Origin of the sequence: Streptomyces sp. NBC_00433 (genome assembly GCA_036015235.1) — a bacterium.
GTDB lineage: Bacteria > Actinomycetota > Actinomycetes > Streptomycetales > Streptomycetaceae > Actinacidiphila.
In genome coordinates, this window is the sequence record CP107926.1 from 8427501 (window position 1) to 8485171 (window position 57671).

Sequence of the window (57671 nt, forward strand, 5' to 3'; positions counted from 1 at the left end):
GAGTCCGAATAGGGCTATTTAGTAGCACGCTCAAGACCCGAAGCGGAGTGATCTAGCCATGGGCAGGTTGAAGCGGCTGTAAGAGGTCGTGGAGGACCGAACCCACCAGGGTTGAAAACCTGGGGGATGACCTGTGGTTAGGGGTGAAAGGCCAATCAAACTCCGTGATAGCTGGTTCTCCCCGAAATGCATTTAGGTGCAGCGTCGTGTGTTTCTTGCCGGAGGTAGAGCACTGGATAGGCGATGGGCCCTGCCGGGTTACTGACCTTAGCCAAACTCCGAATGCCGGTAAGTGAGAGCGCGGCAGTGAGACTGTGGGGGATAAGCTCCATGGTCGAGAGGGAAACAGCCCAGAGCATCGACTAAGGCCCCTAAGCGTACGCTAAGTGGGAAAGGATGTGGAGTCGCAGAGACAACCAGGAGGTTGGCTTAGAAGCAGCCACCCTTGAAAGAGTGCGTAATAGCTCACTGGTCAAGTGATTCCGCGCCGACAATGTAGCGGGGCTCAAGCGTACCGCCGAAGTCGTGTCATTGCAGCATGAAGGGCCAACGCCCGCTGTGATGGGTAGGGGAGCGTCGTGTGCCGGGTGAAGCCGCGCCGTAAGGCAGTGGTGGACGGTTCACGAGTGAGAATGCAGGCATGAGTAGCGATACAAGAGTGGGAAACTCTTGCGCCGATTGACTAAGGGTTCCTGGGTCAAGCTGATCTGCCCAGGGTAAGTCGGGACCTAAGGCGAGGCCGACAGGCGTAGTCGATGGACAACCGGTTGATATTCCGGTACCCGCTGTAAAGCGCCCAATGCTGAATCCTTTGATGCTAAGGCCGTGAAGCCGCCTCTGATCTCTTCGGAGTGAGGGGGAGTGGTGGAGCCGCTGACCCTAGGGGGTAGTAGGTAAGTGATGGGGTGACGCAGGAAGGTAGTCCAGCCCGGGCGGTGGTTGTCCCGGGGTAAGGGTGTAGGACGTCATCCAGGTAAATCCGGATGGCACATAGTCTGAGACCTGATGCCGAGCCGATTGTGGTGAAGTGGATGATCCTATGCTGTCGAGAAAAGCCTCTAGCGAGTTTTACGGCGGCCCGTACCCTAAACCGACTCAGGTGGTCAGGTAGAGAATACCGAGGCGTTCGGGTGAACTATGGTTAAGGAACTCGGCAAAATGCCCCCGTAACTTCGGGAGAAGGGGGCCATGTCTGGTGATCCGATTTACTCGGTGAGCTGGGTGTGGCCGCAGAGACCAGCGAGAAGCGACTGTTTACTAAAAACACAGGTCCGTGCGAAGCCGTAAGGCGATGTATACGGACTGACGCCTGCCCGGTGCTGGAACGTTAAGGGGACCGGTTAGTCACATTTCGGTGTGGCGAAGCTGAGAACTTAAGCGCCAGTAAACGGCGGTGGTAACTATAACCATCCTAAGGTAGCGAAATTCCTTGTCGGGTAAGTTCCGACCTGCACGAATGGCGTAACGACTTCTCGACTGTCTCAACCATAGGCCCGGTGAAATTGCACTACGAGTAAAGATGCTCGTTTCGCGCAGCAGGACGGAAAGACCCCGGGACCTTTACTATAGCTTGATATTGGTGTTCGGTTCGGCTTGTGTAGGATAGGTGGGAGACTTTGAAACATCGGCGCCAGCCGGTGGTGAGTCGTCGTTGAAATACCACTCTGGTCGTGCTGGATGTCTAACCTCGGTCCGTGATCCGGATCAGGGACAGTGTCTGGTGGGTAGTTTAACTGGGGCGGTTGCCTCCTAAAGGGTAACGGAGGCGCCCAAAGGTTCCCTCAGCCTGGTTGGCAATCAGGTGTTGAGTGTAAGTGCACAAGGGAGCTTGACTGTGAGACTGACGGGTCGAGCAGGTACGAAAGTAGGGACTAGTGATCCGGCGGTGGCTTGTGGAAGCGCCGTCGCTCAACGGATAAAAGGTACCCCGGGGATAACAGGCTGATCTTCCCCAAGAGTCCATATCGACGGGATGGTTTGGCACCTCGATGTCGGCTCGTCGCATCCTGGGGCTGGAGTCGGTCCCAAGGGTTGGGCTGTTCGCCCATTAAAGCGGTACGCGAGCTGGGTTTAGAACGTCGTGAGACAGTTCGGTCCCTATCCGCTGCGCGCGTAGGAGTCTTGAGAAGGGCTGTCCCTAGTACGAGAGGACCGGGACGGACGAACCTCTGGTGTGCCAGTTGTCCTGCCAAGGGCATGGCTGGTTGGCTACGTTCGGGAGGGATAACCGCTGAAAGCATCTAAGCGGGAAGCCTGCTTCGAGATGAGGGCTCCCACCCACTTGATGGGGTAAGGCTCCCAGTAGACGACTGGGTTGATAGGCCGGATGTGGAAGCCCTGTAAGGGGTGGAGCTGACCGGTACTAATAGGCCGAGGGCTTGTCCTCAGTTGCTCGCGTCCACTGTGTGGTTCTGAAACAACCAGCTACCACACACCCTCACTGTCCTTTGCGGGCAGGTGTCGGGGGTGTGGTGTGTGTTTCATGGTGTTTCGGTGGTCATAGCGTTAGGGAAACGCCCGGTTACATTCCGAACCCGGAAGCTAAGCCTTTCAGCGCCGATGGTACTGCAGGGGGGACCCTGTGGGAGAGTAGGACACCGCCGAACAATTATTAGAGGCCTGGCCTCGGATCCTTGATCCGGGGCCAGGCCCTTTTTGTGCCTGGGGTAGAGTCGGCCCGCAACGTTCGCACGTAGATACAGCAGGAGGGGACCCGGTGGAGGTCCAGGAGACACAGGTGCAAACGGATCGGGTCTTCACGATCCCGAACATCCTGAGTATGGCCCGCCTGGTGGGCGTGCCGGTGTTCCTGTGGCTGATTCTGTGGCCCGAGTTCGGCGGCCCCAAGGCCGACGGGTGGGCGCTGCTGGTGCTGTTGTTCAGCGGGGTGAGCGACTACCTGGACGGCAAGCTGGCCCGCCGCTGGAATCAGATCAGCAACCTCGGCCGGCTGCTCGACCCCGCCGCCGACCGGCTGTATGTGCTGTCCACGCTGGTAGGACTCACCTGGCGGGACATCCTCCCGCTGTGGATCACCGTCCTGCTGCTGGCCCGTGAAGCGATGATGGCGGTGATGCTGCTGATTCTGAGGAGACACCGCTACGGCCCACCCCAGGTGAACTTCATCGGGAAAGCGGCTACCTTCAACCTCATGTACGCCTTTCCGCTGCTGCTGCTGAGCGACGGCAGCGGTTGGCTTGCGACACTGGCGGCTGTTTTCGGCTGGGCTTTCACAGGTTGGGGTACAACCCTGTACTGGTGGGCAGGGATCCTCTACGTGGTGCAGGTCCGCCGACTTGTGAGGGCGGACACCACGGCTGACTGAGTCACGAGGAGGATGTTTCCGACATGAAAGCGGTTGTTATGGCCGGCGGCGAAGGTACCCGCCTTCGCCCAATGACCTCAAGCATGCCCAAACCTCTACTCCCAGTCGTGAATCGGCCGATCATGCAGCACGTTCTGACGCTGCTCAAGAGGCACGGACTCACTGAGACGGTCGTCACAGTCCAGTTTCTCGCATCCCTTGTGAAAAATTATTTCGGGGACGGCGAGGAATTCGGAATGGAGCTGTCGTACGCGAACGAGGAGAAGCCCCTCGGTACCGCGGGCAGCGTCAAGAACGCCGAGGACGCCCTGAAGGACGACTCCTTCCTGGTGATCTCGGGCGACGCGCTCACGGATTTCGACCTCACCGAGCTGATCGCCTTCCACAAGCAGAAGGGCGGCCTCGTCACCGTCTGCCTGACCCGCGTGCCCAATCCGCTGGAGTTCGGCATCACGATCGTGGACGACGAGGGCAGGGTCGAGCGGTTCCTCGAGAAGCCGACCTGGGGCCAGGTGTTCTCCGACACCGTCAACACGGGCATCTACGTCATGGAGCCCGAGGTCTTCAACTACGTCGAGGCCGATGTGCCGGTCGACTGGTCGGGTGATGTCTTCCCGCAGCTGATGAAGGAGGGCAAGCCCATCTACGGCTTCATCGCCGAGGGCTACTGGGAGGACGTCGGCACCCACGAGAGCTATGTGAAGGCCCAGGCGGACGTCCTCGAAGGCAAGGTCGACGTCGACATCGACGGCTTCGAGATCGCCCCCGGCGTCTGGGTGGCCGAGGGCGCCGAGGTGCATCCCGACGCGATCCTGCGCGGGCCGCTGTTCATCGGGGACTACGCCAAGGTGGAGGCCGGCGCCGAGATCCGCGAGCACAGTGTGATCGGGTCCAACGTCGTGGTGAAGAGCGGCGCCTTCCTGCACAAGGCCGTGGTCCACGACAACGTCTACATCGGCCCGCAGACCAACCTGCGCGGCTGCGTGATCGGCAAGAACACCGACGTGATGCGGGCCGCCCGGATCGACGACGGGGCCGTGATCGGCGACGAGTGCCTGATCGGCGAGGAGTCGATCATCGCGGGCACCGTCCGGGTCTACCCGTTCAAGACCGTCGAGGCCGGCGCTTTCGTCAACACCTCGGTGATCTGGGAGTCGCGCGGCCAGGCACATCTGTTCGGCGCCCGCGGCGTCTCCGGCATCCTGAACGTCGAGATCACACCCGAGCTGGCCGTACGGCTGGCGGGGGCGTACGCGACGACGCTGAAGAAGGGCGCGACCGTCACCACGGCCCGTGACCACTCCCGTGGTGCGCGCGCGCTCAAGCGGGCGGTGATCTCGGCGCTGCAGACCAGCGCGATCGAGGTGCGCGACCTGGAGAACGTCCCGATGCCGGTGGCCCGCCAGCAGACCGCCCGCGGCAGCGCGGGCGGCATCATGATCAGGACCTCGCCCGGACGGCCCGACTCGCTCGACATCATGTTCTTCGACGAGCGCGGCGCCGACCTGTCGGCCGCCGGCCAGCGCAAGCTCGACCGGGTCTTCGCCCGGCAGGAGTACCGCAGGGCCTTCCCCGGCGAGATCGGCGACCTCCGCTTCCCCTCGACGGTCTTCGACTCCTACACCGGCGCGCTGCTGCGCGCGGTGGACATCTCGGGTATCGCGGAGTCGGGCCTGAAGGTCGTGGTGGACGCCGCCAACGGCAGTGCGGGACTCGTCCTGCCGTCTCTGCTCGGCCGGCTCGGCGTCGACTCGCTGATGGTCAATCCCGGCCTGGACGAGGCACGCCCCACCGAGACCGAGGAGACCCGCAGGGCCGGGCTCGTACGGCTCGGCGAGATCGTGTCCTCGGCGCGGGCGGCCTTCGGCGTGCGGTTCGACCCGGTCGGCGAGCGGCTGTCCCTGGTGGACGAGCGCGGGCGGATCGTGGAGGACCACCGGGCGCTGCTGGTGCTGCTCGACCTGGTGGCCGCCGAGCGGCGCAGCGGGCGGGTGGCGCTTCCCGTCACCACGACCAGGATCGCCGAGCAGGTGGCCGCCTACCACGGCACCCAGGTCACCTGGACGATGACGTCACCCGACGACCTGACCCGGGTCGGCCGCGAGGAGGGCACCATCTTCGGCGGTGACGCCCGCGGCGGCTTCATCGTGCCCGAGTTCAGCAGCGTCTTCGACGGCTCGGCGGCCTTCGTACGGCTGATCGGCCTGGTGGCGCGCACCCAGCTCACCCTCAGCCAGATCGACGCCCGTATCCCGCAGGCACACGTGCTGAAGCGGGACGTGCCGACCCCGTGGGCGGTCAAGGGCTCGGTGATGCGCCGGGTGGTCGAGGAGGCCGGGGACCGCTCGGTGGACACCACCGACGGCGTGCGGGTCGTGGAGTCCGACGGGCGCTGGGTCATGGTGCTGCCCGACCCGGCGGAAGCGGTCACCCACCTGTGGGCGGAAGGCCCCGACGACGCCTCCGCGCAGGCACTGCTCGATGAGTGGTCGCAGGTCGTGGAGGGCGCCGGGGAGTGACCCGGAAGAGTGCCGCACACCAGCCCGTGGGCAGGCCGAGCGGTGGCGCGGAGGTGATCGCGCACCCGATCGGCACGCCGTGAGGGGGCCATTCGAGTGCGGTGGTCCCGACGTGCGACGATGTGCGGCATGCCGCAGCCGCGACCCGATCGGAGCAGCCCCGTGCCCGGGGCTGCTCAGCGGCGGCCCGACGCCTCGATGTTCCTGCTCACGAACGTCATGGAGCACGCTCTCGACGACGGGTACGCGGAGGCGGCGGCCCGCCGCGGCCAGGTCGGCACCTCGCGGCTGCCGACATCGCTCAGCGGCCGGCTGGGGCTTGCCGCAGGCCTGCTGCTCGCGGCGATCGTGGTCACCGTGGGCGCCGCCCAGGCACACCGGGCGGCCCCCACCGAGGCCAAGGAGCGGCAGAAGCTGATCGACCGCGTCCAGGCGGAGACCAGGAGCGCGGACAGCCTGCAGAAGAGCGTCGACGGCCTGCGCGACACCGTGTCCGCCGAGCAGCGTGCCGCGCTGCGCGACCGGGGCGGCGACACCGGACGGCTCGACCTTCCCGCGGGCGCGACCCCGGTGCACGGCCCCGGGGTGAAGCTGGTCGTGGACGACGCCAAGGAGGCCGCGCAGGGCGACACCGGCGGCCCGCGGGAGAGCAGCGGATTCACCGACACCGGGCGGGTCCGCGACCGCGACATGCAGCGGGTGGTGAACGGCCTGTGGGCGTCCGGCGCGGAGGCGGTCAGCGTCAACGGACAGCGGCTGACGGCACTGTCGGCCATTCGGGCGGCGGGGGACGCCATACTGGTCGACAACAGACCGCTGGTGCCGCCGTATACGGTGCTGGCGATCGGTGACGGGGAAAAGCTGAGCACGGCCTTCCAGGACAGTGCGGACGGTCAGTATCTGCACGTCCTGGAGGAGAACTACGGGATCCGGGCGAGCGTCACAGTGGAGAAGGACGTCCGCCTGGCGGCCGCGCCCAGCCTGATCGTGCGCTACGCCCGGCCGGTCGCGGGCAGCAGCGGGCCGGCGGACACCGCCGCAACAGGGAAGGTTTCGCAGTGATCGCCGTACTGGGCCTCGTCGTCGGAGTCGTGGTCGGACTGGTGGTGCGCCCCGTGGTGCCGACCGGGGTCGAACCGTATCTCCCGATCGCCGTCGTCGCCGCGCTGGACGCCGTCTTCGGCGGTCTGCGCGCGATGCTCGACGGGATCTTCGACGACAAGGTCTTCGTGGTCTCCTTCCTGTCCAACGTGGTCGTGGCCGCGCTGATCGTCTTCCTCGGCGACAAGCTCGGGGTCGGCGCGCAGCTGTCGACCGGTGTGGTGGTCGTGCTGGGCATCAGGATCTTCTCCAACGCCGCGGCCATCCGCCGCCATGTCTTCCGGGCGTGACCGCGGTATGAGCGACGAGCACGACCACGAGCCCCGTACCGAGCCGAAGCCTCAAGCTGAGCCGGAGCCCCATACCGAGCCCGTGCCCCATGGTGAGCCAGGGGACGCGGCTCGCGACGCCGACGCGCCGGTCGCGCCGCAGCCGAGCGGGCGGCAGCGGCTGCTCGCCGGCCTGTGGCCGCCGCGGGCCTCGCGCGCCCAGCTGACGGTCGCGGTGCTGCTGTTCGTGCTGGGCCTGGGCCTTGCCATCCAGGTGAACACGACCAGCGACAACGGCGGGCCCCTGCGCGGCGCCCGCCAGGAGGACCTGGTCCGCATCCTCACCGAGGTGGACAACCGCACCCAGCGCCTGGAGGACGAGAAGCGCGGCCTGGAGACCCAGCGCAGCGAACTGCAGTCCAGCTCCGACCAGGCCGCCGAGGCGCTCAAGCAGACGCGGCAGAAGGAGCAGCAGCTCGGTATCCTGGCGGGCACCGTCGCGGCCGAGGGTCCGGGCATCACGTTGACGATCAGCGATCCCGACGGGGGTGTGGCGGCGGACTCGCTGCTGGACACGCTGCAGGAACTGCGGGCGGCCGGCGCCGAGGCGATCCAGATCAACCAGGTGCGGGTGGTCGCCGACACGTACTTCACCGACGGCGCCGGCGGGGTGCTGATCGACGGCCGGCAGGTGTCCCAGCCGTACGTCTTCAAGGTGATCGGGAATCCACAGGATCTGGAGCCGGCGCTGAATATTCCGGGCGGGGTGGTGCAGACGCTGGAGAAGGAGCAGGCCACGGCAGAAGTGGTGAGGTCGCAGAAGATCGTCGTGGACGCCTTGCGGCCGTTGGAGCAGCCTGACTACGCTCGGTCGTCATCGCGGTGAGGCGGGGGGTCGGGGCGTCGGTGGACTGTTGCGTGGTGGAAACTGTGTGTAGTGAGGGTTCGTCCTGCCTTACGGGCGGGTCTGCGTCGTTCAAGGGGAATCGCCCGTGAAGTTGTTTGGGAAGTTGTTCGGCAAGAGTGCGCGGCAGTCGGGTGACCCGGCGACCGCACGGCATCGGGCGCCACGGGGGCTGGCGGAGGACGAGCAGTCCGCCGACCGCCCGCTGTTCAGGAGCGAGGGCCAGGGCAGGGGCGGATATTCCGGTACGCCCGGCGTGGCGCCTGTTGACCCCGCGTCCTCCGCTCGCATAGGTTCCGGGGAACCATCAACCTCGACCACGGGTGGAGGGTTCGGTTTGCCGGTCTGCGGCAGGTGCGGTTTCACGAATGCGGCGGCCAGCCGCTTCTGCTCCAACTGCGGCGCCCCGCTGCGCCCGGGTGGCGCTCCGGGTGAGCGCCCCTCGGAGACGACGTCCACGATCTCGATCTCGGGTATCGAGGCGTACGAGGCGGAGGCCACCGGCCAGACCGTGACGCCGTCGCTGTCGCCGGAGGCGCAGGCCGCCGTCGAGGCGCTGCCGCTGGGCTCCGCGCTGCTGGTGGTGCGCCGCGGCCCGAACTCGGGCAGCCGCTTCCTGCTGGACGGCGAGCTGACCACGGCGGGACGGCATCCGCAGAGCGACATCTTCCTGGACGACGTCACCGTCTCCCGGCGGCACGTGGAATTCCGCCGCGGCAATGACGGCTACTTCACCGTCTCCGACGTGGGCAGCCTGAACGGCACGTACGTCAACCGGGAGCGGATCGACGCGGTGACGCTGTCCAGCGGTGACGAGGTGCAGATCGGCAAATACCGGCTGGTCTTCTACGCGAGCCAGCGGGGCATCTGAGCCTCCTGACCCGTCCGGGGGGACACCACCTGCCAGAAAGGTGCTCATGCAGCGAACGCCGGGCGGTGCCGGAGACGGCACCGCCACCACGGACGGCGCACTGCTGAGCATCGGCGCGGTGCTGGGGCAGCTGCGGGACGAGTTTCCCGAGGTCACCATCTCCAAGATCCGCTTCCTTGAGGCGGAGGGCCTGGTCGAGCCGCAGCGCACCCCTTCGGGCTACCGCAAGTTCGCCGCGCAGGACGTGCAGCGCCTCGCGTACGTCCTGCGGGTGCAGCGGGACCACTATCTGCCGCTGCGGGTGATCAAGGAGCATCTGGAGGGCCTGGACCGCGGCGAGCAGCCCGCGCTGCCCGGCCGGACCGGGGCAGAGGGGGACCCGCCGTCGCAGGACGGCCCCGAGGCGGCCCTGCACGCCCCCCAGGAGCTGCGGGTGGGGCGTGAGGAGCTGCTGGCGGCCACCGGGGCGGACACGGCCGAACTGGACCAGTGGGAGTCCTACGGGCTGGTGGAGGCCGGCAGGGACGGCGGCTACGACGCCGAGACCGTGGTCATCGGCCGCCTCATCGCCGATCTGGGCCGCTACGGCCTGGAGCCGCGGCATCTGCGGGCCGTGAAGGCGGCCGCGGACCGGGAGGCCGGTCTGGTGGAGCAGCTGGTGGCGCCGCTGCGCCGGCACCGCAATCCGCAGACCCGCCGACACGCCGAGGTCACCGCGGAGGAGCTGGCCGAGCTGTCGGTGCGGCTGCACGCCGCGATGGTGCGCTCCGCACTGCGGTTGCGGCTCCGCTGACCGGGAAATCCCGCTGTTCGAACGACACCCGCAGGCGGCGCCCGGGGTGCCCGACTACCCAAACCCGGCGGGCACGTCCTAGGGTTGACGTGTGAACGAGCTCGATGTTGTGGGTGTCCGGGTGGAAATGCCCTCCAATCAACCGATCGTGCTCCTGCGTGAAGTAGGAGGCGACCGGTACCTGCCCATCTGGATCGGGCCGGGCGAGGCCACCGCCATCGCCTTCGCGCAGCAGGGAATGACGCCTGCGCGACCGCTGACGCACGACCTTTTCAAGGACGTACTGGAAGCCGTGGGGCAGACGCTCACCGAGGTCCGCATCACTGACCTGCGGGAAGGCGTCTTCTACGCCGAGCTGGTCTTCGCCAGCGGCGTCGAGGTCAGCGCCCGCCCCTCGGACGCCATAGCGCTCGCACTGCGCACCGGGACGCCGATCTACGGCAGCGACGGGGTGCTGGACGACGCGGGGATCGCGATCCCGGACGAGCAGGAGGACGAAGTGGAGAAATTCCGCGAATTCCTCGACCAGATCTCCCCGGAGGACTTCGGCACCAGCAACCAGTGAGCCGCCGGGTGCGGGCAAGGTTGCCACGGTGAGGCCATTCGGGGAGGCCTTCCCGGCTCCGGTCACATCAAACCACTCGTGGGGTGACTTTCACTCGGCGTGGCGAGTGTGGCGATCGTTGACGCACCCCTGGTGACTGCCTACCGTCGACGTGGAAAGTCCTGTGGCACGTGCACGCGGTGCTCGGGACGTGAGGGACGGAGGGCGGCGTGAGAAGCACCGGCGACGGTTCGGCGATCGGCGACCCGTATCCGCCCCTGGGGGCGCTGGCCCGCGCCGCCGGGCCCGGGGCGGCGGGGACGGGGGAGGCGGCACCGGCGGACGACCCCGAGCCGGAGCAGGTCGGCTACCGCGGTCCCACGGCCTGCGCGGCCACCGGCATCACCTACCGGCAGCTGGACTACTGGGCGCGTACGGGCCTGGTCGAGCCCAGCGTCCGCCCGGCCTACGGTTCGGGCACCCAGCGGCTGTACAGCTTCCGCGACGTGGTCGTCCTCAAGATCGTCAAGCGGCTGCTCGACACGGGCGTGTCGCTGCAGAACATCCGGACGGCGGTGAGGCACCTGCGTTCGGTGGGCCCGGCCGAGCTGGCCAGGATGACGCTGATGAGCGACGGCGCCACGGTCTACGAGTGCACCTCGCCCGCCGAGGTCGTGGAGCTGCTCCAGGGCGGCCAGGGGATCTTCGGGATCGCGGTGGGCGTCGTGTGGCGGGACGTCGAGAGCTCGCTGTCCGAGCTGCACGGCGAGCGGGTGGACACCGGCGAGACCCTGGTGGGCCACAATCCCGCCGACGAGCTGGCCAGGCGGCGCAACCGGGCCGTCTGAGCGGGCCGCCGCCGCCCGATCGCGTTCGGGCCGTAAACGGTGCCGGGTCGCCATGCCGTACAGGTGTACGGCGATTGTCGGCGGTGTGCGGCAGGATCGAGGGTGTGAGAAGTACGCCCACGATCCTGCACCTGGACATGGACGCGTTCTTCGCCGCGGTCGAGCAGGCCTCCAAGCCGAGCCTGCGGGGCAAGCCGGTGGTCGTCGGCGGGCTCGGACCCCGCGGCGTGGTCGCGACCGCGTCCTATGAGGCGCGCGTGCACGGTGTCCACTCCGCGATGGCCATGGCGCACGCCCGGCGCCTGTGCCCCAATGCCGCCTATCTCGTGCCGCGCTTCGGCATCTACCGGCGGATCAGCGAGACCGTGATGGCGCTGCTCGCCGAGGCGTCGCCGCTGATAGAGCCGCTGAGCCTGGACGAGGCCTTCGTGGACCTGGAGGCGGGCGACCTGGCCGGCGACCCGCGGGCGGTCGCCGAGCGGCTGCGGGCCGACATCCTGGCCGCGACCGGCCTGACCGCCTCGGTCGGCCTCGCCGGCTCCAAGCTGCTCGCCAAGATCGCCTCGGAGCAGGCCAAGCCGGACGGCCTGGTGGTGGTCGAGCCGGGCACCGAGCGCGCGCTGCTCGACCCGCTGCCCGTCCGCACCCTGCCGGGCGTGGGACCCGCCACCGCGGAGCATCTGCGGCGGGCCGGCGTCCTCACCGTCGCCGAGATCGCACAGGCCGGCGAGCCGGAGCTGATCAGGCTGCTGGGCAAGGCGCACGGCAGTTCGCTGCACGCGATGGCCGTCGGCCTCGACAACCGCCCGGTGGTCGCCGACCGCGACGTGAAGTCGATCTCCGTCGAGGACACCTTCGACACCGACCTGACCGACCGGGCCCGGGTGCGCTACGAGGTCGACCGGCTCGCCGACCGCTGCGCCCAGCGGCTGCGCGGCGCGGGCCGCTCCGGGCGCACGGTGGTGGTGAAGATCCGGCGGTACGACTTCTCGACGCTGACCCGCTCCGAGACGCTGCGGGCGCCCACCGACGACCCGGCCGTGGTCAAGGAGACCGCCCGCAGGCTCGCCGAGGCCGTCGACACCACCGGCGGGGTGCGGCTGCTCGGCGTCGGCGTGTCCGGTCTGGCCGACTTCACCCAGGAGGACCTCTTCGCCCAGTCGGCGCAGACCCTGCGCGAGTCGGACCCCGGCCCGGGAGCCGGCCGCGACACCCCGCCCGAGCTGCCCGTCACCCCGCCGCCGGAGCCGGAGCACGCCAACCGCTGGGTGCCGGGCCAGGACGTCGAGCACAGCGACCACGGCGCCGGGTGGGTCCAGGGCAGCGGCGTCGGCCGGGTCACCATCCGCTTCGAGGTGCCCTCTGACACCGAGCCGGGCCGGGTGCGCACCTTCTCCGTCGACGACCCGGCCCTGACCAGGACCGACCCGCCCGCACTGACCGGCCTCCCGACCCCGGCCGGCCACTGAGGGCTGTCCCGCTGATCCCCGGCGGGCGCGCGACGACAGCTACGGCACCTCGCTGCGTTGTCGGGCTCGCCCGAACACGACCCGGTATGAGGGCGACCCTTCGCCTTGCGATGTACCGCATCTGACGCCGCGCGCTGGTCCACCGCGGATTAGCGGGACAGCCCTTAGGAAGAGTCAGCCGCCGTCGCCCGGCCGCGGGTCGCCGTTGGCCAGTTCGCCGAAGTCGCGCGGCCCGCCCCGACCCCCGTCAGGGACGGTCGGCACATCCATGCCGTAGTGGTGGTAGAGCTGCAGCTCCTGCTCGGGCGACAGGTGCCGCCCCACGCCGAAGTCCGGCGCGTCCCTGATCAGGGACTTCTTGTACGGCACCCGCAGGGCGTCGTCCACCATCTCGCTCGGCTCCAGCGGTACGAAGGCGTCGCGGCTGAAGAAGCCGGTCCGTACCGCCGCCCACTCCGGAGTGCCGGTCGCGTCGTCGAGGTACACCTCGTCCACCGTGCCGATCCTCGTACCGTCACGGTCGAAAGCGCGGCGGCCGATGAGGCTTCGCGGATCGATATCGGTCTGCACGGTCCCTCCAACCAACGACGACAGCTGTTGGTTACCACCAAAAGCCACATCAGTGGCGATGTCGACCGGAATGTCGGTTCGACCGCCGCCCGGAAGGCGCTGGTAGGCTGGGTGGCGGCTGCAGACCCCGTGCGGGAGAGTCCACCGAGAGCGTGCCGGAAGCGGCATCTCGGGGGCGCCGAAGGAGCAAATCCTCCCCGGAATCTCTCAGGCATCCGTACCGCAGGGGTGAGGTCACTCTGGAAAGCAGGACCCGCCCCCGGGAGCGCCGTTCACGGGACGGGTCTTCACCGAAGGTGAAAGCCGTCCCGTCGCAGGGGCGGTGAAGCTCTCAGGTTCTGATGACAGAGGGGGAGGCCGTACGGGTGCCCGCGCCTGGGCACCCCCGAAGGTCGTCGCAGACCAGGAGGCCTCCGCAGATGACTGATCCGACCGCCCGCCGCACCCCGCTCGCCGAGCTCGAAGCCGGCCTGCCCTTCGCCCGCCGCCACATCGGCCCCGACGCAGCGGACCGGGCCAAGATGCTCGCCCAGGTGGGCTACGGCTCGCTCGACGAGCTGACCGAAGCGGCCGTACCGGACACCATCAGGAGCGCCGAGGCCCTCGGGCTGCCCGCCGCCCGCACCGAGGCCGAGGTGCTGGCCGAACTGCGCGAGCTGGCAGACCGCAACCAGGTGCTGACCCCGATGATCGGCCTGGGCTACTACGGCACCTTCACCCCGCCGGTGATCCTGCGCAATGTCATGGAGAATCCCGCCTGGTACACGGCCTACACGCCCTACCAGCCGGAAATCTCGCAGGGCCGGCTCGAAGCCCTGATCAACTTCCAGACCGTCGTCGCCGACCTCACCGGGCTGCCCACCTCCGGCGCCTCACTGCTGGACGAGGGCACCGCGGCGGCCGAGGCGATGGCGCTGTCCCGGCGGGTCGGCAAGGTCAAGGACGGCGTCTTCCTGGTCGACGCCGACACCTTCCCGCAGACCACCGCCGTGATCGGCACCCGGGCCGAGCCGACCGGCGTCGAGGTCGTGGTGGCCGACCTGAGCGGCGGCATCCCGGCCGAGGTCGCCGAGCGCGGCGTCTTCGGCGTGCTGCTGCAGTATCCGGGGGCCTCCGGCGCCGTACGCGACCTGCGGCCGGTCATCGAGCAGGCGCACGCGCTCGGCGCGGTCGTCACCGTGGCCGCCGACCTGCTGGCGCTGACCCTGCTCACCTCGCCCGGCGCGCTCGGCGCGGACATCGCGGTCGGCACCACCCAGCGCTTCGGCGTCCCGATGGGCTTCGGCGGCCCGCACGCCGGATACATGGCGGTGCGCGAGTCCTACGCCCGCAACCTGCCCGGCCGCCTGGTCGGCGTCTCGGTCGACGCCGACGGCGACACCGCCTACCGGCTGGCGCTGCAGACCCGCGAGCAGCACATCCGCCGCGAGAAGGCCACCAGCAACATCTGCACCGCGCAGGTGCTGCTCGCCGTGATGGCCGGGATGTACGCCGTCTACCACGGACCTGAGGGCCTGGCGCAGATCGCCCGCCGCACCCACCGCTACGCGGCCGTCCTGTCCGCGGGGCTGCGGGCGGCCGGTGTGGAGCTGGTCCACGACGGCTACTTCGACACCCTCACCGCCCGGGTGCCCGGCCGGGCCGCCGAGGTCGTCGCCGCGGCCCGCGCCGCCGGCGTCAACCTGCGGCAGACCGACGCCGACCTGGTCGGCATCGCCTGCGACGAGACCACCGACCGCGCCGCGCTGACCGCGGTGCTCGCCGCCTTCGGCGCCGCCGGCGACATCGACGACCTCGACGCGGCCGCTGCGGACGCGCTGCCCGCCGGGCTGGTGCGCACCGAGCCCTACCTGACCCACCCGGTCTTCCACCTGTACCGCAGCGAGACCGCGATGCTGCGCTACCTGCGCCGGCTCGCCGACCGCGACTACGCGCTGGACCGCGGCATGATCCCGCTCGGCTCCTGCACCATGAAGCTCAACGCGACCACCGAGATGGAGCCGGTCACCTGGCCCGAGTTCGGCGCGCTGCACCCCTTCGCGCCCGCCGAGCAGGCCGAGGGCTACCTGACCCTCATCCGCGGCCTCGAGGACCAGCTCGCCGAGGTCACCGGCTACGACAAGGTCAGCCTCCAGCCCAACGCCGGATCGCAGGGCGAGCTTGCGGGCCTGCTCGCGGTCCGCGCCTACCACCGGGCCAACGGCGACACCGCCCGCACGGTCTGCCTGATCCCGTCGTCCGCGCACGGTACGAACGCCGCGAGCGCGGTGATGGCCGGGATGAAGGTCGTCGTGGTCAGGACCGGCCAGGACGGCGACGTGGACGTCGACGACCTGCGCGCCAAGATCGACCAGCACCGCGAGCAGCTGGCCGTGCTGATGGTCACCTACCCCTCCACGCACGGCGTCTTCGAGGACAACATCACCGACATCTGCGCCGCCGTGCACGACGCGGGCGGCCAGGTCTACGTGGACGGCGCCAACCTCAACGCGCTGGTCGGCCTCGCCCGGCCCGGCCGCTTCGGCGCCGACGTCTCGCACCTGAACCTGCACAAGACCTTCTGCATCCCGCACGGCGGCGGCGGCCCCGGCGTCGGACCGGTCGCGGTGCGCGCGCACCTGGCGCCGTACCTGCCCAACCACCCGCTCCAGCCGGCCGCGGGCCCCGCCACCGGCGTCGGCCCGATCTCCGCGGCGCCCTGGGGCTCCGCGGGCATACTGCCGATCTCCTGGACGTATGTGCGGCTGATGGGCGCCGACGGGCTCAGGCAGGCCACCCAGCAGGCGGTGCTGAGCGCCAACTACGTCGCCAGGCGCCTGGAGCCGCACTACCCGGTGCTCTACACCGGCCCCGACGGCCTGGTCGCCCACGAGTGCATCATCGACCTGCGCCCGCTGGCCAAGGAGACCGGCGTCAGCGTCGACGACATCGCCAAGCGGCTGATCGACTACGGCTTCCACGCACCGACCATGTCCTTCCCGGTCGCGGGCACCCTGATGATCGAGCCGACCGAGAGCGAGGACCTGGCCGAGCTGGACCGCTTCTGCGACGCGATGATCGCCATCCGCGGCGAGGCCGACCGGGTCGGGTCCGGCGAGTGGCCCGCCGACGACAACCCGCTGCGCGGCGCCCCGCACACCGCGGCGGCACTGGGCGGCGACTGGGACCACCCGTACAGCCGGCAGGAGGCCGTCTTCCCCGCCGGGGTGTCCGCGGCCGACAAGTACTGGCCGCCGGTGCGCCGCATCGACGGCGCCTACGGCGACCGCAACCTGGTCTGCTCCTGCCCGCCGCTGGACGCCTACGACAACTGACGCCGGCCGGCAGACCGCGCACATGGCGAAGCCGGTTCCCTTGGCAACGGGGGAACCGGCTTTGTGTGCTGCGGCGCGACGGTGCGGGCGTCAGGCCGCCGTCGTGATGTGCTCGGTGCCCAGCGGGCGGTGCGGCGCGATGATCTGGCCGTCGGGCAGCAGCTCCCCGGTGTCCTCGAAGAGCAGCACTCCGTTGCACAGCAGGCTCCAGCCCTGCTCCGGGTGGTGGGCCACGGTGAAAGCGGCCTCACGGTCGGGGCCTTCTGCGGGCGGGCACTGCGGCTTGTGCTGGCACATGGAGGGAGTCTTTCGCTGCGAGAGGTGAGTGGTGCGGTCGGTCGCGCGATCTGCTTCGTACATCCCCGTCCCCCGATTGTGCGTGCGGCCGGTCCCAGTGTTGCCCTCCTGGCGTCAATCCGCAGGGATTTCAGCGAGGCGGTACTCCACGGGGTAAGACGCGTCACCCACCCGGGCGGTTGCCGTCACCGTCCGTTCACTGCCGGCGGCGTGTTCACGCACGACGCACCCGTGGCCACCTTCACCAGCGGTCTGCCCGCAGGCACAAAAGCGGTGCCCCGCGGCCCGTTACGGGGTCGCGGGGCACCGCCTCGGCCGCAGGTCGTCAGGCGGGCGAGCCCATGAGCGGCGGTGGCGCGAGCCGTACGCTCAGGGCCGGCGCCAACTCCGTCAGCCGGTGCACCCGGTGCGGGGCGATACCGGGCGGCGCGGGCGCGAGCGGCACCAGCAGGTCGTCCGGGTCGGGCTGCGCCGTGGCGGCCTCGGCCCGCGCGTCGCAGTGCAGCCACAGCGCCAGCATGTAGAGGCCCGGCACCGACAGCAGATGCGGCTGGTAGGTCGCCGGCAGCGTGTCCGCCTGCATCAGCGCCCGCTCGATGGAGGCAAGGAACGGTCCCTCCGAGAAGCGCGAGAAGACCCAGCCGTCGGGTGTCACCACGGTCTCTCCCGCCGCGGCCACCCGGGCACCTGCCCTGATATGGAAGCGCCAGCCGGTCAGCCGCGCCTGCGGCAGCGCTCCGGGAACGGCCGCCGGCTCGAACACATGGACAGGCAGCGGGTGTTCGGCGGCCAGCGGTCCTTCCGCGGTGCGCAGCGCCGGTGTCCTGGCTTCCAGGACCGCGGTGGGCGAACTGAGCGCTGCGAGGACGCTCAGCAGGGCTGGGGCAGGTGCTGGGGGAACAAGCAGCGGCATGATGTCGCCTCTCACTGGGAGACACGTGGTGCGGGGGAGGGCGGGCGCGGACGGCACGGTCGGTTCGATGCTCTGCGGGAGACCTGCTCAGGCACGTCCGGCGACAGCGGATGCTTTGCCTTGTGCGCGGAGTTTATACGACCTGTGTTCGCTCCGTGTTTCATCTAGACGCTGCCAGTATTACGCGCAAGGCGATAATTCGCCTTCTTCTGCGGACGTGTCGATGGCATTCTCGCAGCGTATGGGGAGGGCGATGCATAATTCTGCCCGCCACGGACGGCCGGATCCCGACGGTCATTTCACCCGTGCTTCCGCCGGTCCCATGGCATCCGAATGTGCCACTGGAACGTGCGCGGTTGGCTGCTACAGCAAGCCTAGCGTGCACCGGCACTGAAGTGTGGCGTTATCGATCATTTGGGTGGGCATCCTCCGATGGGCGGCCGTGCGGCGGCCGGGTGAGGAGGAACGCGTCGATGGGGGAGAAGGTCGTCGCCAGCGGGTTCGAACCCGCCGATCGCGGGCGCTACCGGCACAAGCTCCAGCAGTGCCTGCTGGGACTGGAGCGGTTGCTGGAGGCGCAGCGTTTCGACCGGCCGCGCAATCTGATGGGCCTGGAGATCGAATTGAATCTCGCGGATTCCGCGGGACTGCCGCGCATGGTGAACGAAGAAGTGCTCGAGCGCATCGCGAGCCACGATTTCCAGACCGAGCTGGCTCAGTTCAACATTGAAGTGAACATAGCCCCGCACCGGCTTTCAGGCTCCGTACTCGACCGGCTGGCCGAGGAACTGCGGACCGGCCTTGCATACGCCGACCGGATGGCGGGCGAGGTCGGCGCGCACATCGTGATGGTCGGAATTCTGCCGACCCTGGAAGCGCAGGACCTGGTCTCCGCCAACCTCTCGCGCGCCGACCGCTACACCCTGCTCAACGACCGCATCCTGGCGATGCGCGGCGAGGACATCACCCTGGACATCCAGGGCGTGGAGCGCCTCGTGTACAGCTCGGCCTCGATCGCCCCCGAGGCGGCCTGCACCTCCACCCAGATGCACCTGCAGGTCACCCCGGGCCGCTTCGCCGCGGTCTGGAACGCCGCCCAGGCGGTGTCGGGACCGCAGGTCGCCGCCGCGGCCAACTCGCCCTTCCTCTTCGGCCGCGAGCTGTGGCGGGAGACCCGCTCGGTGCTCTTCCAGCAGGCCACGGACACCCGCCCGCTGGAGCTGCGCAGCCAGGGCGTACGACCGCTGACCTGGTTCGGCGAGCGCTGGATCGACTCGCCGCGAGACCTCTTCGCCGAGAACGTCCGCTACTTCCCCCCGCTGCTGCCGATCTGCGACGACGAGGACCCGCTGCGGGTGCTGGACGACGGGGGAGTGCCCGCGCTGCGCGAGCTGACCCTGCACAACGGCACGATCTACCGCTGGAACCGCCCGGTCTACGCCGTCGTCGACGGGGTGCCGCACCTGCGGGTCGAGAACCGGGTCCTGCCGGCGGGACCCACCGTCGCCGACACCCTGGCGAACGCCGCCTTCTACTACGGGCTTGTCAGGTCGCTGGCCGACGCGCCCCGCCCGGTCTGGCAGCGGCTGCCCTTCGGCGCCGCGGCCGCCAACTTCGACGCGGGCTGCCGGGACGGCATCGGCGCCGTCATGCACTGGCCGCGCGGCCGCGGCAGCCTGGTCGAGATCCCCGCCGCCGACCTGATCAGGGACGAGCTGCTGCCGCTGGCCGCGTCCGGGCTCGACGCCTGGGGCATCGAACCCGCCGACCGCGACCACTACCTCGGCATCATCGAGGAACGCTGCCGGCTGCGCAGCAACGGCGCGGAATGGCAGGCCGCGACCTTCCACCGGCTGCTGGAGCGCACCCCGGACCGGCGGGCCGCACTGGCCGCCATGACCCAGCGCTACCGGGAGAACATGCGCGACGGCGAGCCCGTGCACCGGTGGCCCGTGCACTGAAACCGGCGGCACTCACGGGGGGTGGCTCCGCGGCCGCGGGCGCGATCTTCGTATCTTGTCCGGAGACACCCGCGTCGTTGGAGGACCCCGCATGCGCACAGAGCCACATCCCGTGGATGCGGAAGAAGAGGGACTGCCGGACCGGACGCTGCGCAATGAGACGCTGATCGTGCTGGCGCTCTCCTTGGGCGCCAGCGGCCTGTCCGCGCTGATCAGCTTCGTCGGCTCGGTCACCAGGCCGGGCGCGCTGAAGAACCAGTCGGCGACCCTGGTCGGCTCCTACGCGCACGGACGGCCCTGGCTCGACCTGGCCTGGCAGCTGTTCTACATCGCCACCGCGCTGGCCCCCGTCGCGCTGGTCGCCCACCTGCTCGGCCGCGAGCGGGCCGGGATGCGGTCGATCGGCTTCGACCTGACCCGCCCGCGGCCGGACCTGGCCAGGGGCGCCGTGGTCGCCGCGGTGATCGGAGGTACGGGCCTGGCCTTCTACCTCGGCGTGCGGGCGGCCGGCTTCAACTTGACGGTGGTGCCCGAGTCGCTGCCGAACGTGTGGTGGAAGATCCCGGTGCTGATCGCCTCCGCCGCGCAGAACGCCGTACTCGAAGAGGTGATCGTGGTGGGCTACCTGCTGCGCCGCCTCGACCGGCTCGGCTGGACCCCGACGGCCGCGCTCGCCGCCAGCGCCGTGCTGCGCGGCTCCTACCACCTCTACCAGGGCATCGGCGGCTTCCTCGGCAACATGGCGATGGGCGTCGTCTTCGTGCTGCTCTACCGCCGCTGGGGCCGGGTCGGACCGCTGGTCGCCGCGCACGCCCTGATCGACACGGTCGCCTTCGTCGGCTACGCCCTGCTGGCGGGGAAGGTCGGCTGGCTGCCCACCGGCTGACCCCCGCCCGCCGCTACGGCACCGCGTGCAGTTCGCCGTCGACCACCGTCACCGCGGATCCGGTCAACAGGACGCGGTCGCCCGCCAGCCGGGTACGGACCAGGCCGCCGCGGGCCGAGGCCTGCCACCCTGCCAGCTCGTCGCGGCCCAGCCTGGCCGACCAGAACGGCGCCAGCGCGGTGTGCGCGCTGCCGGTGACGGGGTCCTCGTCGATGCCGACCGCGGGGAAGAAGCCGCGGGAGACGAAGTCGTAGCCGGCGGCGGGGTCGGCCGCCGCCGCGGTGGCGACCACCCCGCGCCGCGACAGCCTGGCCAGCGCGGCGAGGTCCGGGGCCAGGGCGCGTACCGCCCCCTCGTCGGCGACCTCGACCAGCAGGTCACCGCAGTCAGGCCCGGTGTCGAAGACGGCCAGCGGCGTGGCGCCCAGCGCCTCGGCCAGGCCCTCCGGCGCCTGCTCCGGGGTCAGCGGGGCCGTGGGGAAGTCCAGGGTGATCGTGCCGTCGCCGTTCGCGTCGGCGGTCAGCACGCCCGCCCTGGTCCGGAAGGCGATGGCGCCACTGGCCGCCCCTGTCGTCCGCAGCACGTGCGCGGTGGCGAGCGTGGCGTGCCCGCACAGCCCCACCTCGGTGGCCGGGGTGAACCAGCGCAGCGCCCACCCGGCGTCCGGCGCATCGGTCAGCGGGTGCGCGAACGCGGTCTCGGACAGATTGACCTCGGCGGCGACCTGCTGGAGCCAGCCGTCGCCCGGAAAGCCGTCGGAGTCCAGCAGCAGCACCCCGGCGGGATTCCCGGCGAAAGGGCGGTCGGTGAACGCGTCGACGATACGGATACGCATGGCGTGAGCGTAGGGGACCGCGGACCGCCCGCACCGGCACACGGCCGAGAAGCCCCGGCGGCCGGGAGGCGGACCGGGTCAGGAGTGCTGCGGGACCTCGTCCTTGAGCGTGGAGCGGACCTGGTCGCGCAGCTCCGGGCCGTCGCTGTGCCCGTGCACCGAGGCCGCGTGCTCGCTCGCGGCCCGCACCACTTCGTCTTCCTCACCGGAGATCGTGAGCGTGCAGTTGGTCTCGCTCGGGAATTCCCTGCAGTCGGCGACCTTGCGCATGGCGCTCTCCTCCTTCTGCCACTCCCGAGTGTAGGTCGGCGCCGCCCGGACCGGCGGCGCCGGCCGGCCCCGGCTCAGTGCTTGGCCTGGTTGAACCGCACCTCGTTGCCCGCCGGGTCGCGGAAGGCGCAGTCCCGTACGCCGTACGGCTGGTCGGTCGGCTCCTGGACGACGTCGGCGCCGGCGCCCTGGACGCGGTCGAAGGTCTGGTCGACGTCGTCGGTCCAGAACACCACCCGGCCGTAGACGCCCTTGGCCATCAGGTCTGCCACGGCGCCGCGGTCCTCGGGCGACATGTTGGGGTTGGCGGCCGGGGGTTCGAGGACGATGTCGACCTCGGGCTGGGAGGGGGCGCCGACGGTGACCCAGCGCATGGTGCCGTAGCCGACCTCGTTGCGGACTTCGAGGCCGAGCACGTCGCGGTAGAACTCGACCGCCTTGTCGTGATCGTCGACGGCGAGGAAGGTGTGCGAGAGTTTGATGTCCATGCGGCTCACGCTACGACAGGACCCGCACCCCGGACTTCTCCGTTCCTGACCGGTCGGGTGATCATCCTCGCGACGCAGGCCGGCAGCGCGGACAGCTCAGAATGGTTCCGCGCGCGGTAGGCGCTCGGCGTCTCGCCGACCAGCTCGGTGAAGCGCGAGCTGAACGACCCGAGCGACGAACACCCCACCGCCATGCAGACGTCGGTCACCGACATGTCGCCCCGGCGCAGCAGGGCCTTCGCCCGCTCTATCCGGCGGGTCATGAGATACGCGTACGGCGTCTCGCCGAAGGCGGCCCGGAAGCTGCGCGAGAAGTGCCCGGGGGACATCAGCGCCCCGCGCGCGAGCGCGGGCACGTCGAGCGGCCGGGCGTAGTCGCGGTCCATCCGGTCGCGGGCCCGCCGCAGGCGCACCAGATCCGATCTGTCCATGCATCCAGTATGTCCGAGCCCTCCGACAGAGCCCCCGCGCCGCCCTGACCTGGATGCTTGCCTGCCGAACGCTTCCGATATATCGTTGAGCCATCGCGAACGATTCGCGAACCATCACGACAGGAGAATCACCATGCATGGACACGGACACGGACACGGACACGAGCACGGCCCCTGCGGCACCGACCGGCGCGGCTGGGGCGAGCGGGAGGGCCGCAGGGCCGCCTTCGGACCCTTCGGACCGCCCTTCGGCGGCGGCCCCTTCGGGCCCGGCGGCGGCCGGGGGCGCGGCGGACCGCGCGGCCGGGCGAGGCGGGGTGATGTGCGGGCGTCGATCCTGGCCCTGCTCAAGGACCGGCCGATGCACGGCTACGAGATGATCCAGGAGATCGCCGAGCGCAGCGGCGGCGCGTGGAAGCCGAGCCCCGGCTCGGTCTACCCGACGCTGCAGCTGCTGGAGGACGAGGGCCTGATCAGCAGCGCGAGCGAGGGTGGCAAGAAGCTGTTCACGCTCACCGACACCGGCAGCCAGGAAGCCGAGGCCGGGCCCGACGCCCCCTGGGAGGACGCGGGCCGCGGTGTCGACTGGGATGCCATGAACGAGATAAGGAAGGCCGGCGGCGGCCTCATCGAGGCCTTCCGCCAGGTCTGGGCCACCGGCACCCCCGAGCAGCGCGAAAAGGCGCTGACCGTGGTGAACGAGGCCCGTAAGAGGCTCTACCTGATCCTGGCCGACGAGGACGCCGAGCGGGACTGAGCCGCCCCGCGGCCGCGCCGGTCGAAACGGCGGCCCGCGGATGTGGACCGAGCCGGTCCGGGGTTCACACCCCGGACCGGCTCGATCCGCGTATCAGCAGCCGGGTCGGGATGATCCGCGGCTGCGCCTGCTCGGTGTCGACCGCGGTCGCGTCGATCAGCCCGCGCAGCGCCTCCACCGCCGCCACCCCGAGACCCCGCTGGTCCTGCGCGACGGTGCTCAGTGCCGGCCGCACCAGCGCCGCCGCGTCGATGTCGTCGAAGCCGACCACCGCCAGGTCGCCCGGCACCGTCAGGCCGGCGTCCGCCGCCGCGTGCATCGCGCCGATCGCCATCTGGTCGCCGGCCGCGAAGATCGCCGTCGGCCGGTCGGGCGCCGCGAGCAGCCGCTTGCCCGCCGCCTCCCCGCTGGCCAGGAAGAAGTCCCCCTCGGTCACGTATTCCGGCGGCACGCTCAGCCCGAGCCGGGAGCAGGCCCGCAGATAGCCCGCGAGGCGCTCCGCGGCCGGCGGCAGGTGCAGCGGCCCGGTGACGGTGGCGATCCTGCGGTGGCCCAGCTCGTACAGGTGCTGCACGGCGGCCTCCGCGCCCGCCGCGTTGTCCGAGCTGACCCGCACCGTTCGGGGCCCGGTGAAGGCCGTGTCGATCCCCGCGCAGGGCACCGTCGAGTCGGCGAGCACCCGCAGGCAGCGGTCGTCCGGCGGGGTGGTCAGCACGATCACGCCCTCCAGGTTGTGCCGCTGCACCGCCTGCAGATGGGTCCCGTCCTGGTCCTCGGCGCCCGGCGTGGTCAGCAGCATCAGGTGGTAGTCCGCGTCGGACAGCGCCGTGCGAACGGCGCTCAGCAGGCCGAGCAGGAAGGGGTTGTGCTGGCCAAGCGCCTCCTGCCCGCTGTCCCACACCAGCCCGACCGTGTCGGAGCGGCGGCGCACCAGGGTGCGGGCGGGCTCGTTGGGCGCGTACCCCAACTCGCTCGCCAGCCGCCGGATCTTGGCCCGGGTGGCCTCGCTCACCTCGGCCCGGTCGTTCAGCGCCCGGGAGACGGTGGCGGTCGACACGCCGCTGCGGCGGGCGAGTTCACGGATGTTCACGGCATACCCGTTCTGCGCGAGTGGAATTCAGGACCGGACGAGGACCGGACGACGACGATATGAGAATTGTGTGAGGACGCCGCAAAAAGCTTCCTGCGCACAGTCTTGACGATCAGTCGGGGCAAGGACAGACTTCCCGCCGATCGGAAACGTTTACGGCTATCGACCCCGGTCAGCCGGGGACCCCCCAACAGGAACGGGACGCCTGCGATGCCAACGAACGCTCGACGACTACGTATGAGAAGCCTCCTCACGCTCGCCACCGCGGCCGCTTGTGTCGCCGCCGTGGCATCCGTACCGGCGCAGGCCGGCGACAACCCGAGCTACACCAATTCCAAGGCCCCGGTCGACGTCCGGGTGAAGGACCTCCTCAAGCGGATGACGCTGGCGGAGAAGATCGGGCAGATGGACCAGATCTCGGTGGTCAACATGCAGGGCGACTGCCAGTGGAGCGGCGGTGCCTTCACCGAATCCTGCATGAAGTCCGTACTGGTCGACAATGCCGCCGGCTCGGTGCTCTCCGGCGGCGGCGCCGGACCGACCGTGAACACGCCCGCCAACTGGGCGACCATGGTCAACACCGTGCAGAAGTACGCGATCGACAACTCGCGCCTGCACATCCCGATCATCTACGGCGTCGACGCCGTCCACGGCCACAACAACGTGCTGGGCGCCACGATCTTCCCGCAGGAGATCGGCCTGGGCTCCACCTGGAACCCGGACCTGGTCAAGGACGCCGGCGCGTCCACCGCCATGGCGGTCGCGGCCACCGGCATCGACTGGAATTTCGCGCCGGTCGCCGACATCGCCCGCGACCAGCGCTGGGGCCGCTACTACGAGACCTACGGCGAGGACCCGCTGCTGGCCGGCACGCTGGCCTCCGCCGCGGTCGACGGCATCCAGGGCGCCGACGGCGCCAAGAAGGTCGTCGCCACGGTCAAGCACTTCGCCGGCTACGGCGAGCCCGGCAACGGCCACGACCGCGTGCCCGGCGACGTCTCGATCCGCTACCTCCAGGACACCCTGCTCCCGTCCTACAAGCAGGCCGTGGACGCCGGCGCCATGTCGGTCATGGTCAACTCCGGCGCCGTCAACGGCATCCCGGCGACCTCCTCGCACTACCTGCTGACCGACGTGCTGCGGGACCAGTGGGGCTTCCAGGGCGTCGAGGTCAGCGACTGGCAGGACGTCCGCGCCCTGCAGACGACCTACCACATCGCCGCCGACTACCCCGAGGCCATCGCGAAGGCCGTCAACGCCGGCCTGGACATGGCGATGGAGCCCTACGACGCGCAGGGCTGGAGCGACGGACTCAAGACCGCCGTCCAGCGCGGCCTGGTCTCCGTCAAGCGGATCGACCAGTCGGTGAGCCGCATCCTGACCATGAAGTTCAAGCTGGGCCTGTTCGAACACCCCTACGTGGACGCCTCGAAGGCCGACTCCCGGGTGCTCGGCGCCGACACCGCGCTCGCCCGGCAGGCCGCCGACGAGTCGCAGGTGCTGCTGCGCAACGACGGCAATGTGCTGCCGATCCCGTCGTCCGCGAAGAAGGTCGTCGTCGCCGGCTCCTACGCCGACGACATCAACGACCAGGCGGGCGGCTGGACCGTCGGCTGGCAGGGCGTCCCGGCCGGCGTGCAGCTGCCCGGCACCACCGTGCTCCAGGGCATCAAGGAGGCGGCGCCCTCCGGCACGTCCGTGGTGAGCGCGACCTCCGCGGCCGACGCGGTCGCGCAGGCCGCGGACGCGGACCTGACCGTCGTCGTGGTCGGCGAGAAGGCGGCGGCCGAGGGCTCCGCGGACGCACCGCGGCCCGAGCTGTCCGCCGACCAGCAGGCGCTGGTCAAGTCGCTCAAGGCCACCGGCAAGCCGGTGGTCACCGTGGTCGTCGCCGGCCGCCCGCTGGTCCTCGGCGACGCCGACGGCACCCAGGGGCTGCTGATGTCCTGGCTGCCCGGCAGCGAGGGCGGCCACGCGGTCGCCGACGTGCTCTTCGGCAAGGTCAACCCCAGCGGCCGGCTGAGCGCGTCCTGGCCCAAGGACATCGGCAACGAGCCGCTGTACTACCAGCAGCTCCCCGGCACCAACGCCGGACCCGAGTCCGCCTACGACGCGGCCTTCCGCTTCGGCGCCGGACTGTCCTACACCAGCTACTCCTTCGACGCGATCACGGCCGGCTCCCCGACCGCCCGCACCCGCGACACCGTCAGCCTCCGCGTCAAGGTGTCCAACACCGGCGGCCGGGCCGGCGACCTCGTCGTGCCGGTCTACGTCTCGCAGCCCTCGAGCGACGTGCTCGCACCGCCCGCCAAGCTGGTCGCCTTCACCAAGGTGCACCTGGCGGCGGGCCAGAGCACGACGGTCACCCTCAAGGTGCCGCCGAACCGGCTGGCGGTCACCCCGGGCGACATCGACGGCGCAGGCAAGCAGCAGGTGGCCCCCGGCGCGTACGTCTTCACCGCCGGCACCCACACCACCACGGTCACCCTGCGCTGACCGCCTCACCGGCCGCGCGATGCCACGGCGGGCCGTGCCCGGGGACACCTTTCCCGGGCACGGCCTGCCGTGTCGCGTGCGCCGCGCGACCTCACCGGCAAGGCTGGGACGCTGGGACAGGCAGCCGGAGCCGCACGCTCGTAGGAGGACGCACATGCAGGGCAGGGACGAGGAAGCCGACGCGGTGCGCGGTGGGACCGCGGGCGGGGGCGGGGACGCCGTACGCGGCCGGTCCGCGGGTGGTGACACCGCCGCCGCCGACCGGGCGCTGCTCGCCCGGATCAGGGCCGCGCCCGTACTCGCCGGGACGCTGCCGCGGTTCGACCCGGACGACGCCCCCGACACCCCCGGGCCGCTCTTCGCCGACTGGCTCGACCGGGCGCTGACCGAAAGCGTGCCGGAACCGCAGATCATGACGCTGAGCACGGCCGGGGCCGACGGCACACCCAGCGCCCGGGTGCTGATGCTGCGCGGCGTCGACTCCGCGGACTGCGCCTTCGTCTTCGCCGCCGACCGCGGCAGCGGCAAGGGCCTGGACCTCGCCGCGCGGCCCGTCGCCGCCCTGACCTGGTACTGGCCCGCGCACGGCCGGCAGATCCGGATGGCCGGCCCGGTGGGCGTCCTCGGCCCCGAGGCCGCCCGGCAGGACTTCCTAGGGCGCTCGCCCTCCTCCCGCGCCGCCGCCTTCACCGGCCGGGTCAGCACACCGCTGAGCGGAAGGGAGGAGTACGGTCGCGAGCGCCGCGCCGCCGAGGCGCTGGTGGCCGCGCGGCCCGAACAGGTGCCCGCCGGCCACACCGTCTACCGGCTGCGGGCCGCGGAGGCGGAATTCTTCCAGGCCGACCCGGCACGCTTCCACCTGCGGCTGCGCTACACCAGGCAGGGCGACGGCTGGACCCGCACTTTGCTGTGGCCATGACTCATCCCAGCGGAGGAGGCGCCCGCCGCCGCCCTCCGCGGGCTGACGCCGGAATGCCCCGTTGAGCCGATGCGGCACGCCGGGGCGGTCTGGTGGGATGGCTGGTGTGTACAGCGACCACGGGCACCCGCTCGACCCGGCCCACCCGGCGGACGGCGCACACCTCACCGCGGAGGTGCGCGCCGTGGCCGCCGGCGCCCGGCGGCGGGCGGTCAGGGACGGCGACTCGCAGGCCGACACCGCCCACCTGCTGCACTCCCTGCTGGAGAACGACCCGGAAGCCCGCGCCGCCTGCGACACCCCGGCCGGCCGCAGCGCCCGGGTGCTCGGTTATCTCGTGCAGCGCAGCATCGGGTACGGGCTGCGCTGGCACGGCTCGGTCGAGGACTCCGGGTCGCTGCCCACCCTCACGATGACCATGCCGGGCTGGAGCCCGGCCGCGGCGGCGGCCTTCCGCACCGCGGTCGACCTGGCAGGGAAGCGCGGCGGCGCGCAGGCCGACGGCATCGACCTGCTGCACGCGCTGGCCGCCGACTCCGGCTGCCGGGCCGCCGACGTCCTGCGGTCGGCCGGCCTCGACCCCGACGGTCTGCACGACGGCCCCGGACCCCTGTCGGGGCCGCGCGATGTCAGGGATTAAGAAGGTGACGGTCCTGTCGCCCGCTGACATGATGACCTGATGCACGGATCAGGGGCCAGAAGCAGCGGACTTGGGCTCGCGCTGCTGTCGGCGTTCGCCTTCGGCGGCTCGGGCGTGGCCGGCAAACCGCTCATCGACCTCGGCATCGATCCGCTCCAGGTGGTGTGGATGCGGGTGGCCGGCGCCGCCCTCATCCTGCTGCCCGTCGCCCTGCGGTCCCGCGCCCTGCTCCGGCAACGGCCCGGCCTGGTCGCCGGATTCGGGCTGCTCGCCATCACCGGCTGCCAGGCCCTCTACTTCGTGGCCATCGCCCGCATCCCCGTCGGCATCGCCATCCTGGTCGAATTCCTCGGCCCCGCACTGCTGCTGGGCTGGATCCGCTTCGTCCAGCGCCGCCCGGTCACCCGGGCCGCCGCCCTCGGCGTCGTCCTCGCCATGGCGGGCATGACCTGCGTCGTCGAAGTCTGGTCCGGGCTCGCCTTCGACGCGCTCGGGCTGCTCTACGCCTTCGGTGCCGCGTGCTGCCAGGTCTCGTACTTCGTCCTCGCCGACCACGGTGCGGGCGGGGCTGACGCCCCGGAGCCCATCAGCGTCATCGCGCTCGGCCTCGCCATCGGCGCGGTCGTCCTCACGGCGCTCGCGCACCCGTGGACCATGGACTGGGCCAGGCTCGGCCACCAGGCCGCGCTCGGTGACCGCGATGTGCCCGCGGTGCTGCTGATCGGCTGGATCGTGCTGGTCTCCACGGTCGTGGCCTACCTCACCGGGGTGCTCGCGGTGCGCACGCTCAGCCCGCAGGTCGCCGGCGTCGTCGCCGGCCTCGAAGCGGTTGTCGCCACGGTGCTGGCGTGGGTTCTGCTCGCGGAGCATCTGGGCTCCGCCCAGGTTGTCGGGGGTGCGCTTGTTCTGGCCGGGGCCATTGTCGCCCAGACCACGCCCACCCACCCGGAGGTCCCGGACCCCCTCCCCGACCCGGCCCTGACCTCCCCCTGACCCCCCCTGCGGCCCGGTGGGGGCTCGTCGCTCCGTTCTCCCCCAGCGCTTCGCCCGGGGTACTCCCACGCGCCCTTGAGGCCCTGCCCCTTGCGGTGCGTTGCTTGCCCGCGGCCGCCGTTGTGGCTGGTCGCGCAGTTCCCCGCGCCCCTGGGTGATTGCCACTTGCGGTGGCCGTTCGCCTTTCCCGCCTTGTCGGCGGGGCGCGCAGTTCCCCGCGCCCCTGAAAAACGGTCATCCTCCCGCGCAAAGGGTCCCTGGCCAAGGCAACGCCGGGCGCAGGAGGCCGCAGGCCCAAAGGGGCGCGGGGAACTGCGCGCGCGACCACGACGGCAGCCGCAGGCAAGCAACGCACCGCAAGGGGCAATCACCCCAGGGGCCCGGGGAACTGCGCGACCAGCCGGCCACCGGGCCGCAGGCAAGCAACGCACCGCAAGGGGCAGGGCCGAAGAACCCGGGGGGAGCCCATAGGGTGGGGGAATGCATTCCACCGTATTGCCGCCTCCCGCTGCCTGACGCGGGCAGCGACTCAGCGGCCCGCAGGGGCCGACGGATGACGTAGACGCGGACCGGTTCCGCCCCGGCAGGGAATCCGCCGGAGCGACCGGGACGGTCGGTGCTGCCCGCACACAGCGATGAGCGAACCGACCACCCCCTCTTCCCTTCGGGAGAACTCCGTGTCAATCAGGCATGCCCCCGCCACCCGGGGCCTGATCTACGTCGTCGTCGCGGCAACCGGCTGGGGCACGGCCGGCGCCGTGGCCGCGGCGCTCTACGGCCGCAGCGGCCTCGGCCCGCTGTCCCTCACCTTCTGGCGCGCCGCAGGCGGCTTCGCGCTGCTGCTCGCGGTCCGGCTGCTGCGGCGCCGCCCGGCGCGGGCCGTGGCGGCGCCGCGGGGGACGGCCGTGCGCAGGGTGCTGGCGACCGGCGCCGGGCTGACCCTCTTCCAGGCGGCCTACTTCTGCGCGGTGCGTTCGACCGGGCTGGCCGTAGCCACCGTCGTGACGCTCGGCTCGGGTCCCGTGCTGATCGCGCTGGCGGCGCGGTTCACGATGGGCGAACGGCTCGGCCGGGGCGGTGTCCTGGCCGTGGCGGGGGCGCTCGGCGGGCTGGCCGTCCTGGTGCTGGGCGGTGGCACGGGCGGCGCCGTCCGCCCGGCCGGCGTCGGCCTTGCGGTGCTGTCGGCGGCGGGCTATGCCGCGATCACCCTGCTGACCCGCTGGTGGGGGCGGCAGGGAGTGGCGGGCGATCCGTTCGACACGTCGATGTGGGCGTTCGGGATCTGCGCGGCCCTGCTGCTTCCCGCCGCGTGGGCCGAGGGCCTGCTGCCGCACGCCGCGGGGCTCTGCCGCACGCTGCTGCTGCTCGGCTACCTGGCATCGGTGCCCACCGCGCTGGCCTACGGCCTGTATTTCGCGGGCGCGGCGGTGCTGCGCTCCGCGACGGTGTCGGTGGTCGCGCTGATCGAGCCGGTGTCGGCGACGGTGCTCGCCGTCACGCTGCTCGGCGAGCGCCTCACCGCGCCCACCGTGCTCGGCACCCTGTGCCTGCTGGCAGCGGTCGGCCTGCTGGTCGCCGACGAAGCCCGCGGCATGCGGCGGGCGCCGCGGCAGGTCGTGGTGGTCAGCGCGGCAGCGGCGGCAGGTAGTCCGGCAGCGGTATGTCCTGGCCCGGAATCTCCGCGGCTTCGGGAGAGCCGTAGGAGGTGACGACCGGGATCACGCCGGACCAGTGGGGGAGTGCGAGGTCCTCCGGCTCCTCGTTGGGGCCGCCGGAGCGCAGCTTCGCCGACACCTCGTGCAGGTCGAGGCGTATCACGGCGGTCGACGCCAGTTCCCTGGCGTTCGGCCGCCGTGCGTCGGCGGAGCGGCCGGGGATGGCCTGGTCGACGATCGCGTCGAGCGCCGCGGCCCGCTCGTCGGGGTCCACCACCTGGTAGGCGGTGCCGTGCACCACCACGGAGCGGTAGTTGACCGAGTGGTGGAAGGCGGACTTGGCGAGCACCAGGCCGTCCACATGGGTCACCGTCAGGCACACCGCGAGCCCCTCGTCGGCGGCGCCCCGCAGCGGGCGGGACCCGGTGGACCCGTGCACGTACAGCACCTCGCCGCTGCGGGCGTAGAGCGTGGGGAGCACCACGGGTGCGCCGTCGCGGACGAAGCCGAGGTGGCACACGTAGCCCTGGTCGAGGATCGCGTGCACGGTCTCGCGGTCGTAGGCGGCGCGCTCCTTGGAGCGGGTCGGTGTGCTGCGGTCGGTGGTGGTGTAGCCGGCGGGGGGTGCGGTGGCCATGGCGCGATCCTTTGAACTAGTGCATAATCCTGTTTGTGCTAGGAGAGTATCGAATCACCGGGCGGGGCGCATCGGGTATTGCCGCCGACATCGAGGGCGCGGTGGGCAGCGGCGCGCTGCGGCCCGGCCAGCCGCTGCCACCGCTGCGGGAGCTGGCCGCGGAGCTGGACGTCAACCCGAACACGGTGGCGGCCGCCTACCGGCTGCTGCGCGACCGCGGGGTCATCGAGACGGCGGGCCGCCGCGGCAGCCGGGTCAGGGCCAGGCCGGCGACGGCGCCGCGCGAGCAGATCAGGATCGCCGTCCCGCCCGGTGTGCGGGACATCTCCGCGGGCAATCCCGACCCCGCGCTGCTGCCGCCGCTGGCCGAGGCCCTCGCGGCCGCGGCCGCCCGGCACGCGCGGACGCCCGCGCTCTACGGCGGGCCGCCGGTGGACGAGGAGCTGAGCCGGCTGGCCCGCGCCGCGCTGGACGCGGACGGTGTGCCCGCCGGTCCGGTCGGGCTCACCTCGGGCTCGCTGGACGCCATGGACCGGGTGCTCACCGCGCATCTGCGGCCGGGCGACGCGGTGGCCGTCGAGGACCCCGGCTGGGGGAGCGTGCTCGACCTCATTCCGGCGCTGGGGCTGCGGGCGGTGCCGGTGGCGGTGGACGACGAGGGGCCGGTGGCCGGGGAGGTCGCCCGTGCTCTGCGGTCCGGGGTCCGCGCCCTGGTGGTGACCGACCGCGGGCAGAATCCCACCGGCGCGGCCCTGTCGGCGGCCCGGACCGGCGAACTGCGCGCCCTGCTCGCGGAGCACCGCCAGGTGCTGGTGATCGACGACGACCACGTGAGCGGCAGCGTCGACCTGCCCCTGCACTGCCTGTCGGGCGTCACCGACCACTGGGCGCTGGTCCGGTCCGTCGCGAAGGCCTACGGCCCCGACCTGCGGCTCGCGCTCTACACGGGCGACGCCACGACAGTGGACCGCGTACGCGGCAGGCACCGGCTCGGCGCCGGCTGGGTCAGCCATCTGCTCCAGCACACCCTGGTCCACCTCTGGCGGACCGGCGCGGTCGACCCGGCGGCGGTCGCCAGGTCGTACGGCGAGCGGCGCGACGCCCTGGTGCGGGCACTGGCCGCCCGGGGAGTGGCCGCCCACGGGCGCAGCGGCATGAACGTCTGGGTGCCGGTCAGCGACGAGACCGGCGCCGTCGCCGGACTGCTCCAGCACGGCTGGGCGGTCGCGCCGGGCGCGCGCTTCCGGGTGCGCTCGGCGCCCGGGGTGCGGCTGACCGTCTCACCGCTCACCCCGGGCGACATCGAGCCGCTGGCCGACGCCGTCGCCGAGGTGCTGCACGGCCCGGCCGCCGGCCGCTACGGCTGAGCCTCGGTGGCCGGCCGCGGCTTGGGCTTGGGACGCCGCTGGGTGAGCGCGGCGCCGACCAGGATCACCACCGCGCCGACCGGTTCGTTCCAATGCAGGGTCTCGCCGAGCAGTGCCACGCCCGCCGTGGTCGCCACGATGGGTATCAGATACGTCACCATGGAGCCGATCGTCGGGCCCTTCTCCGCCACCAGGCCGTACTGGATCAGGAAGGCCACGCCCGTGCCCAGCGCGCCCAGCGCGAGCACCGACAGCACCGACTTGGCCGGCCAGCTGTCCGGCATCGAGGTGAAGAACGGTGTGACGACCAGCAGCTGCACCGTGCCGAGCAGCAACTGGCTGGCGGACACCGCCAGGTGCGAGCTGCCGGTGCCGGTGAGGGTGCGGCGGACATACGCCCAGCCCACCGCATAGCTGACGGCGGCGGTCAGTGCCATCAGAGTGCCCTTGGGGTCCTGGCCGGAGAAGCCCTGCCAGGCGCCGAGCACCGTCAGCACCCCGATGAAGCCGACGCCGACGCCCGCGAAGCGCTCCCTGGACGGCTTGTCCTCGGACAGCGCCACGAGCGAGACCAGCATCGAGAACAGCGGGGTGGCCGCATTGCATATACCGGCCAGCATCGAGGGGATGGTCTGCTCGGCGGTCGCGAAGAGCGTGAAGGGCAGCGAATTGAGCAGGAAGGCCGCGACCGTCAGATGCAGCCAGGTCCGCGGTGAGCGCGGCAGCCGCTCCCGCTTGACCGCCACCGCCGCGGCGAGCACCGCCGTGCCGAAGACCATCCGGCCCAGTGTGACCTGGAGCGGGGCGAAGGCCTCATTGCCCACCTTCATGAACAGGAAGCTGAAGCCCCACACCAGACCGAGGGCGGCGAAGCGGATGCGCCAGTCCACCGCCGGCCGACGCGCGGGCGACGCGGCGGCGCCGCCGGGAGCGGCGGCGGGCGCCTTGGCAAGCGTGTCAGCAGGGGTGGGCAGCGGGGCGATTACGGCGGATCGGCTCTCGGCGGGTGCGGTCATGCCACCACCATGACGGCTGTGATCTCGTAGAACAAGCGAGATTTCGTACACAGTCTGCGTAGTATTTCTTACATGTTGAGTCTGGAACGCCTGCGCATCCTGCACGCCATCGACACCTACGGCTCGGTCAGCGCTGCCGCGGACGTGCTCAGCGTGACCACGTCGGCGGTCTCGCAGCAGATGGCGAAGCTGGAGCGGGAGACCGGGCAGTCGCTGCTGGCCAAGAGCGGCCGCGGGGTGCGGCTCACCGACGCGGGGCGGCTGCTGTCCGGGCACGCCGAGCGGATTCTGTCCCTGGTCGAGCTGGCGCACGCGGACCTGGAGGCGCACCGCGGGGCCGCGCTCGGCGACCTGATCGCCGGGGCCTTCCCCACCGCGGTGCGCGGGCTCTTCCCCGCCGCGCTGACCGAGCTGCGGCGCGAGCACCCGCAGCTGCGGACGATGGTGCACGAGCTGGAGCCGCACGACTCGCTGGCCCGCCTCACCCGCGGCGACATCGACCTGGCGGTCGTCCTCGACTGGTACAACAAGCCGCTGTCGCTGCCGGACGGGCTGGCCAAGGCGCCGCTCTTCGACGACATCGTCGACGTGGCCCTGCCGGCCGGCCACCGGCTGGAGGACCGCCCGCAGATCGACCTGGACGAACTGGCGCAGGACGCCTGGATCGCCTGGCCGGACGGCGGCTTCTGCCACGAGTGGCTGCTGTTCACGCTGCGCGGCAAGGGCATAGAGCCGCGGGTCGCGCACCATGCGGAGGAGCACGCCACGGTGCTCGCCCTGGTCGCCGCCGGGCTCGGCGTGGCGGTCATCCCCCGGCTGGGCCGCGGCCCGATGCCGTCCGGCGTCCGGGTGGTGCCGGTGCGCCACACCCTGCGGCGCCACGTCTACGCGGTGTGGCGCGAGGACGCCGACCGCCGCCCGGCGATCCGGGCGGCGGTGGACGCACTCGGGACCGCGGCGCGCGGCTACTGCTGACCCGGCGCCTGCCGTACGCGAGGGCGGGTCAGGCCAGGGACACGGTGTCGCCGGAGACGGCGACCGACTGCGGCGGCAGGCCCTGGGTGGCCGGGCCGTGGGCCACAGAGCCGTCGGCGACGTGGTATTTGCTGCCGTGGCAGGGGCAGTTGATCGTGCCGCCGGTGACGTCCGCCACCGTGCAGCCCTGGTGGGTGCAGATCGCGGAGAAGCCCTTGAAGTCGCCGGCCGTCGGCTGGGTGACGACCACCTTCTGGTCGGCGAAGACCTTCCCGCCGCCGACCGGGATGTCCGCGGTCTTCCCCAGCGGAGCCCCGGCGGCGGCGGAGGAGGACGAGGCGGACGGCGTGCCGGCGTCCGAGGGCGCCCGGGACGGCGTGTCCGAGGAGGGGGCGTCGGCCGACGACCCCGAGCCCGAGTCGGACCCGCACGCGGTGAGGACGGCGGCGAGACCGACACCGCCCGCGGCGGCGAAGACGGTGCGGCGGGTGGGGGGCACGGAGGGTCCGGGGGTTTCGGCCATGAGATGCATCCTGTCCGGTGATCGTGCCGGACGGCCGCATTCGGCTGCCCGGCGGCGTGTGGCCACGCCTGTCCGTTGATACGGGCGCTCCCCGCGATCCGTTCAACGGCGCTCGCGGGAATTCCCCCCGGGCGTCGCAGCGGCCACTCGGCCACCAGCCGCCCGGCCCTGCGGACACCGGCGATAGCCTGGGGCAATGCTGAGAGACGTGACGGGCATCCGCTATGTGACGCCGCTGCGCGAGGGCGGCTCGGTGCCCGGTGTGGTCGAAGCCGACGACCTCGGTACCTACGTGGTGAAATTCCGCGGCGCCGCCCAGGGCCGCAAGGCGCTGATCGCCGAGGTGATCGCCGGCGAGCTGGGCCGCAGGCTGGGCCTGCTGGTGCCGGAGCTGGTGCGCTTCGACTTCGACCCGGTGATCGGCCTCGGCGAGCCCGACGAGGAGATCCAGGACCTGCTCAAGGCCAGCGGCGGGCTCAACCTCGGCATGGACTTCCTGCCCGGCTCCCTCGGCTTCGACCCGCTGGTCTTCGGCGTCGAGCCCGCGGAGGCCGGCCGCATCGTCTGGTTCGACGCGCTGATCGGCAATGTCGACCGGTCCTGGCGCAATCCCAACCTCCTGGTGTGGCACCGCAGGATATGGCTGATCGACCACGGCGCCTCGCTGATCTGGCACCACAGCTGGAAGACCGCGCCGACCGCCGCCGCGAAGCCCTACGACGCCTCCGACCACGCCCTGTCCCGCTTCTCGCCGGAGCCGGCCGCCGCCGCGGCCGAACTCGCGCCGCTGGTCACCGCGGAGCTGCTCGCCGAGGTCACCGCGCTGGTCCCCGACGAGTGGCTGGCCGACGAGCCCGGCTTCGACACGCCCGACGACGTACGCCGGGCGTATGCCGAACTGCTGGCCGCACGCGCGGCGGACATCCATGAACGGATCACGCTCGCGCCCGTACCGCGCGAGCGGCAGCCGCCGCCGGAGTGGCTGCGTACCTGGGTCGAGGGGAAGAACGCCTGATGAGCCGGCGTGAGGTGTTCGAGTACGCGCTGGTGCGCGTGGTGCCGCGGATCGAGCGCGGCGAGATGATCAACGCCGGGGTGCTGGTCTACTGCCGGGCCAGGAGCTTCGTCGGCGCCCGGGTGCACCTGGACGAGACCCGGCTGCGCTGCCTCGACCCCGAGGTGGACGTGGCGGGGGTGCGGGCGGCGCTGCGCGGCTACCAGGACGTCTGCGCGGGCGGCGACGACGCCGGCCAGGCGGGCGGCGACGACCCGGGGCGCCGCTTCCGCTGGCTGACCGCGCCCCGCAGCACCATCGTGCAGCCGGGCCCGATCCACACCGGGCTGACCGCCGACCCCCAGGCCGAGGCCGACCGGCTGCTGGCCCTGCTGGTCCACTGAGCTGCCGGGAGCGCGTGGGCGTCCGGTGCGCCGGGGCACATCCGCCGTGGTGGCGTTGACACTGGGTCACTGTCCTCCTACGGTTTCGGCAACGGGACCTACTAAGCGGTCGCTCATGCGTTTCGGGCGCGGGCCGGCCGCACCACAGGGCTGAGGAGAACAGATGTCCAGCACCGAGCAGCGCGTCGCGATCGTGACCGGCGCCGCCCGCGGGATCGGCGCCGCCACCGCGGTGCGGCTGGCCGAGCAGGGCCGCGCCGTCGCCGTACTCGACCTCGACGAGAGCGCCTGCAAGGACACCGTCGAGACCATCACCGCCGCCGGCGGCCGGGCCGTCGCGGTGGGCGCCGACGTGTCGGACGAGGCGCAGGTCGAGGCCGCCGTCGCCAGGGTCGCCGCGGAACTGGGGCAGCCGACCGTCCTGGTGAACAACGCGGGGGTGCTCCGCGACAACCTGCTGTTCAAGATGAGCGCCGGCGACTGGGACACCGTCATGGGCGTCCATCTTCGCGGCGCCTTCCTGATGACCCGTGCCGTCCAGAGCCACATGGTCGACGCGCACTTCGGCCGGGTGGTCAACCTCTCCTCGTCCTCCGCGCTGGGCAACCGCGGCCAGGCCAACTACTCCGCCGCCAAGGCCGGCCTGCAGGGCTTCACCAAGACCCTCGCCATCGAACTGGGCAAATTCGGCGTCACCGCCAACGCCGTGGCCCCCGGCTTCATCGTCACCGACATGACGGCCGCAACCGCCGCCCGGGTCGGCATGGACTTCGAGGAATTCCAGACCGCCGCCGCCACCCAGATCCCGGTCCAGCGGGTCGGCAGGCCCGGGGACGTCGCGGGCGCCATCGCCTTCTTCACCGGCGACGACGCCGGATTCATCTCGGGACAGGTGCTGTACGTGGCCGGCGGCCCGCTCAACTGACCGGCCGGAGGCCCGACATCATGACCCAGCTCCCCACCACCACCCCCGTCCAGGACACCGGCAGGGTCGCCCTGGTCACCGGCGCGAGCCGCGGCATCGGCTACGGCATCGCGCAGGCCCTGGTCGCCCGCGGCGACCGGGTGTGCATCACCGGACGCAACGAGGACGCGCTCAAGGAGGCCGTCGAGCGGCTCGGCCCCGACCGGGTGATCGGCGTCGCGGGCAAGGCCCACGACGAGGCGCACCAGGCCGTCGCCGTCGAGCGCACCATGGAGGCCTTCGGCCGGGTGGACTACCTGGCCAACAACGCCGGCACCAACCCGGTCTACGGCCTGCTCGCCGACCTCGACCTCGCAGTGGCGCGCAAGGTCTACGAGACCAACGTGATCTCCGCGCTCGGCTTCGCCCAGCAGACCTGGAAGGCCTGGCAGAAGGACAACGGCGGCGCGATACTCAACATCACCTCGATCGCGGGCCTGGCCCCCTCGCCCTTCATCGGCGCCTACGGCATCAGCAAGGCCGCGATGGTCAACCTGACCGTCCAGCTCGCCGCGGAGATGGCCCCCGGCGTGCGGGTCAACTCCATCGCCCCCGCGGTGGTCAAGACGAAATTCGCCGCGGCACTCTACGAGGGCCGCGAGGAGGAGGCCGCCGCCGGCTACCCGCTGGGGCGGCTCGGCGTGCCGGACGACATCGGCGGCGCCGCCGCCTTCCTGCTCGGCGACCAGGCCGGCTGGATCACCGGCCAGAACCTGGTGATCGACGGCGGGCTGTTCCTGCGCGCCGGCGGCGCCTGAGCGCCCGGCGCCGTGGCCCCGGCCCCGGGCGGCCGGGGCCGGGGCCACGGCGGCAGCCGCGATGAGGGCGTTGTCAGACCCTGCCGGTACGTTCTGACGCAGTAACGGATCGTGTACCGGAGGTTCCCGACGTGCCCAGCATGCTGCCCGACTCCTGGCAGAGCGTCCTCGGCGAGGAGTTGGACAAGCCGTATTACCAGCAGCTCACCGAGTTCGTGGAGGCCGAACGCAAGGAGCACCGGATCTTCCCGCCCCGCGACGAGGTCTTCGCGGCGCTGGAGGCCACGCCCTTCGACCGGGTCAAGGTGCTGATCCTCGGTCAGGACCCCTACCACGGCGACGGTCAGGGCCACGGGCTGTGCTTCTCCGTCCGCCCCGGCGTGAAGACCCCGCCCTCGCTGCGCAACATCTTCAAGGAGATGCGCGACGAGCTGGGCCACCCGGTGCCGGACAACGGCTATCTGCTGCCCTGGGCGGAGCAGGGCGTGCTGCTGCTCAACGCGGTGCTGACCGTGCGCGAGGCGGAGGCCAACTCGCACAAGGGCAAGGGCTGGGAGAAATTCACCGACGCGGTGATCAAGGCGGTCTCCGGGCGCACCGACCCCGCGGTCTTCGTGCTGTGGGGCAATTACGCCAAGAAGAAGCTGCCGCTGATCGACACCGCCCGGCACACCGTCATCCAGGGCGCGCACCCCTCACCGCTGTCGGCGAAGCTCTTCCTCGGCAGCCGCCCCTTCACCCAGATCGACGCCGCGGTCCGGGCGCAGGGGCACGAGCCCATCGACTGGCGCATCCCCGATCTCGGGGTGCGCGCCGGTTAGCGTCATCGGATGCGAGGACATCAGGAGGCGCCGATGGGGGACCCGGCGGCCGCGGACGACGCCATGACGGGCAGGATCGGGCAGGTGGTGATGCTGCTGCACGCCGGGGACCGGGAAGAGGCGCGCAACCGCTTCACGGCGCTGTGGGCGGAGCTGGGCGAGCAGGGGGACGCCCTGCACCGCTGCACCGTCGCCCACTACCTGGCCGACAGCCAGGACGACCCCGAGGACGAGCTGGCCTGGGACCTGCGGGCGCTGCGCGCCGCCGACGCGGTGGCCGCCGAGCGCTCCCGCGACGACCGCAGGACCGGCCAGGTGCGCGGCTTCTACCCCTCGCTGCACCTGAACCTGGCCGCGGCCTACGCCCGGGTCGGCGAGGACCGGCTGGCCCGCAGCCACCTCGGCCTGGCCCGCAAGGCCTGCGGCGCTCTGGCCGAGGACGCGTACGGCGACGGGGTGCGGGCCGCGGTGGGCCGGCTGGAGCTGCGGCTGACCGGTTCGGGTCAGTTGCCGTAGGCCCGCGCGCAGATGGTGGCCGCCGGGCTGCCCGCCACCCAGCCGCCGTACGTTCGGCCCAGCATGCACGGCCCGCCCGAGGCCGGCAGCCGCGGCGCCCTTGTCCGCGGCGGCTTCGCCCGGTGCCGTACGGCCGGCGCGTGCCGTCGCCGGGGTGCCCGCGGGGCACCGGCCGACGCGCCCGGTGAAGGGGCGGCCGCGACGGCGGGGGCCTCGGCCTCCGGCTCCACGGCCGCCAGCAGCGGCCGCGCGGGCGGCGGGGTCAGCTCCACGAGATCGGGCGCCCGGCGGCTCGACGCCGGGACAGGAGGGGCGGGAAGGGCGGGCGAGGGAGCGGAGACCGTGGTGCATCCGGCCACGGCACAGACCGCCGCCAGGACCACCGCAGCAGGTAGCAGGCGCACCTCGCCCACACTGCCCGCCCCGGGCGGCGCCCGACAGTCCCCGCAGGAGTGAAAGACCCGCCGCCGCATACCCGCCGCTCACCCGGACGAGTGAGCGGCGGCCCCGCCGCCCCGGCCGGAAGGACGCCGGAATCCGGCCCGTATGCTGCGGTGACACCGCTCCCACCAGGGGGAAGTGCGGAATCGGCACAAGGAGCACGCATGGCATCGGGCAGCGCCCCCCTGAAGATCGGCGTCATCGGACTCGGTGACATCGCGCAGAAGGCGTATCTGCCGGTGCTGACCGCCCAGCCGGGCCTGGAGATCCACCTCCAGACCCGCACCCCCGCGACGCTGGACCTGGTCGGCGACGCCTACCGGCTGCCGCACCGGCACACCACCCTCGACGACCTGCTCGCCCAGGGCCTGGACGCCGCCTTCGTGCACGCGCCCACCGAGCACCACGTCGACATCGCGGGACGTGTCGTGGCGGCGGGCGTGCCGGTCTACGTCGACAAGCCGCTGGCCCGCGACGCCGAGGGCGCCCGCCGCCTCGTCACGCTCGCGCAGGAGCACGGGGTGCCGCTGATGGCCGGCTTCAACCGCCGCTACGCACCCGGCTATCTCCAGTGCCTGGACCACCCGCGGGACCTGATCTTCCTGCAGAAGAACCGGATCGGCCTGGCCGACGACCCCCGCGAGGTCGTCTTCGACGACTTCATCCACGTCGTGGACACCCTGCGCTTCCTGGCCCCCGGACCCGTCGAACAGGTCAGGGTCTCGGCGAAGGTCGCCGGCGGCCTGCTGCACCACGTCGTGCTGCACCTGTCGGGCGACGGCTTCACCGCGATCGGCTCGATGAACCGGATGAGCGGCTCGGTCGAGGAGAGCCTCGACATCAGCGGCCGCGACACCCGGCGCCAGGTGCTCAACCTCGCCGAGGTCGTCGACCACAAGGGCCAGCCGACGGTGCGCCGCCGCGGCGACTGGGTGCCGGTCGCCCGGCAGCGCGGCATCGAGCAGATCACCCTGGCCTTCCTCGACGCGGTCCGCGCCGGAACCCCGCTCGACGGGAGCGACGCGCTGGCCACCCACGAGCTGTGCGAACGGATCGTCACCGAGGTACGGGAACAGGCCGCCTGACCACGCGCGTCAGCTCGTAGGCCGCAGCCGTCAGGACCAGCAGCAGCGCCAGGTGCGGCACCCAGTCGCCGAACCGCACGTAGAGGCTGCGGCCGGACGCCAGCGGCACCTCGTAGACCGCCGACGTGCTGCTGCCGGTGCCGATCGTGCGGCCGACCCGGTCGCCGTCGGCGTCGTAGACCGCGCTGATCCCGGTCAGTGTGGCGTGCACCATCGGCCGCCAGCTCTCGGCGGCCCGCAGCGCGGCGAGCGAGGCGTGCTGCGCGGGCGCCCAGCTGTGCTGGAAGGACGACGTGGAGGACTGGGCGACCAGCAGTTGGGCGCCGTCGCCGGCCAGATGGCGGCTCATGTCGGGGAAGGCCGTCTCGAAGCACACCAGCGGCCCGAACCGCAGCCGCCCGGCGTCCATCACCACCTGCCGGGTGCCAGGCTGCCGGTCCTCGCCCGCGGCCTTGCCCACCGACGTGGCCCAGCCGAGCACCGACCGCAGCGGGATGTACTCGCCGAAGGGCACCAGCCGCATCTTGTCGTAGGAGGGACCGGTCACCCCGGCCGGGCCGATCAGCACCGTCGTCTTGGAGATGCCGCTGCCGTCGGCCCGCGCGGCGTCCACATTGACCAGCAGGTCCGCCCCGACCTGCCGGGACAGCGCGGCCAGCCGGCGGGCCACGTCGGGCCGTGCGGTCAGGTCGACGCCGATGCTGCTCTCGCCCCACACCACCAGGTCCGGGTGGCTGCCGGCCAGCCGCGCGGTCAGCCGCGCCTCCCGGTCCAGGCGCGCGTTCCCGGTGGCGACCACCCCCGGCTGGACCACCGCGATCCTGGCGCTGCCCGCCTCCTGCGGGCGCGGTGTCCACAGCCAGACCGCGCCGGTCAGCACCACGGCGGCCAGCAGCGCCCCCGCGGCCTGCCTGCGCACTTCGGGGACGGCGGCCAGCGCGACCACGACGGTGTTCACCAGTACGACCAGCATGCTGGCCAGCCAGACCCCGCCGATCGACACCAGCCGCAGCGCCGGCGCCACCTGCCACTGGCTGGCCCCCAGCAGCCCCCACGGACCGCCGAGATACTGCCAGGACCGCGCCAGCTCCACCATCAGCCACCCGCACGGGAGCAGCACCAGCGCGGGTCCGACCCGCGGCGGTCCCTCCGCGCCCGCGCCGAGCAGCCGGCGCACCAGCCAGCCCCAGGGCGCCCACAGGGCGCCGAGCAGCAGCGCGAGCACCACGATGAAGACGTTGAGGCTCGGGATGAGCCAGTGGTGCACCGCCAGCATGAAGCCGGCGCCGCCGAGCCACCCGTCGAGCAGGGCCCGGCGCGGGCTGCCGGCCGTGCGCGCCAGCAGCATCCACGGCACCAGGGCCACATAGGCCAGCCACCACAGTGACGGCGCGGGGAAGGCCAGTGCGGGCAGTGCCCCGGCGAGCGCCGCGGCGGCGCCGCGGGCCCAGGGCGACGCGAGCCGCGACCGCCTTTCCCCTGACGTCACCGTCATACGCGCTCCCTCACCCGTCGGCGCACACCCGCCCGTACCGCCTACGGGGATGTGGAGCGACCAGTGTGCGCGGTCCCGCGCGCCCCGGGCAGTCGGCGACATGCGGAGCGCCCGGCGTGTCGGGCGCCGATCCGGCGGCGGCCCACGGCCCGTCAGACGGCGCGCTGCGCCCCGGGCCCACCGCCGGGCGTGCGGCTCAGGGCTGCCGGTTCCAGGAAGTCAGCACATGGCGGCCGTGCTCGGAGCCGAGCCTGCTGACCGTACCGGTGGCCAGTTGGAAGAGGGCGCCGTCGGCGGGCGGCAGGCCCAGCCGGCGGGCCGTCAGCACCCGCAGCAGGTGGGCGTGCGCGACCAGCACCACGTCGCCGCCGTCGCCGTTGGTGAAGGCCGCCTCGGCCCGTGCGAGGACCCGGTCGGCGCGCTCGCCGATCTGCTGCGGAGTCTCACCGGGATGGCCCTCGGGCCCCGGGACCACACCGTCGGTCCACAGGTCCCAGCCGGGCCGCTCGCGCCGGATGTCCCGGGTGGTCACACCCTCGTAGCCGCCGTAGTCCCATTCGTGCAGCCCCGGGTCGACCTTGGTGTGGTCGAGTCCGGCGAGCTTGGCGGTGTCGCGGGCGCGCCGCATCGGGCTTGTCAGGACGCAGGAGATGTGCCGGGAGGCGAGCAGCGGGGCCAGCGAGCGGGCCTGCGCCTCGCCGTGCTCGGTGAGCAGGAGGTCGGTGTAGCTGGTGTGCCGCCCCGTCATGCTCCACTCGGTTTCACCGTGCCTGATCAGCACCAGTTCACCCATCGCGCACCTCCTGCGACGCCGCTCGGCGCCCCGGAGTGATCATACGTCGCAGGCGTACCCGACGGCCGGGGCCGCACCGTCCCGCCGGGTGCCCGACCGGTGCACGCCACCGGCGATTCACCCCTGCCGCGCCCGGCATGACACGCGCGCGGCGGGAAAGACTCCTGGTCATCCGGCGTCGTTACGATGACCGCGCGTCCCCCGGTTGCGGCATCAGCGTGACATCGGTGTGATCGAAGGGGCGTGGTCCGCCCGTGCCCCGCCAGGTCCGCCCCGCCGTCCGCCGACAGCAACAGGAGCTGCCATGAACGACGCCCCCCGCACCTACGACGTGATCGTCATCGGTGCAGGCCCCGTCGGTGAGAACCTGGCGGACCGCGCCAGGGCCGCCGGGCTGAGCACGGTGGTCGTGGAGAGCGAACTCGTCGGCGGCGAGTGCTCGTACTGGGCGTGCATGCCGAGCAAGGCCCTGCTGCGCCCGGCCCTGGCCCACGCGGACGCCCGCCGGCTGCCCGGCCTGAGCCGCGCCGCGCAGGGGCCGCTCGACACCCCCGCGGTGCTGGCCAGGCGCGACGACTTCACCTCGCACTGGAAGGACGACGGGCAGGTGGGCTGGCTGCGGTCCGTCGACGTGGATCTCGTCCGCGGCCACGGCAGGCTGACCGGTGAGCGCCAGGTGGCCGTCACCACCCCCGAGGGCGACACCGTACGGCTCGCCGCCCGGCACGCGGTGGCGGTGTGCACGGGGACGACCGCGGCGCTGCCGCCCATGCCGGGCATCGCCGACGTCAACCCGTGGATCAGCAGGGACGCCACCAGCGCCGAGAAGGCCCCGCGGCGGCTCGCGGTGGTCGGCGGCGGCGTCGTCGCGGTCGAGATGGCCACCGCCTGGCAGGCGCTCGGCTCCGAGGTCACGCTGCTGGTGCGGGGCGGCTCGCTGCTGGAGAAGATGGAGGCCTTCGCCGGCGAGATGGTCGCCGACGCGCTGCGGGAGGCCGGGGTCGACCTGCGGTTCGGGGCCAACGTGGCGTCGGTGGAGCGGGACGGCGCCCACGGCGAGGTCAGGATCGGCCTGGAGGGCGGCGCCCAGGTCGGTTGCGACGAGGTCCTCTTCGCCATCGGACGCGCCCCGCACACCGGCGACATCGGCCTGGAGACCGTCGGACTCAAGCCCGGCGGCTGGCTGCCGGTCGACGACACCTGCCGGGTCACCGGCGTCGAGGGCGGCTGGCTGTACGCGGCGGGCGACGTCAACCACCGGGCGCTGCTCACGCACCAGGGCAAATACCAGGGCAGGATCGCCGGCGCGGTGATCGGCGCCCGCGCCAAGGGCGAGCCGGTGGACGACGCGCCCTGGGGCGCCCATGTCGCGACGGCCGACCACGCCGCGGTGCCGCAGGTGGTCTTCACCGACCCCGAGGTCGCCTCGGTCGGCCTGTCGGCCGCCGAGGCGGAGCAGGCGGGCCGGCGCACCAAGGTCGTGGACTACGACCTCGGCCAGGTGGCCGGCGCGAGCCTCTACGGCGACGACTACCGGGGCCGGGCCAGGATGGTCGTGGACCTGGACCGCGACATCCTGCTGGGCGTCACCTTCGTCGGCCCCGGCGTCGGCGAGCTGCTGCACTCGGCGACGGTGGCCGTCGTGGGCGAGGTGCCGGTGGACCGGCTGTGGCACGCCGTCCCGTCCTACCCGACCGTCAGCGAGATCTGGCTGCGCCTGCTGGAGACCTATCGCGGCTGACCCGGGCGCCCCGGGTCAGGCCGCGGTGCTCGTGGCGAGCTGCGGGTAGAGGGCGGTCGGGTCGGCCGCAAGACCCGCCTTGACCTGCTTGCTGAGGTCGTCGGCGAGCACCTCGTGCAGCCCGTCGCGTACGCCGTCGAGCGCCGTGCGCGCCACGTCCGCGGGGTCCAGCTTCGGGGCGGTGACGCCGGCGGCCATGTCGGTGTCCATGTAGCCGACGTGCAGCGCGGTGACCTGGGTGCCCTGCTCGGCGAGCGCCACCCGCAGCGCGTTGGTCATCGACCACTCGGCCGACTTCGCGGCGGAGTAGGCGGCGCTGTCGGGCAGCGTGACCCAGGACAGCACCGACAGCACGTTGAGGACCGCGCCGCCGCCGTTGCGCGCCAGGGCGGGCGCGAAGACCCGGCTGACGTCCAGGGTGCCCAGCACATGGGTCTCGAACTCCGTGCGGTAGGCGCTCAGCTCGCCGTCCAGGATGGAAGCCCCGGTGGAGGTGCCCGCGTTGTTGACCAGCAGGGTGACGTCCTGCGCCTGCTCGGCCGCGGCGCGCACCGAGGCGGGGTCGGTGATGTCGAGGGCGATCGGCACGGCTCCGGGGACCCGCACCGCGTCGGGGTTGCGCGCGGCGGCGTAGACCTTGGCCGCACCGGCGTCGAGCAGGGCCTTCACGAACTGCTCGCCGAGGCCGCGGTTGGCGCCGGTGACGAGTGCGACTGCTCCGTTGATCTGCATGGGGGTGTCCTTAGGCAAGAGGAGGCCGACCGGCGGAAACCGATCGGTCTCCAGTACCGTAAACCGATCTGTTTCCAATGTCGAGCCGACGCGGTAGTCTCGACGCATGGACACCGAGCAGCAGCCGCCGACCGCCGCGGGGCACGCCCCCGCCGCGAAGGCGTCCACGCGGGACCGCCTGCTGGACACCGCGTCCGCGCTCTTCTACCGGCAGGGCGTCAACACCGGCATCGACACGCTGTGCAAGGCCGCGGGTGTCTCGAAGCGCTCGATGTACCAGCTCTTCGAGGGCAAGGACGACATGCTGGCCGCCGCGCTCGAAAGGTCCGCGGCCGGCTACCAGGCGCTGGTGCTGCCGCCGCCGGACGGTCCCGGCGCCCCCCGTGCCCGGCTGCTGCACGTCTTCGGGCAGCTGGAGAAGGCCGCGCTCTCGCCCGACTACCGCGGCTGCCCCTTCCTGGCCACCCAGGTCGAGCTGAAGGACCCCGCCCACCCCGCCAGCGTGGTCGCCGCCCGCGGCAAGCAGGTGCTCACCGACTTCTTCCGGGAGCAGGCCGCCCGTGGCGGTGCCGCCGACCCGGGCCTGCTGGCCCGCCAGCTGACACTGGTCTTCGACGGGGCGAGCGCCAGGGCCGGTATCGGCGCGGACAGCCTGGGTGGCCTCGCGGTCACGACGGCCGCCGCCCTGATCGACGCGGCGGGCGTCGAGGGGTGAACGGCCCCGGGGCAGGGGATCGGTGGGAAAGCACCCATTTGGGACCGATGAGAGTCGTCCACAGGGTGGTCACGTCGTCCAGCATTCGGGCAGGTGTTTGACCGGGCTCGTCCGCGCCGGTTACGTTGCGCGGCATGCAGCGCACCACACACCTGACGACGCGGGGTCATGTCGACCTCAAGCGTGTGTGCTCCGCCGCGTGTCACCAGGTCTGACAGCACAGCTCCGCGAGGAGCGCCAACGGGCGTGCCCGCCCCGCCGGTTCACCACCGGCGCGGCCGCACGGGTCCGCCCGCCGCCGTCGACCACCTGGAAGGCCACCGTGGCAGTCCTGCCGCCGCCCGACCGCCGTGCCACCGTCCCGCCGCCCCCGACTCCCCTTCGCCGCGCCGATGTTCCGCACCCGGCGGGGCCGCCCCGCCGTCCGCCCGCGGCCGGCGCCGTGCTCGGCGCGATCCTCGACCACGGCCCGGTGGCCCGCAGCACCGTCGCCCGGCTGACCGGCCTGTCGCCCGCCGCGGTCAGCGGGCACTGCGCGCAGTTCCTGGCCCGCGGGCTGATCCGGGAGAGCCCGGAGACCGCGGGGCCGCGCGGACTCGGCCGCCCGCACATCCCGCTGGAGATCGACACCGGCCGCTACCTGGTGGCCGGCGCGCACATCGCCGTCGCCCACTCCACCCTGGCGCTCATGGACCTGCGCGGCCGTATCGTCGCCGGCGACCGCAGGCCGCACCACGACACCGACCCGCAGCGGGTGCTCGGCGGACTGGCCGCCCGGCTGCCCCGGATGGTCGCGGCGCACGCCGACGGCCGCACGGTCCTCGCGCTCGGCGTCGCCACCGGCCAGTGGGTCGACCCCGACGCCGGAGTGATCGTGGACCACCCGCGGCTGGGCTGGCGCGATGTGGCGGCCCGTGAGTTCCTGACCGCGGCCACCGGACTGCCCGTCTACGTCGACAGCCACTCCCGGGCGCTGGCCCGCGCCGAGCAGCTGCTGGGCGCGGTCGCCACCCGGGACAGCGCGGTGCTGCTCTTCGTCGGCGCGGTCGTGGACGCCGCCTTCGCCACCGCGGACGGCGTCCACCGCGGCCCGCGTTCGGCAGCCGGCAGCGTCGCGCACCTGCCGGTCGGCGCCGGCACCGACCCCGCCGAGCCCTGTACGTGCGGCACCGCCGGCTGTCTCCAGTCCGAGGTGGCGGAGCCGGCGCTGGTACGGCAGGCCGCCACCCGCGGACTCGACGTCGCCGACTTCCGCGCGCTGCTCGACCTCGCGCTGGCCGGCGAGCCGCGCGCGGTGGACCTCTTCCGGCGGCGGGCGCTGCTGGTGGGCCGGGCGGTCGCGCTGCTGCTCGACATGTTCGACCCGGAGGTCGTGGTCGTCGTGGAGCCGGGCGCCGGGCGGCTGACGGAGTGTCTGGACGTCCTGCGCGCCGAGGTCGCCGCCCGCTCCTGGGTCTGCGACGACCCGGAGCGCGCGGTGGTGCCGAGCAGCTTCACCGGGTCGGTCCTGCCCGTCGCGGGCGCCGCGGTGGCGCTCGGGGCGCTCTACGCCGACCCGCTCGGGCCGTGGCCGGTGCTGCCCGCCGTGTGCTGAGCCGCCGTGCCCCTGAGCAGGCGTCACCTGGGCCGCGGCCGCCGCGATATCCGACTTAATTCAGGCAGTTGCATTGTTGACCCGGCACAGCACGGACGCGAGAATGGAAACATGAACGGTCAGCAGCGGAATCCGGAGCGGGCACAGAGCCCGACGCTCCTTTCCTGTTGTCGCCGCAGCGCCGCCGGTGCGTGTTGTCCGCGCCGCTCCCGCCTTGGCGCCCGCCGGGCCGCGTAATCTTCGCGCCGCCCGCGTAACAAAAAACCTCTGCTTTCGCATCGAATTCCACCGTGTGAACAGCCGCGCCCGCAGCGCGCCGCACAATGCCGTGCGGCCCGTCGCCGGGGTGCTTTCCGCTGCGCACATTCCGCCCCATCCACGTGAATCGGGGGAGACGTTGACCATCACCGTGCCGTCGCTTCCCGCCACGGGCATCGCCCCTGAGCGGTTCAAACAGATATTCCGCAACCACCCCGCAGGCGTGGTCGTCGTCACCGTCGACTCCGGCAGCGGCCCGGCCGGCTTCACCGCGACCTCGCTCACCTCGCTGTCACTGGAACCTCCGCTGGTGTCCTTCGGCATCGGCGTCACCGCGTCGTCCTGGCCGCATGTCCAGCAGGCCGGCAGCGCGGTGGTCAACTTCCTCGGCGCCGACCAGGAACAGCTCGCCAGGACCTTCGCCACCAGCGGCATCGACCGTTTCGCCGAGCCCACCCGGTGGCGCAGGCTGCCGGCGGGCGACCCCGTGCTCGACGGGGTCACCGGCTGGCTGCGGCTCGACCTGGAGCAGATCGTGCCGGCCGGCGACCACCGGGTCGTGATCGGCCGGGTCCAGGAGTCCTGGACCGGCGGCGAAAGCGGCCCGCTGCTCTTCCACAACGGCGGCTACCGCTCCCTCTGACCGGCCGCGTATCCGGCACCACCCACCCGACCAGCGACCGGACGACGAATCCGGCCTCTCCCCAGGAATTCACATGAGCGCAAGTCCCACCGCCCGTATCGTCCCACGCCGGTCTTTTCTCGCACTCGCGGGTGGCGCCGCATTCCTCGCGGCCTGCTCCCGCAATTCGACCGCGTCGATCGACAGCGTCCCGACCCGCGCACTCCCCTCGGGGGCGCCGCCGCCGGGCACCAAGCTCGCGATATCCATTCACACCTCGCAGCTGCAACTGGCCGGCTCTGGCCTGGACAAGCAATTGCCTTTCACGGTGTCGAGCTGGCCCAACCTCACCGCGGGACCCGATGTGATCCAGGGATTCCGCGCCCATTCCATCGACCTGGCGAGCAACGCCGGAATTCCGCCGATCCAGGCCGAGGCCATCAAGGTCGGCGCCCGTATCGTCGCCGTCCAGAGCCGCAACCACCCCATCTACAGCTTCGCGACGGCGCCGGGCTCCGGCGACGCCATCGCCTCGGCGAAGGACTTCCGGGGCAAGAAGATCGCCTTCTCGCAGGGCCAGGCCCAGGGCGTGGTGGTGCTGCGCGCGCTGAAGGAGGCGGGGCTGCGCAATGACGACGTCAAGCTGATCGCGCTGCCCAGCACGCAGTTCCTGACCGCGCTGCAGTCCAAGCAGGTCGACGTGGCGCCGCTGGGCGAACCGTCGCTCACCAAATACCTGGGCCAGTACGGCAAGGACGGCGCCCGAGCGGTCACCACCGACGTGGTGGACCTGCTGGCGATCCTCTGGGCACCCACCGAGGTCCTCAACGACGACGCCAAGGTCGCCGCCATCCGCAGCTTCATCCCGCTGTGGGCCAAGGGCGTGGTGTGGGCCTGGGAGAACACCGACGAGTGGATCCACAGCTACTACGTCAAGGACCAGGGCGTGACCACCGCCGACGGCCGGCGCATCGTCTCCTCGCTCTCCCAGCCGCAGTTCCCGCGCAGCTGGGACAAGGCCATCGCCTGGGAGCAGGAGACGGCCGACCTGATGGCCGAGGGTGGATTCGTGCCGAAGATCAAGGCCGAGGCGCTCTTCGACCGCCGCTTCGAGGGGCTCGCCGCGCAGTCCGTACCGGCGAAATACCAGGTGGCGTCGTGACCGACATCCTGCCCCAGGTGCGTACGGCCGAGCCCGCCGCCAAGGACCGCGCCGAGCCCGCCCCGACCGTACGGGAGCGGCGCACCGCGACCGCGTCGACCGGCACCCGGCGGCGGCTCGGCCCCGGGAGGGCCATCCCCTTCGCCCGGCTGACCGGTCCCGTGCTGGTCGTGCTGATCTGGTGGGCCGCCTCCGCCAGCGGCTATCTCGACCCGCGCATCCTGTCGGGCCCCGGCACCGTCGCCTCCACCGCCGTCGACCTGATCAGGAGCGGCCGGCTGCAGAGCAATGTGGCCGTCTCGCTGCAACGCGCCGGATTCGGCCTGCTGTTCGGGGTGCTGGCCGGCGTGCTGCTCGCGGTGGCCGCGGGCCTGAGCCGGACCGGCGAGTACCTGCTCGACGGCACCCTCCAGGTCAAGCGGGCCATCCCGTCGCTCGCCCTGTTGCCGCTGATGATCCTCTGGCTCGGCATCGGCGAGCAGATGAAGGTCACCGTGATCGCGCTGGGCGTCACGGTCGTCGTCTACATCAACACCTACGCCTCGCTCACCGGCATCGACCGCAGATACGTCGAGCTGGGCGAGAGCCTGGACCTGACCCGGGTGCAGTTCATCCGCAAGGTGGTGGTCCCCGGCGCGCTGCCCGGCTTCTTCGTCGGCCTGCGCCTCGCGGTCACCGCGTCCTGGCTCGGCCTGGTGGTCGTCGAGCAGGTCAACGCCACCAAGGGCCTCGGCTACATGATGTTCCAGGCCCAGCTCTACGCCCAGTCCGACGTGATCATCGTCGGCCTGGTCGTCTACGGAATCTTCGGCTTCGTGTCGGACGCGCTGGTGCGCGCCGCTGAAAGGAGGGTGCTGTCATGGCGACGCACACTGGCGGACTGACCGCACAGCGCCCGGCGGCCCGTGCCGCCGCGGTACGCACCACCCGCCTGGTGCGCTCCTTCGGCGACCGGGACGTGCTCAGGGAACTCGACCTGACCCTGGGGCAGGGCGAATTCACCGCACTGCTCGGCCGCAGCGGCTCAGGCAAGTCCACCCTGCTGCGCGCGGTCGCCCGGCTCGACCACGGCGTCGCGGGCTCCGGCGACCTGGACGTGCCGGAGCGGGTGTCGCTGTCCTTCCAGGACTCCCGGCTGCTGCCCTGGCTGCGCGTGCTGGACAACGTGGTGCTCGGCGTGCGCGGCAGGGACGCCAAGGAGCGCGGCGCCAAGGCGCTGGCCGAGGTGGGCCTCGAAGGCCGCGAGCGGTCCTGGCCGCACGAGCTGTCCGGCGGCGAGCAGCAGCGCGCCGCCCTGGCCCGCGCCCTGGTCCGCGACCCCGAACTGCTGCTGGCCGACGAACCCTTCGGGGCGCTGGACGCCCTCACCCGGATCAGGATGCACGACCTGCTGCGGGAGCTGTACGAGCGGCACCGCCCCGCGGTGCTGCTGGTCACCCACGACGTGGACGAGGCCGTCGAACTGGCCGACCGCGTCCTGGTCCTGGAGGACGGCCGGATCGTGGTCGACCTGGCAGTGGACCTGCCGACCCCGCGCAGCCGCCGCGACCCGCGCTTCCAGGAATACCGCGACACGCTGCTCGCCGCGCTCGGCGTGCACCAGCCCGACGGCTCCGCCGACCCCGTACACCCCGACCCGCAGCCCGCCGACGCCCCCGCTCCCAGCGGGTTCCCGCACGAGGAGAAGGACCCCCATGACTCCCAGGACTGACCGCAAGCCGATGCACCTGAACGCGTTCCTGATGTCGGTCGGGCACCACGAGGCGGCCTGGCGGCTGCCGGAGAGCCCCGCCTCCGGCGGCACCGACATCGCGCATTACCAGAACCTCGCGCGGATCGCGGAGCGCGGCAAGCTCGACTCGCTGTTCCTGGCCGACAGCCCCGTCCTGATGGGCGACCCGGGACGCCGCCCCGCCAACAAGCTGGAACCCACCGTGCTGCTGACCGCGCTCGCCGCCGTCACCGAGCACATCGGGCTGATCGCCACCGCCTCCACCAGCTACAACGAGCCCTACAACCTGGCCCGCAGGTTCGCCTCCGTCGACCATGTCTCCGGCGGCCGGGCCGGCTGGAACATCGTCACCACCGCGGGCGCCGACGCCGCACGCAACTTCGGCCTCGACGACACCCCGCTGCACCGCGACCGCTACCTGCGGGCCGCCGAGTTCGTGGACGTCGCCACCAAGCTGTGGGACAGCTGGGCCGACGACGCGGTCGTCGCCGACAAGGAGTCGGGCGTCCACGCACGCGCCGACCGGGTGCGGAAGTTCGCGCACAAGGGCGCGTACTTCAGGGTGGACGGACCGCTGAACGTACAGCGCTCCCCGCAGGGCTACCCGCTGCTCGTGCAGGCAGGCTCCAGCGAGGACGGCAAGGACTTCGCCGCCCGCTACGCCGAAGCGGTCTTCACCGCCCAGCAGACCCTCGAAGAGGCCATCGCCTTCTCCAAGGACGTCAAGCAGCGCGCCATCGGCTTCGGCCGCGACCCCGAGGGCATCAAGATCCTGCCCGGCATCGTGCCCGTCATCGGCGACACCGAGGAGCAGGCGCGGGCCCTGGACGACGAGCTGGACCGGCTGATCCGGCCCGAGTTCGCGGTCACGCAGCTGTCCAAGACGCTGCGCGTCGACCCGGCGACGCTGGACCTGGACCGCGAACTGCCCGACGACATCCCCTCCGAGGACGAGATCGAGGGCGCCAAGAGCCGCTTCACCCTCATCGTGGAGCTGGCCAGGCGCGAGCGGCTGACCGTACGGCAGCTCATCGGCCGGCTGGGCGGCGGGCGCGGCCACCGCACCTTCGCCGGCACCGCCGAGCAGGTCGCCGACACCATCGAGCACTGGTACGACGCGGGCGCCGCCGACGGCTTCAACATCATGCCCGCGGTGCTGCCGTCGGGACTGGAGCTGTTCGTGGACCGGGTGGTGCCGATCCTCCAGGAGCGGGGCCTCTTCCGCACCGAATACACCGGCCGCACCCTGCGCGAGCACTACGGGCTGCCGCGCCCCGCGAACCGCCTCTTCGACACCGTCGACACCAGTGCCGGGCACCTCGGCATCGCGCTCACGGAGGTTTCGTGACGGACTGTAGAACGACCACTCCCGGGCCGGCCGCCACGGCGGCCGGCCCGGCCGGGCCGCCCGCCGGCTGGGTCCGCCGGCTCGGCGGCTACTGTCTGCGGCACCGGGGCGACCTGCTCGCCGCCTTCACCGGCGCGGTGGTCGCCGCGGTCGCCACCGCGGTCCTGCCGCTGGTCCTGCGGCATGTGGTCGACGCCGTCGCGGGAGGCGCCGGCGGCCCGCTCGGCTGGTGGATCGCGCTGCTCGCCGGACTCGGCCTGGCCCGGTTCGCGGCCGGCTACACCCGCCGCTACCGGGCCGGCCGGCTGTCGCTCGGGGTGCAGTACGACCTCCGCAACGACGCCTTCGCGGCGCTGCTGCGGCTCGGCGGCGCCCAGCAGGACGACCTGCGCACCGGGCAGATCGTCAGCCGCTCCATCTCCGACATCACCCTGATCCAGACACTGCTGCAGTTCCTGCCGAACATGACCGGCAACGCCCTGATGTTCCTGGTCTCGCTGGTCTTCATGGCGCTGCTGTCCCCGCTGCTGACCGTGGTGGCCCTGGTCGTCGGCCCGCTGCTGTGGCTGATCGCGCTGCGCAGCCGCAAGGACCTCTTCCCGGCGAACTGGCACGCGCAGCAGGAGGCCGCCGAGGTCGCCTCCACCGTCGAGGCCGCCGTCACCGGTGTCCGGGTCGTCAAGGGCTTCGGGCAGGAGCAGCGCGAACTGGCGGCCCTGGAAGGCAACGCCAGGCGGCTTTTCTCCTCCCGGCTGCGGGTCGTGCGCTACACCAGCCGCTACACGCCCGCCCTGCAGGCCGTCCCCGCACTCGGACAGGTCGCGGTGCTCGCGCTCGGCGGCTGGCTCGCCCTGCACGGCCGGATCTCGCTGGGCACCTTCCTCGCCTTCACCAGCTACCTCGGCTCGTTCGTCACCCCGGTCCGCCAGGTCGCCACCCTGCTCACCGTCTGGCAGCAGGCCAGGGCGGGCACCGAGCGCGTCCTGGAGGTCATCGACGAGGCCCCGGCCGTCACCGACGCGCCCGGCGCCGCCGACCTGCCCGCCGGACCGCCCGCGCTGAGCTGGCAGGACGTCACCTTCGGCTACGGCAACGGGCACGAGCCGCTGCTGCGCGGCCTCACCCTCGACATCGCACCCGGCGAGACCGTCGCCCTCATCGGCCCGGCCGGCTCGGGCAAGTCCACCGCCGCCGCCCTGCTGCCGCGCTTCTACGACGTCGCGTCCGGCGCCGTGAAGGTCGGCGGCACCGATGTGCGCGACCTGCGGCTCGACTCGCTGCGCGGCGCCATCGGCTACGTCTTCGAGGAGAGCCTGCTGCTGTCCGACACCGTGCGGGCCAACATCGCCTACGGCGACCCCGACGTGTCCGACGAGCGGATCGCCTGGGCCGCGCGGGTCGCCCGCGCCGACGGATTCGTCGAAGGACTGCCGCAGGGCTACGACACCGTCGTCGGCGAGCAGGGCCTGACCCTGTCCGGCGGGCAGCGGCAGCGGGTCGCACTGGCCCGCGCCCTGCTCGGCGACCCGGCCGTGCTGATCCTGGACGACGCCACGTCCGCGATCGACGCCCGCGTGGAGTCCGAGATCCACACCGGCCTGCGCACCGCGACCCGCCGGCCCACCACCCTGATCGTCGCGCACCGCAGATCCACCCTCGAACTCGCCGACCGCATCGCCGTACTGGACGGCGGCCGGGTGGTCGACACCGGCACCATGGACGAACTGCGCTCCAGGTCCGCGCTCTTCCGCAGCCTGCTGTCCGCCGCCGACGTCACCGAGCCCGCGGGGACCGGCACCGAGGCGCCCGCCGACCAGCCCGCGGAATACGTACCCGACGCCGGGGACGAGCCGGCGCTGCCCGCCGTCACCGCCCGCCTGTGGCGGCGTACCGCCGCGCCCGCGGGCCGGCGCAGTGACGACGCCGACCTCAAGGCCGCCCAGGCGATGGCCATCAGCTCCGCCACCGCGGGCCGCGGCCGCGGCGGGCCCGGCGCCTCCGTGCTCGGCGCCGCACCGCCCACCCCCGAACTGCTCGAGGGCCTCGCCAGGATGCCGCTGCCCGACGCCGACCCCGACGTCCCCGCCGGCCAGACCAGGGCCGCGGACCCGCACTTCGGACTGCGGGCGCTGATCCGCCCCTTCCGGCTGCCGCTGCTGCTCGGGCTGCTGCTGGTCGCCGCGGACGCCGTCGCGCAGATCGCGGTGCCGATCCTGGTCAGGCACGGCGTCGACAACGGCGTCGCCCGGCACTCCGGCGCCGCCCTGCTGGCCGCCGCGGGCGCGGCCGCGGCCGTCGTCGGCACCGACTGGCTCATCGGCGTCGCCCAGACGCGCACCACGGGACGCACCGGCGAACGCCTGCTCTACACCCTGCGCGTGAAGACCTACGCGCAGCTCCAGCGGCTCGGCCTGGACTACTACGAGCGCGAGCTGGGCGGCCGGATCATGACCCGGATGACGACCGACGTCGACGCGCTGTCCAACTTCCTGCAGACCGGCCTGATCACCGCGGTCGTCAGCCTGCTGACCGTGGTCGGCGTACTGGTCGCCCTGCTGGTCATCGACGCCGGACTGGCCGTCGTGCTGCTGTGCGCGCTGCCGCTGCTGATCGGCGGCACCGCGGTCTTCCGCCGCCGCTCGGTGCCCGCCTACCACGAGGCCAGGGAGCGCATCAGCGCCGTCAACGCCTGCCTCCAGGAGAACGTCACCGCCATCCGCGTCACCCAGGCCTTCCGCCGCGAGGACCGCAACGCCCGCGACTTCGCCGCGCTCGCCTGGGCCTTCCGCGACTCCCGGCTGCGCGCCCAGCGCTACATCGCCACCTTCTTCCCCTTCGTGGAACTGCTCGGCGTGCTGTCCACCGCCGCCGTCCTCGCCGTCGGCGCGGGCCAGGTCCGCTCCGGGGGCCTCACCGCCGGCACCCTGATCGCCTTCCTGCTCTACGTCGACCTGTTCTTCTCCCCGATCCAGCAGCTCTCCCAGGTCTTCGACGGCTACCAGCAGGCCGTGGTGGGCCTCGGCCGGCTGCGTACTCTGATGCGCACCCCCACCGGCACCCCGGCCGCCGCCGCCCCGCTGCCGGTCACCGCGCTGCGCGGCGAGATCGCCTTCGACCAGGTGTCCTTCGGCTACGCGGGCGGCGGCGGCCAGGAAGTGCTGCACGGCGTCTCGCTGCGGATCGCCCCCGGCGAGACGGTCGCCCTGGTCGGCGCCACCGGCGCCGGCAAGTCCACCGTGATGAAGCTCATCGCCCGCTTCTACGACCCCACCTCCGGCGCGGTCCTGATCGACGGCCACGACCTGCGCGACCTGGACCTCGCGGCATTCCGCGCCAGACTCGGCGTGGTGCCGCAGGAGGCGCACCTCTTCAGCGGCACCGTCAGGGACGCCATCGCCTACGGCCGCCCCGGCGCCTCCGACGCCGAGGTGGAGGCCGCCGCCCGCGCGGTCGGCGCCCACGACATGGTCGCCGCGCTGCCGCTCGGCTACCTCCAGCCGGTCGGCGAGCGCGGCAGGAACCTGTCCGCGGGCCAGCGCCAGCTGCTCGCACTGGCCCGCGCCGAACTGGTCGACCCCGACATCCTGCTGCTCGACGAGGCCACCGCCTCACTCGACCTGGCCACCGAGAGCCGGGTCGCCGCCGCCACCGAAGCGCTGACCCGGCGGCGTACGACCCTGGTGGTCGCCCACCGGCTGACCACCGCCGCCCGCGCCGACCGGGTCGTGGTCATCGACCGCGGCACCGTGGTCGAAACCGGCACGCACACCGCGCTGCTGGCCGCGCAGGGCCCCTACCGCATGCTCTGGGACGCCTTCCG

The 57671-nt window shown here is 72.1% G+C and carries 51 protein-coding genes, 2 rRNA genes, 1 pseudogene and 1 riboswitch (2 of these 55 cut by a window edge); of the genes and pseudogenes, 39 read left to right on the plus strand and 15 right to left on the minus strand.

The window, feature by feature from the left end:
* The 12 genes and pseudogenes from OG900_36455 to OG900_36510 form a co-directional block, all read left to right on the plus strand.
* Positions 1-2386: ribosomal RNA gene (locus tag OG900_36455) — 23S ribosomal RNA — on the plus strand (it extends 739 nt beyond the left edge of the window).
* Positions 2387-2489: 103 nt separating this feature from the next.
* Positions 2490-2606 (plus strand): 5S ribosomal RNA (rrf, locus tag OG900_36460).
* A gap of 110 nt (positions 2607-2716) precedes the next feature.
* Positions 2717-3325, plus strand: a complete 609-nt coding sequence (locus OG900_36465) for a CDP-alcohol phosphatidyltransferase family protein (GenBank protein ID WUH95112.1) — start codon at positions 2717-2719, stop codon at positions 3323-3325.
* A 23-nt stretch (positions 3326-3348) separates the two neighbouring features.
* Positions 3349-5844 carry a mannose-1-phosphate guanyltransferase gene (locus OG900_36470; protein ID WUH95113.1) on the plus strand — a complete coding sequence of 832 codons (2496 nt, stop codon included), beginning with the start codon at positions 3349-3351 and terminating at the stop codon, positions 5842-5844.
* A gap of 120 nt (positions 5845-5964) precedes the next feature.
* Positions 5965-6906 (plus strand): DUF881 domain-containing protein, encoded by a 942-nt coding sequence (locus OG900_36475; GenBank protein WUH95114.1) that lies wholly within the window; start codon positions 5965-5967, stop codon positions 6904-6906.
* Positions 6903-7235, plus strand: coding sequence for a small basic family protein (locus tag OG900_36480; GenBank protein WUH95115.1), 333 nt, complete (start codon positions 6903-6905; stop codon positions 7233-7235). Before OG900_36475 ends, OG900_36480 begins: the two co-directional genes overlap by 4 nt.
* Positions 7236-7242: 7 nt before the next feature.
* Positions 7243-8100: a DUF881 domain-containing protein gene (locus OG900_36485; protein WUH95116.1), complete on the plus strand. Its 858-nt coding sequence runs from the start codon at positions 7243-7245 to the stop codon at positions 8098-8100.
* 565 nt (positions 8101-8665) lie between these two features.
* Positions 8666-8989, plus strand: a pseudogene (locus OG900_36490) (FHA domain-containing protein).
* Positions 8990-9035: 46 nt separating this feature from the next.
* Positions 9036-9782: a MerR family transcriptional regulator gene (locus OG900_36495; GenBank protein ID WUH95117.1), complete on the plus strand. Its 747-nt coding sequence runs from the start codon at positions 9036-9038 to the stop codon at positions 9780-9782.
* A 91-nt stretch (positions 9783-9873) separates the two neighbouring features.
* Complete coding sequence (locus tag OG900_36500) at positions 9874-10347, plus strand: bifunctional nuclease family protein (GenBank protein WUH95118.1); 474 nt, start codon at positions 9874-9876, stop codon at positions 10345-10347.
* Between the two features lie 209 nt (positions 10348-10556).
* Positions 10557-11174: a MerR family transcriptional regulator gene (locus OG900_36505; GenBank protein WUH95119.1), complete on the plus strand. Its 618-nt coding sequence runs from the start codon at positions 10557-10559 to the stop codon at positions 11172-11174.
* Between the two features lie 104 nt (positions 11175-11278).
* Entirely contained in the window at positions 11279-12643 is a 1365-nt protein-coding gene (locus OG900_36510; protein ID WUH95120.1) for a DNA polymerase IV, read from the plus strand.
* 174 nt (positions 12644-12817) lie between these two features.
* On the opposite strand, the gene OG900_36515 is transcribed toward OG900_36510, so the two are convergent.
* Positions 12818-13213: a PRC-barrel domain-containing protein gene (locus OG900_36515; protein WUH95121.1), complete on the minus strand. Its 396-nt coding sequence runs from the start codon at positions 13211-13213 to the stop codon at positions 12818-12820.
* Positions 13214-13335: 122 nt separating this feature from the next.
* Positions 13336-13446: riboswitch (glycine riboswitch) on the plus strand.
* Positions 13447-13632: 186 nt separating this feature from the next.
* On the opposite strand from OG900_36515, the gene gcvP reads away from it, so the two are divergent.
* Positions 13633-16527: an aminomethyl-transferring glycine dehydrogenase gene (gcvP, locus tag OG900_36520; protein WUH95122.1), complete on the plus strand. Its 2895-nt coding sequence runs from the start codon at positions 13633-13635 to the stop codon at positions 16525-16527.
* A gap of 90 nt (positions 16528-16617) precedes the next feature.
* On the opposite strand, the gene OG900_36525 is transcribed toward gcvP, so the two are convergent.
* Positions 16618-16824 (minus strand): DUF5999 family protein, encoded by a 207-nt coding sequence (locus OG900_36525; GenBank protein WUH95123.1) that lies wholly within the window; start codon positions 16822-16824, stop codon positions 16618-16620.
* A 325-nt stretch (positions 16825-17149) separates the two neighbouring features.
* Entirely contained in the window at positions 17150-17737 is a 588-nt protein-coding gene (locus OG900_36530; protein WUH95124.1) for a hypothetical protein, read from the minus strand.
* A 473-nt stretch (positions 17738-18210) separates the two neighbouring features.
* On the opposite strand from OG900_36530, the gene OG900_36535 reads away from it, so the two are divergent.
* The gene (locus OG900_36535) at positions 18211-19698 is read left to right on the plus strand and encodes a glutamate-cysteine ligase family protein (GenBank protein ID WUH95125.1); all 1488 of its coding nucleotides are present in this window, start codon (positions 18211-18213) and stop codon (positions 19696-19698) included.
* A gap of 91 nt (positions 19699-19789) precedes the next feature.
* Positions 19790-20584 (plus strand): CPBP family intramembrane metalloprotease, encoded by a 795-nt coding sequence (locus OG900_36540; GenBank protein WUH95126.1) that lies wholly within the window; start codon positions 19790-19792, stop codon positions 20582-20584.
* Between the two features lie 13 nt (positions 20585-20597).
* On the opposite strand, the gene OG900_36545 is transcribed toward OG900_36540, so the two are convergent.
* The 4 genes from OG900_36545 to OG900_36560 all read right to left on the minus strand — a co-directional run bounded on the left by OG900_36545 (position 20598) and on the right by OG900_36560 (position 22608).
* Complete coding sequence (locus OG900_36545; protein WUH95127.1) at positions 20598-21419, minus strand: PhzF family phenazine biosynthesis protein; 822 nt, start codon at positions 21417-21419, stop codon at positions 20598-20600.
* Between the two features lie 78 nt (positions 21420-21497).
* Positions 21498-21689 carry a DUF1059 domain-containing protein gene (locus tag OG900_36550; protein WUH95128.1) on the minus strand — a complete coding sequence of 64 codons (192 nt, stop codon included), beginning with the start codon at positions 21687-21689 and terminating at the stop codon, positions 21498-21500.
* Positions 21690-21763: 74 nt separating this feature from the next.
* The gene (locus OG900_36555) at positions 21764-22177 is read right to left on the minus strand and encodes a VOC family protein (GenBank protein WUH95129.1); all 414 of its coding nucleotides are present in this window, start codon (positions 22175-22177) and stop codon (positions 21764-21766) included.
* Between the two features lie 5 nt (positions 22178-22182).
* The gene (locus tag OG900_36560; protein ID WUH95130.1) at positions 22183-22608 is read right to left on the minus strand and encodes a helix-turn-helix transcriptional regulator; all 426 of its coding nucleotides are present in this window, start codon (positions 22606-22608) and stop codon (positions 22183-22185) included.
* Between the two features lie 133 nt (positions 22609-22741).
* On the opposite strand from OG900_36560, the gene OG900_36565 reads away from it, so the two are divergent.
* Entirely contained in the window at positions 22742-23365 is a 624-nt protein-coding gene (locus tag OG900_36565) for a PadR family transcriptional regulator (protein WUH95131.1), read from the plus strand.
* 64 nt (positions 23366-23429) lie between these two features.
* On the opposite strand, the gene OG900_36570 is transcribed toward OG900_36565, so the two are convergent.
* Positions 23430-24455 (minus strand): LacI family transcriptional regulator, encoded by a 1026-nt coding sequence (locus tag OG900_36570; GenBank protein ID WUH95132.1) that lies wholly within the window; start codon positions 24453-24455, stop codon positions 23430-23432.
* A 237-nt stretch (positions 24456-24692) separates the two neighbouring features.
* Here OG900_36570 and OG900_36575 point away from each other — a divergent pair, with 237 nt between their 5' ends.
* The 5 genes from OG900_36575 (at position 24693) to OG900_36595 (ending at position 31212) form a co-directional block, all read left to right on the plus strand.
* Positions 24693-26951 carry a glycoside hydrolase family 3 C-terminal domain-containing protein gene (locus tag OG900_36575; GenBank protein ID WUH95133.1) on the plus strand — a complete coding sequence of 753 codons (2259 nt, stop codon included), beginning with the start codon at positions 24693-24695 and terminating at the stop codon, positions 26949-26951.
* Positions 26952-27105: 154 nt separating this feature from the next.
* Positions 27106-27870, plus strand: coding sequence for a pyridoxamine 5'-phosphate oxidase family protein (locus OG900_36580; GenBank protein WUH95134.1), 765 nt, complete (start codon positions 27106-27108; stop codon positions 27868-27870).
* 106 nt (positions 27871-27976) lie between these two features.
* Positions 27977-28510: a peptidase gene (locus OG900_36585; GenBank protein ID WUH95135.1), complete on the plus strand. Its 534-nt coding sequence runs from the start codon at positions 27977-27979 to the stop codon at positions 28508-28510.
* A 39-nt stretch (positions 28511-28549) separates the two neighbouring features.
* Positions 28550-29503, plus strand: coding sequence for an EamA family transporter (locus OG900_36590; protein ID WUH95136.1), 954 nt, complete (start codon positions 28550-28552; stop codon positions 29501-29503).
* Between the two features lie 677 nt (positions 29504-30180).
* Positions 30181-31212 (plus strand): DMT family transporter, encoded by a 1032-nt coding sequence (locus OG900_36595; protein WUH95137.1) that lies wholly within the window; start codon positions 30181-30183, stop codon positions 31210-31212.
* Here OG900_36595 and OG900_36600 read toward each other — a convergent pair.
* The gene (locus OG900_36600) at positions 31127-31795 is read right to left on the minus strand and encodes a pyridoxamine 5'-phosphate oxidase family protein (GenBank protein WUH95138.1); all 669 of its coding nucleotides are present in this window, start codon (positions 31793-31795) and stop codon (positions 31127-31129) included. The genes OG900_36595 and OG900_36600 overlap by 86 nt on opposite strands.
* 35 nt (positions 31796-31830) lie before the next feature.
* On the opposite strand from OG900_36600, the gene OG900_36605 reads away from it, so the two are divergent.
* A complete protein-coding gene (locus tag OG900_36605) occupies positions 31831-33162 on the plus strand; it encodes an aminotransferase class I/II-fold pyridoxal phosphate-dependent enzyme (GenBank protein WUH95139.1) in 1332 nt (443 codons plus the stop codon).
* Here OG900_36605 and OG900_36610 read toward each other — a convergent pair.
* Complete coding sequence (locus OG900_36610; protein WUH95140.1) at positions 33153-34178, minus strand: DMT family transporter; 1026 nt, start codon at positions 34176-34178, stop codon at positions 33153-33155. The two genes, OG900_36605 and OG900_36610, sit on opposite strands and share 10 nt — an antisense overlap.
* A gap of 72 nt (positions 34179-34250) precedes the next feature.
* Between OG900_36610 and OG900_36615 the strand changes: the two genes are divergently transcribed.
* Complete coding sequence (locus OG900_36615; GenBank protein WUH95141.1) at positions 34251-35153, plus strand: LysR family transcriptional regulator; 903 nt, start codon at positions 34251-34253, stop codon at positions 35151-35153.
* Positions 35154-35181: 28 nt separating this feature from the next.
* On the opposite strand, the gene OG900_36620 is transcribed toward OG900_36615, so the two are convergent.
* Complete coding sequence (locus OG900_36620) at positions 35182-35676, minus strand: Rieske (2Fe-2S) protein (protein ID WUH95142.1); 495 nt, start codon at positions 35674-35676, stop codon at positions 35182-35184.
* A 196-nt stretch (positions 35677-35872) separates the two neighbouring features.
* On the opposite strand from OG900_36620, the gene OG900_36625 reads away from it, so the two are divergent.
* The 6 genes from OG900_36625 (at position 35873) to OG900_36650 (ending at position 40133) form a co-directional block, all read left to right on the plus strand.
* On the plus strand, positions 35873-36691 hold the full coding sequence (locus OG900_36625; GenBank protein WUH95143.1) for a hypothetical protein: 819 nt from the start codon (positions 35873-35875) through the stop codon (positions 36689-36691).
* Positions 36691-37074, plus strand: a complete 384-nt coding sequence (locus tag OG900_36630; protein ID WUH95144.1) for a DUF3037 domain-containing protein — start codon at positions 36691-36693, stop codon at positions 37072-37074. Before OG900_36625 ends, OG900_36630 begins: the two co-directional genes overlap by 1 nt.
* Positions 37075-37237: 163 nt before the next feature.
* Positions 37238-37999: a 3-oxoacyl-ACP reductase FabG gene (gene fabG / locus OG900_36635; GenBank protein WUH95145.1), complete on the plus strand. Its 762-nt coding sequence runs from the start codon at positions 37238-37240 to the stop codon at positions 37997-37999.
* 20 nt (positions 38000-38019) lie between these two features.
* Positions 38020-38796 carry an SDR family oxidoreductase gene (locus OG900_36640; protein WUH95146.1) on the plus strand — a complete coding sequence of 259 codons (777 nt, stop codon included), beginning with the start codon at positions 38020-38022 and terminating at the stop codon, positions 38794-38796.
* A 131-nt stretch (positions 38797-38927) separates the two neighbouring features.
* A complete protein-coding gene (gene ung, locus OG900_36645; protein WUH95147.1) occupies positions 38928-39617 on the plus strand; it encodes a uracil-DNA glycosylase in 690 nt (229 codons plus the stop codon).
* A 9-nt stretch (positions 39618-39626) separates the two neighbouring features.
* Positions 39627-40133 (plus strand): hypothetical protein, encoded by a 507-nt coding sequence (locus OG900_36650; GenBank protein WUH95148.1) that lies wholly within the window; start codon positions 39627-39629, stop codon positions 40131-40133.
* Here the strand turns inward: OG900_36650 and OG900_36655 are convergent.
* Positions 40121-40537: a hypothetical protein gene (locus OG900_36655; GenBank protein ID WUH95149.1), complete on the minus strand. Its 417-nt coding sequence runs from the start codon at positions 40535-40537 to the stop codon at positions 40121-40123. The genes OG900_36650 and OG900_36655 overlap by 13 nt on opposite strands.
* 222 nt (positions 40538-40759) lie before the next feature.
* Between OG900_36655 and OG900_36660 the strand changes: the two genes are divergently transcribed.
* A complete protein-coding gene (locus tag OG900_36660) occupies positions 40760-41659 on the plus strand; it encodes a Gfo/Idh/MocA family oxidoreductase (protein WUH96054.1) in 900 nt (299 codons plus the stop codon).
* On the opposite strand, the gene lnt is transcribed toward OG900_36660, so the two are convergent.
* Both lnt and OG900_36670 read right to left on the minus strand, forming a co-directional pair.
* Positions 41631-43154, minus strand: coding sequence for an apolipoprotein N-acyltransferase (gene lnt / locus OG900_36665; protein ID WUH95150.1), 1524 nt, complete (start codon positions 43152-43154; stop codon positions 41631-41633). The two genes, OG900_36660 and lnt, sit on opposite strands and share 29 nt — an antisense overlap.
* A 196-nt stretch (positions 43155-43350) precedes the next feature.
* A complete protein-coding gene (locus OG900_36670; GenBank protein WUH95151.1) occupies positions 43351-43947 on the minus strand; it encodes a histidine phosphatase family protein in 597 nt (198 codons plus the stop codon).
* Positions 43948-44251: 304 nt separating this feature from the next.
* Between OG900_36670 and OG900_36675 the strand changes: the two genes are divergently transcribed.
* Positions 44252-45688: an NAD(P)/FAD-dependent oxidoreductase gene (locus OG900_36675; GenBank protein WUH95152.1), complete on the plus strand. Its 1437-nt coding sequence runs from the start codon at positions 44252-44254 to the stop codon at positions 45686-45688.
* 15 nt (positions 45689-45703) lie between these two features.
* Here the strand turns inward: OG900_36675 and OG900_36680 are convergent, their stop codons facing one another.
* The gene (locus OG900_36680; protein ID WUH95153.1) at positions 45704-46420 is read right to left on the minus strand and encodes an SDR family oxidoreductase; all 717 of its coding nucleotides are present in this window, start codon (positions 46418-46420) and stop codon (positions 45704-45706) included.
* 106 nt (positions 46421-46526) lie between these two features.
* On the opposite strand from OG900_36680, the gene OG900_36685 reads away from it, so the two are divergent.
* The 8 genes from OG900_36685 to OG900_36720 all read left to right on the plus strand — a co-directional run.
* Complete coding sequence (locus OG900_36685) at positions 46527-47135, plus strand: TetR/AcrR family transcriptional regulator (protein WUH95154.1); 609 nt, start codon at positions 46527-46529, stop codon at positions 47133-47135.
* 331 nt (positions 47136-47466) lie between these two features.
* Positions 47467-48729 carry an ROK family protein gene (locus OG900_36690; GenBank protein WUH96055.1) on the plus strand — a complete coding sequence of 421 codons (1263 nt, stop codon included), beginning with the start codon at positions 47467-47469 and terminating at the stop codon, positions 48727-48729.
* Positions 48730-49126: 397 nt separating this feature from the next.
* Entirely contained in the window at positions 49127-49630 is a 504-nt protein-coding gene (locus OG900_36695; protein WUH95155.1) for a flavin reductase family protein, read from the plus strand.
* 73 nt (positions 49631-49703) lie between these two features.
* Positions 49704-50771: an ABC transporter substrate-binding protein gene (locus tag OG900_36700; GenBank protein WUH95156.1), complete on the plus strand. Its 1068-nt coding sequence runs from the start codon at positions 49704-49706 to the stop codon at positions 50769-50771.
* Positions 50768-51655 (plus strand): ABC transporter permease, encoded by an 888-nt coding sequence (locus OG900_36705; protein WUH95157.1) that lies wholly within the window; start codon positions 50768-50770, stop codon positions 51653-51655. Before OG900_36700 ends, OG900_36705 begins: the two co-directional genes overlap by 4 nt.
* Positions 51631-52482 (plus strand): ABC transporter ATP-binding protein, encoded by an 852-nt coding sequence (locus OG900_36710; protein WUH95158.1) that lies wholly within the window; start codon positions 51631-51633, stop codon positions 52480-52482. The genes OG900_36705 and OG900_36710 overlap by 25 nt, the downstream gene beginning before the upstream one ends.
* Positions 52466-53851: an LLM class flavin-dependent oxidoreductase gene (locus OG900_36715; GenBank protein ID WUH95159.1), complete on the plus strand. Its 1386-nt coding sequence runs from the start codon at positions 52466-52468 to the stop codon at positions 53849-53851. The genes OG900_36710 and OG900_36715 overlap by 17 nt, the downstream gene beginning before the upstream one ends.
* Positions 53848-57671, plus strand: the 5' portion of a protein-coding gene (locus OG900_36720) for an ABC transporter ATP-binding protein/permease (GenBank protein WUH95160.1). Its footprint extends 100 nt past the window's final position; only the first 3824 of its 3924 coding nucleotides appear in the window; the start codon lies at positions 53848-53850; its stop codon lies off the right edge, out of view. Before OG900_36715 ends, OG900_36720 begins: the two co-directional genes overlap by 4 nt.

Bases quoted from the DNA above. Each gene is read 5' to 3' on its own strand.
- OG900_36555 (WUH95129.1), bottom strand. From the start codon at position 22,177: ATGGACATCAAACTCTCGCACACCTTCCTCGCCGTCGACGATCACGAC.
- gcvP (WUH95122.1), top strand. From the start codon at position 13,633: ATGACTGATCCGACCGCCCGCCGCACCCCGCTCGCCGAGCTCGAAGCC.
- OG900_36625 (WUH95143.1), top strand. From the start codon at position 35,873: ATGCTGAGAGACGTGACGGGCATCCGCTATGTGACGCCGCTGCGCGAG.
- OG900_36610 (WUH95140.1), bottom strand. From the start codon at position 34,178: ATGACCGCACCCGCCGAGAGCCGATCCGCCGTAATCGCCCCGCTGCCC.
- OG900_36575 (WUH95133.1), top strand. From the start codon at position 24,693: ATGAGAAGCCTCCTCACGCTCGCCACCGCGGCCGCTTGTGTCGCCGCC.
- OG900_36565 (WUH95131.1), top strand. From the start codon at position 22,742: ATGCATGGACACGGACACGGACACGGACACGAGCACGGCCCCTGCGGC.
- OG900_36485 (WUH95116.1), top strand. From the start codon at position 7,243: ATGAGCGACGAGCACGACCACGAGCCCCGTACCGAGCCGAAGCCTCAA.
- OG900_36590 (WUH95136.1), top strand. From the start codon at position 28,550: ATGCACGGATCAGGGGCCAGAAGCAGCGGACTTGGGCTCGCGCTGCTG.
- OG900_36535 (WUH95125.1), top strand. From the start codon at position 18,211: ATGGGGGAGAAGGTCGTCGCCAGCGGGTTCGAACCCGCCGATCGCGGG.
- OG900_36700 (WUH95156.1), top strand. From the start codon at position 49,704: ATGAGCGCAAGTCCCACCGCCCGTATCGTCCCACGCCGGTCTTTTCTC.
- OG900_36670 (WUH95151.1), bottom strand. From the start codon at position 43,947: ATGGGTGAACTGGTGCTGATCAGGCACGGTGAAACCGAGTGGAGCATG.
- OG900_36475 (WUH95114.1), top strand. From the start codon at position 5,965: ATGTGCGGCATGCCGCAGCCGCGACCCGATCGGAGCAGCCCCGTGCCC.
- OG900_36545 (WUH95127.1), bottom strand. From the start codon at position 21,419: ATGCGTATCCGTATCGTCGACGCGTTCACCGACCGCCCTTTCGCCGGG.
- OG900_36650 (WUH95148.1), top strand. From the start codon at position 39,627: ATGCGAGGACATCAGGAGGCGCCGATGGGGGACCCGGCGGCCGCGGAC.
- OG900_36630 (WUH95144.1), top strand. From the start codon at position 36,691: ATGAGCCGGCGTGAGGTGTTCGAGTACGCGCTGGTGCGCGTGGTGCCG.
- OG900_36615 (WUH95141.1), top strand. From the start codon at position 34,251: ATGTTGAGTCTGGAACGCCTGCGCATCCTGCACGCCATCGACACCTAC.
- OG900_36530 (WUH95124.1), bottom strand. From the start codon at position 17,737: ATGCCGCTGCTTGTTCCCCCAGCACCTGCCCCAGCCCTGCTGAGCGTC.
- OG900_36495 (WUH95117.1), top strand. From the start codon at position 9,036: ATGCAGCGAACGCCGGGCGGTGCCGGAGACGGCACCGCCACCACGGAC.
- OG900_36580 (WUH95134.1), top strand. From the start codon at position 27,106: ATGCAGGGCAGGGACGAGGAAGCCGACGCGGTGCGCGGTGGGACCGCG.
- OG900_36640 (WUH95146.1), top strand. From the start codon at position 38,020: ATGACCCAGCTCCCCACCACCACCCCCGTCCAGGACACCGGCAGGGTC.
- OG900_36715 (WUH95159.1), top strand. From the start codon at position 52,466: ATGACTCCCAGGACTGACCGCAAGCCGATGCACCTGAACGCGTTCCTG.
- fabG (WUH95145.1), top strand. From the start codon at position 37,238: ATGTCCAGCACCGAGCAGCGCGTCGCGATCGTGACCGGCGCCGCCCGC.
- OG900_36685 (WUH95154.1), top strand. From the start codon at position 46,527: ATGGACACCGAGCAGCAGCCGCCGACCGCCGCGGGGCACGCCCCCGCC.
- OG900_36525 (WUH95123.1), bottom strand. From the start codon at position 16,824: ATGTGCCAGCACAAGCCGCAGTGCCCGCCCGCAGAAGGCCCCGACCGT.
- OG900_36710 (WUH95158.1), top strand. From the start codon at position 51,631: ATGGCGACGCACACTGGCGGACTGACCGCACAGCGCCCGGCGGCCCGT.
- OG900_36470 (WUH95113.1), top strand. From the start codon at position 3,349: ATGAAAGCGGTTGTTATGGCCGGCGGCGAAGGTACCCGCCTTCGCCCA.
- lnt (WUH95150.1), bottom strand. From the start codon at position 43,154: ATGACGGTGACGTCAGGGGAAAGGCGGTCGCGGCTCGCGTCGCCCTGG.
- OG900_36675 (WUH95152.1), top strand. From the start codon at position 44,252: ATGAACGACGCCCCCCGCACCTACGACGTGATCGTCATCGGTGCAGGC.
- OG900_36680 (WUH95153.1), bottom strand. From the start codon at position 46,420: ATGCAGATCAACGGAGCAGTCGCACTCGTCACCGGCGCCAACCGCGGC.
- OG900_36560 (WUH95130.1), bottom strand. From the start codon at position 22,608: ATGGACAGATCGGATCTGGTGCGCCTGCGGCGGGCCCGCGACCGGATG.
- OG900_36600 (WUH95138.1), bottom strand. From the start codon at position 31,795: ATGGCCACCGCACCCCCCGCCGGCTACACCACCACCGACCGCAGCACA.
- OG900_36540 (WUH95126.1), top strand. From the start codon at position 19,790: ATGCGCACAGAGCCACATCCCGTGGATGCGGAAGAAGAGGGACTGCCG.
- OG900_36620 (WUH95142.1), bottom strand. From the start codon at position 35,676: ATGGCCGAAACCCCCGGACCCTCCGTGCCCCCCACCCGCCGCACCGTC.
- OG900_36550 (WUH95128.1), bottom strand. From the start codon at position 21,689: ATGCGCAAGGTCGCCGACTGCAGGGAATTCCCGAGCGAGACCAACTGC.